General features: G+C 40.0%; 45 protein-coding genes, 2 tRNA genes, 1 other RNA gene and 1 other annotated feature (1 of these 49 running past the window's edge). Of the genes, 22 read left to right on the top strand and 26 right to left on the bottom strand.

Annotated features, from left to right (window positions below):
- The 3 genes from GN217_RS03730 to tadA form a co-directional block, all read right to left on the bottom strand.
- Window positions 1-36: the beginning of a GNAT family N-acetyltransferase gene (locus tag GN217_RS03730; RefSeq protein WP_156855316.1), read on the bottom strand. The gene continues 1140 nt to the left of window position 1, outside the view; 36 of the gene's 1176 nt are visible here — the first part of the coding sequence; it begins with the start codon at window positions 34-36; its stop codon lies beyond the left edge, outside the window.
- A 318-nt stretch (window positions 37-354) separates the two neighbouring features.
- Window positions 355-620: signal recognition particle sRNA large type (gene ffs, locus GN217_RS03735), an RNA gene on the bottom strand.
- Window positions 621-690: 70 nt separating this feature from the next.
- Window positions 691-1152: a tRNA adenosine(34) deaminase TadA gene (tadA, locus tag GN217_RS03740; protein ID WP_156855317.1), complete on the bottom strand. Its 462-nt coding sequence runs from the start codon at window positions 1150-1152 to the stop codon at window positions 691-693.
- 134 nt (window positions 1153-1286) lie between these two features.
- Here tadA and GN217_RS03745 point away from each other — a divergent pair, with 134 nt between their 5' ends.
- Complete coding sequence (locus GN217_RS03745; protein ID WP_156855318.1) at window positions 1287-1820, top strand: cysteine hydrolase family protein; 534 nt, start codon at window positions 1287-1289, stop codon at window positions 1818-1820.
- 47 nt (window positions 1821-1867) lie between these two features.
- Here GN217_RS03745 and GN217_RS03750 read toward each other — a convergent pair whose 3' ends face one another.
- From GN217_RS03750 to dnaA, 19 genes are all read right to left on the bottom strand, one after another.
- Entirely contained in the window at window positions 1868-2383 is a 516-nt protein-coding gene (locus tag GN217_RS03750) for a type 1 glutamine amidotransferase domain-containing protein (RefSeq protein WP_156855357.1), read from the bottom strand.
- Between the two features lie 73 nt (window positions 2384-2456).
- Complete coding sequence (locus GN217_RS03755; RefSeq protein WP_156855319.1) at window positions 2457-2984, bottom strand: hypothetical protein; 528 nt, start codon at window positions 2982-2984, stop codon at window positions 2457-2459.
- Between the two features lie 46 nt (window positions 2985-3030).
- Entirely contained in the window at window positions 3031-3645 is a 615-nt protein-coding gene (locus tag GN217_RS03760; RefSeq protein WP_232334322.1) for a kinase, read from the bottom strand.
- 496 nt (window positions 3646-4141) lie between these two features.
- Complete coding sequence (acsA, locus tag GN217_RS03765; protein WP_156855358.1) at window positions 4142-5857, bottom strand: acetate--CoA ligase; 1716 nt, start codon at window positions 5855-5857, stop codon at window positions 4142-4144.
- A 240-nt stretch (window positions 5858-6097) separates the two neighbouring features.
- Window positions 6098-6170: transfer RNA gene (locus GN217_RS03770), tRNA-Arg, on the bottom strand.
- 106 nt (window positions 6171-6276) lie between these two features.
- A complete protein-coding gene (proC, locus tag GN217_RS03775) occupies window positions 6277-7092 on the bottom strand; it encodes a pyrroline-5-carboxylate reductase (RefSeq protein ID WP_156855321.1) in 816 nt (271 codons plus the stop codon).
- 611 nt (window positions 7093-7703) lie between these two features.
- Window positions 7704-7796: transfer RNA gene (locus tag GN217_RS03780), tRNA-Ser, on the bottom strand.
- 161 nt (window positions 7797-7957) lie between these two features.
- Window positions 7958-9226 carry a serine--tRNA ligase gene (serS, locus tag GN217_RS03785; protein ID WP_156855322.1) on the bottom strand — a complete coding sequence of 423 codons (1269 nt, stop codon included), beginning with the start codon at window positions 9224-9226 and terminating at the stop codon, window positions 7958-7960.
- A 61-nt stretch (window positions 9227-9287) separates the two neighbouring features.
- Window positions 9288-9519: a binding site (T-box leader), on the bottom strand.
- Window positions 9520-9758: 239 nt separating this feature from the next.
- Window positions 9759-11096, bottom strand: coding sequence for a serine hydrolase (locus GN217_RS03790; RefSeq protein WP_370459714.1), 1338 nt, complete (start codon window positions 11094-11096; stop codon window positions 9759-9761).
- Between the two features lie 224 nt (window positions 11097-11320).
- On the bottom strand, window positions 11321-12796 hold the full coding sequence (guaB, locus tag GN217_RS03795) for an IMP dehydrogenase (RefSeq protein ID WP_156855323.1): 1476 nt from the start codon (window positions 12794-12796) through the stop codon (window positions 11321-11323).
- 190 nt (window positions 12797-12986) lie between these two features.
- On the bottom strand, window positions 12987-14201 hold the full coding sequence (locus GN217_RS03800) for a carboxylate--amine ligase (protein ID WP_156855324.1): 1215 nt from the start codon (window positions 14199-14201) through the stop codon (window positions 12987-12989).
- A 256-nt stretch (window positions 14202-14457) separates the two neighbouring features.
- The gene (locus GN217_RS03805) at window positions 14458-15567 is read right to left on the bottom strand and encodes an HD-GYP domain-containing protein (protein ID WP_156855325.1); all 1110 of its coding nucleotides are present in this window, start codon (window positions 15565-15567) and stop codon (window positions 14458-14460) included.
- An 86-nt stretch (window positions 15568-15653) separates the two neighbouring features.
- A complete protein-coding gene (gene gyrA, locus GN217_RS03810) occupies window positions 15654-18209 on the bottom strand; it encodes a DNA gyrase subunit A (protein WP_156855326.1) in 2556 nt (851 codons plus the stop codon).
- Window positions 18210-18513: 304 nt separating this feature from the next.
- Entirely contained in the window at window positions 18514-20433 is a 1920-nt protein-coding gene (gene gyrB, locus GN217_RS03815) for a DNA topoisomerase (ATP-hydrolyzing) subunit B (RefSeq protein WP_156855360.1), read from the bottom strand.
- 393 nt (window positions 20434-20826) lie between these two features.
- Entirely contained in the window at window positions 20827-21093 is a 267-nt protein-coding gene (gene remB, locus GN217_RS03820; RefSeq protein WP_156855327.1) for an extracellular matrix regulator RemB, read from the bottom strand.
- Between the two features lie 20 nt (window positions 21094-21113).
- The gene (gene recF / locus GN217_RS03825) at window positions 21114-22235 is read right to left on the bottom strand and encodes a DNA replication/repair protein RecF (protein WP_156855328.1); all 1122 of its coding nucleotides are present in this window, start codon (window positions 22233-22235) and stop codon (window positions 21114-21116) included.
- Between the two features lie 5 nt (window positions 22236-22240).
- The gene (yaaA, locus tag GN217_RS03830) at window positions 22241-22459 is read right to left on the bottom strand and encodes a S4 domain-containing protein YaaA (protein ID WP_156855361.1); all 219 of its coding nucleotides are present in this window, start codon (window positions 22457-22459) and stop codon (window positions 22241-22243) included.
- Between the two features lie 438 nt (window positions 22460-22897).
- Window positions 22898-24034 (bottom strand): DNA polymerase III subunit beta, encoded by a 1137-nt coding sequence (gene dnaN / locus GN217_RS03835; protein ID WP_156855329.1) that lies wholly within the window; start codon window positions 24032-24034, stop codon window positions 22898-22900.
- A gap of 185 nt (window positions 24035-24219) precedes the next feature.
- Window positions 24220-25566 (bottom strand): chromosomal replication initiator protein DnaA, encoded by a 1347-nt coding sequence (gene dnaA / locus GN217_RS03840; RefSeq protein ID WP_156855330.1) that lies wholly within the window; start codon window positions 25564-25566, stop codon window positions 24220-24222.
- A gap of 644 nt (window positions 25567-26210) precedes the next feature.
- Between dnaA and rpmH the strand changes: the two genes are divergently transcribed.
- From rpmH to GN217_RS03895, 11 genes are all read left to right on the top strand, one after another.
- A complete protein-coding gene (gene rpmH, locus GN217_RS03845; protein WP_156855331.1) occupies window positions 26211-26345 on the top strand; it encodes a 50S ribosomal protein L34 in 135 nt (44 codons plus the stop codon).
- Between the two features lie 118 nt (window positions 26346-26463).
- On the top strand, window positions 26464-26808 hold the full coding sequence (gene rnpA, locus GN217_RS03850) for a ribonuclease P protein component (protein ID WP_156855332.1): 345 nt from the start codon (window positions 26464-26466) through the stop codon (window positions 26806-26808).
- Between the two features lie 84 nt (window positions 26809-26892).
- Window positions 26893-27672: a membrane protein insertase YidC gene (gene yidC, locus GN217_RS03855; protein WP_156855362.1), complete on the top strand. Its 780-nt coding sequence runs from the start codon at window positions 26893-26895 to the stop codon at window positions 27670-27672.
- Window positions 27669-28283 (top strand): RNA-binding cell elongation regulator Jag/EloR, encoded by a 615-nt coding sequence (gene jag / locus GN217_RS03860; RefSeq protein ID WP_156855333.1) that lies wholly within the window; start codon window positions 27669-27671, stop codon window positions 28281-28283. Before yidC ends, jag begins: the two co-directional genes overlap by 4 nt.
- A gap of 256 nt (window positions 28284-28539) precedes the next feature.
- Window positions 28540-29916 (top strand): tRNA uridine-5-carboxymethylaminomethyl(34) synthesis GTPase MnmE, encoded by a 1377-nt coding sequence (gene mnmE, locus GN217_RS03865; protein WP_156855334.1) that lies wholly within the window; start codon window positions 28540-28542, stop codon window positions 29914-29916.
- 378 nt (window positions 29917-30294) lie between these two features.
- Window positions 30295-32178: a tRNA uridine-5-carboxymethylaminomethyl(34) synthesis enzyme MnmG gene (gene mnmG / locus GN217_RS03870; protein ID WP_156855335.1), complete on the top strand. Its 1884-nt coding sequence runs from the start codon at window positions 30295-30297 to the stop codon at window positions 32176-32178.
- 41 nt (window positions 32179-32219) lie between these two features.
- Window positions 32220-32936 carry a 16S rRNA (guanine(527)-N(7))-methyltransferase RsmG gene (gene rsmG, locus GN217_RS03875; RefSeq protein ID WP_156855336.1) on the top strand — a complete coding sequence of 239 codons (717 nt, stop codon included), beginning with the start codon at window positions 32220-32222 and terminating at the stop codon, window positions 32934-32936.
- 247 nt (window positions 32937-33183) lie between these two features.
- A complete protein-coding gene (gene noc / locus GN217_RS03880; RefSeq protein WP_156855337.1) occupies window positions 33184-34044 on the top strand; it encodes a nucleoid occlusion protein in 861 nt (286 codons plus the stop codon).
- Between the two features lie 203 nt (window positions 34045-34247).
- Window positions 34248-35021: a ParA family protein gene (locus GN217_RS03885; protein WP_156855338.1), complete on the top strand. Its 774-nt coding sequence runs from the start codon at window positions 34248-34250 to the stop codon at window positions 35019-35021.
- Window positions 35002-35838 carry a ParB/RepB/Spo0J family partition protein gene (locus tag GN217_RS03890; RefSeq protein ID WP_156855339.1) on the top strand — a complete coding sequence of 279 codons (837 nt, stop codon included), beginning with the start codon at window positions 35002-35004 and terminating at the stop codon, window positions 35836-35838. The genes GN217_RS03885 and GN217_RS03890 overlap by 20 nt, the downstream gene beginning before the upstream one ends.
- 203 nt (window positions 35839-36041) lie before the next feature.
- Complete coding sequence (locus GN217_RS03895) at window positions 36042-36746, top strand: DUF554 domain-containing protein (protein ID WP_156855363.1); 705 nt, start codon at window positions 36042-36044, stop codon at window positions 36744-36746.
- 55 nt (window positions 36747-36801) lie between these two features.
- Here the strand turns inward: GN217_RS03895 and GN217_RS03900 are convergent, their stop codons facing one another.
- Window positions 36802-37026: a hypothetical protein gene (locus tag GN217_RS03900; protein WP_156855340.1), complete on the bottom strand. Its 225-nt coding sequence runs from the start codon at window positions 37024-37026 to the stop codon at window positions 36802-36804.
- Between the two features lie 150 nt (window positions 37027-37176).
- Entirely contained in the window at window positions 37177-37794 is a 618-nt protein-coding gene (yyaC, locus tag GN217_RS03905; protein WP_156855341.1) for a spore protease YyaC, read from the bottom strand.
- Window positions 37795-37872: 78 nt separating this feature from the next.
- On the opposite strand from yyaC, the gene GN217_RS03910 reads away from it, so the two are divergent.
- The 6 genes from GN217_RS03910 to rpsR all read left to right on the top strand — a co-directional run bounded on the left by GN217_RS03910 (window position 37873) and on the right by rpsR (window position 41847).
- Entirely contained in the window at window positions 37873-38886 is a 1014-nt protein-coding gene (locus GN217_RS03910) for a YkvI family membrane protein (protein ID WP_156855342.1), read from the top strand.
- Between the two features lie 84 nt (window positions 38887-38970).
- Window positions 38971-39165, top strand: a complete 195-nt coding sequence (locus tag GN217_RS03915) for a DUF951 domain-containing protein (RefSeq protein WP_156855343.1) — start codon at window positions 38971-38973, stop codon at window positions 39163-39165.
- Between the two features lie 260 nt (window positions 39166-39425).
- Complete coding sequence (gene ychF / locus GN217_RS03920) at window positions 39426-40526, top strand: redox-regulated ATPase YchF (RefSeq protein ID WP_156855344.1); 1101 nt, start codon at window positions 39426-39428, stop codon at window positions 40524-40526.
- Between the two features lie 156 nt (window positions 40527-40682).
- Window positions 40683-40970, top strand: a complete 288-nt coding sequence (gene rpsF, locus GN217_RS03925; protein WP_156855345.1) for a 30S ribosomal protein S6 — start codon at window positions 40683-40685, stop codon at window positions 40968-40970.
- Between the two features lie 15 nt (window positions 40971-40985).
- A complete protein-coding gene (gene ssb, locus GN217_RS03930; protein ID WP_156855346.1) occupies window positions 40986-41522 on the top strand; it encodes a single-stranded DNA-binding protein in 537 nt (178 codons plus the stop codon).
- 91 nt (window positions 41523-41613) lie between these two features.
- A complete protein-coding gene (rpsR, locus tag GN217_RS03935) occupies window positions 41614-41847 on the top strand; it encodes a 30S ribosomal protein S18 (RefSeq protein ID WP_156855347.1) in 234 nt (77 codons plus the stop codon).
- 57 nt (window positions 41848-41904) lie between these two features.
- Here the strand turns inward: rpsR and GN217_RS03940 are convergent, their stop codons facing one another.
- Together GN217_RS03940 and GN217_RS03945 are read right to left on the bottom strand one after the other, a co-directional pair.
- Window positions 41905-42540, bottom strand: coding sequence for a DUF6198 family protein (locus tag GN217_RS03940; protein WP_156855348.1), 636 nt, complete (start codon window positions 42538-42540; stop codon window positions 41905-41907).
- Window positions 42541-42566: 26 nt separating this feature from the next.
- The gene (locus GN217_RS03945; RefSeq protein ID WP_156855349.1) at window positions 42567-43064 is read right to left on the bottom strand and encodes a DUF1189 family protein; all 498 of its coding nucleotides are present in this window, start codon (window positions 43062-43064) and stop codon (window positions 42567-42569) included.
- A gap of 640 nt (window positions 43065-43704) precedes the next feature.
- Here GN217_RS03945 and GN217_RS03950 point away from each other — a divergent pair.
- The 4 genes from GN217_RS03950 to dnaB all read left to right on the top strand — a co-directional run bounded on the left by GN217_RS03950 (window position 43705) and on the right by dnaB (window position 48593).
- Window positions 43705-44646, top strand: a complete 942-nt coding sequence (locus GN217_RS03950) for a YybS family protein (protein WP_188856947.1) — start codon at window positions 43705-43707, stop codon at window positions 44644-44646.
- A gap of 33 nt (window positions 44647-44679) precedes the next feature.
- A complete protein-coding gene (locus GN217_RS03955) occupies window positions 44680-46656 on the top strand; it encodes a DHH family phosphoesterase (protein WP_156855351.1) in 1977 nt (658 codons plus the stop codon).
- Window positions 46653-47102, top strand: coding sequence for a 50S ribosomal protein L9 (gene rplI, locus GN217_RS03960; protein ID WP_156855352.1), 450 nt, complete (start codon window positions 46653-46655; stop codon window positions 47100-47102). The genes GN217_RS03955 and rplI overlap by 4 nt, the downstream gene beginning before the upstream one ends.
- Window positions 47103-47219: 117 nt before the next feature.
- Window positions 47220-48593, top strand: coding sequence for a replicative DNA helicase (dnaB, locus tag GN217_RS03965; protein ID WP_156855353.1), 1374 nt, complete (start codon window positions 47220-47222; stop codon window positions 48591-48593).
- The last annotated feature ends 110 nt before the right edge of the window (window positions 48594-48703 follow it).

Genomic DNA, 48703 nt, shown 5'->3' on the forward strand with positions numbered 1-48703 from the left:
ATAGTGACTTTGATTTAATTCAATGATTTTACCCATTTCAGTACCTCCTTAAATTTTAAACGATACATAATGAAACCATTTTAACAACGATTGCCCGGATTTAACTTGAAGGAAAAAGCGACATATTCCGTATGTTAACCTGCAGTAGTGTCATAAGTAAATTTATCACTGCGATATAAAGTTTTCGTGTATTCTATTGCATTATTCGTCCTGTTGTTCAGACAACTTGTTTCTACAACAAAGAGGAGTATTAGCTCTACCGTTAGTTTATCATGATGCAATTGATAAATAAAAAACGACTCTAGACAACACCGTTTTGTGATGTCTAAAGTCGTTGCTCACGAAATATGTATACCGTGCACCTCACGTCGATACGACGTCCATATGCGCTTCTTAGCTTCATGGCTCGGCTTAGGCTTCCCCGCGGCACACACGAATGACCACTTACTGCTGCTTCCTTCCGGACCTGACAGGGTTCGTGGGTTCCTGTTGCGCAGGACCTGAACGTCAACACCAATTCACTAAGGCAGACCATACAGTCGCCATACCTCGGCAAGGGATTCAGCCTCGCTATAGCGGATTGCGAGTACAGGGCACCGCTACCTCCCCGCTTAGCACGGTAAGTCCCATTATAACGTTTTCCTATTCAATTTGCAATGGAAAACATTTCATGAAACAACAAAGCTAGGATCACTTACTTTTCCTCTTCCGAAGTGCTTTGAAAAAGTCAGTAAGCAAGCTCGCACATTCTTCCTGCAGGACACCGCTCGTTACTTCAACTTGATGATTGAAACGTGGTTCGTCCAGTAGATTGAATAATGTTCCCGCACAACCTGCTTTCGGATCTGGAGCACCATATACAACACGTTTCATCCTTGACTGCACGATGGCCCCTGCACACATGGGACACGGTTCCAAAGTGACGTATAGTGTACAATCTTCCAGACGCCAGCTGCCTATTTTTTCATTTGCTGCTTCAATTGCAGTAAGCTCAGCATGAGAAAGAGTCTGCTGTGATGTTTCCCGGAGGTTATATCCGCTTGCAATAATTTCCCCCTTCAGGACGATTACTGCACCAATTGGCACCTCATCCACTTCTCTCGCTTTTAATGCTTCATTTATCGCTGCTTGCATAAAATTTTCATCAGACATAAATTAACCCAACATTTCTTTATAAGTTTGAATTTATCAGATAAGGAAATAATTAATTAAACATTCATTTTAGATGGAATAATAAAGTGAAACTCATTAATACGTGATAAACATTATTTCACAAAGGGGCAAAGATGATGCAAATTTTGGAAGATACGGCGGTTGTTTTCGTTGATATTATTAATGATTTTAATTTTTCCGGTGGAGATAAATTATTAAGGAATACAAAGATGATTTTACCAAACCTAATCAAGCTAAAGACATTTGCAAAGGAAAACGATCTGCCTGTCATCTATGTTAATGACCATTATGGATTATGGCAAGCAGATTTTAATAAAATTATTAGACAGTGTACGAATCATAATAGTAAAGAAATAATTGAAGCGCTGAAACCGGATAATGACGATTATTTCTTGATTAAACCACAGCATTCCGCTTTTTTCCAGACACCGCTCCATTCGCTGCTAACCGATCTAAATCGATATTCGCTCATTCTTGCGGGAATAGCAGGGGATATTTGTATTTTATTCACGGCAAAGGATGCTTATATGTACAAAATGAACTTGCATATTCCAAAGAACTGTATGGCGTCTGAGGAGAATGATACAAATGATTATGCACTCTATTTAATGCGTTCCGTCATGAAGGCAAATATTGAACCGATATAAGATTTGAAAACACTCTCTCAAGAAAAAGACTTGAGAGAGTGTTTCACTTATTTCAATACATTCAATGATTCTCGAGTAAATGCTGGAATATCATCCGGCTGGCGGCTTGTTACGAGCTGGTTCTGGCAAACGACAACTTCCTCATCTCTTACTTTTGCACCTGCATATTCCATGTCGACTTGAATTGATTTATAGCCTGTTGCATCACGACCTTCAAGCGTTTTTGCCGTAATTAGTAACTGTGGTCCATGGCAGATCGCAAAGACCGGTTTTTTCTCATCCATGAAATGCTTGGCGAACTTAACAAATCGATCATCCGCCCGTAATTGGTCTGGTGAGAAACCACCGGGAATAAAGAGGGCATCAAAATCATTCGGATCCGCGTCATCAATTCCATATTCAATCGCAACCTTGGCGTTCTTCTGCTTACCAATGACCGTATCACCTTTCTTTGCACCAATTGTAACTACTTCATGTCCGGCATCTTCAAATTCCTTTGCCGGCTCTGTATATTCCGAGTCCTCAAATAGGTCTGTAATGACTGTAGCAATTTTTTTACCCATCATTAGCAACTCCTTTATTATGATTGTACATAATAAGGTTTTCCCATTTCATGATTTCTAAAACATTCCCATATTACTGGTACAGTGTATTTTCAAAGCTTGCAATTTTTTCGAGACGGCGATAAATTGCACCAGGCATCACGAATTTTTTATAAGACTTTCTTTTTCTTTTCTGCAGTAAATCCACTTGTCCTCCCGTGCCGAAGTAAAAGGCTTGCCAGATGAATTTGGAGCAATAATTAGCTTCCAACCGGGTTAAATCGCGCACATACGTATAGCGTTGCACCTTGTCATAATGCTGCATAGCCCATTTTGCCGAGTGAATCGCTTCCTGTTCATTAGAGTGGCGGAGAATGGTGATTAATTCGCCCTTCCGGTGACGGGAAAGATAGATTGGCATGCTGTCAGCGTGGCCAAATCCCTTCCAGCGATTCACATGATAAATACGGTAATTCGTACCGACAATTCCGGTATGCCCGACTAAAAATGAAGAAAGGGCATACTTATGGGAATAGAGCACGTCACCAGGTTGCATTTTTATATTTGTCACTGGATAGTAATGGGTGATGGCAGCTTCTTCATCATTAGTTTTACGATTCATGTGTATCTTCCTTTTTTTCATCAACCGTTTAATATTTTGGAAACTATTATAGACAATTATATACGATATCCGCCGATTTCACCGGATTTTCCGTTTCCAGATAATAGTCTTCCGCTAACCAATAGCGTTTTTTATATTTTTCCAATATTATTTGGTTATCGCCCAGATATGTATCCCTTTTTACAATTCTAGCAAATCTTTTTTCCTTTGAACAATTTACAAAAACAATGAAGTCAAAATAAGTTTTCCATTCTTTCCTTTGAAGAAAAATACCTTCTATCAGGATGATTGAGTCTTCTGAGATAGATATTGTATTTCTTTTATGTTGGTCGACTGATATATCATAAAAGGGAAGGGTAAGCTTAGATTCGTTGTTATAAACTTTTTTAAATAACTCTTCTTCCAACATTTCAATATCCCATTGCAAAAAATAATACTCATACCATTCTTCATATCCTGTGTCGTACCGTTTAGTTCTCTCTACAATATGATTGTCCATATGAAGCACAACAACTTTGGTTGTATGTTCCAGTTCCGCTTTCAGTTGTTGGACCAACGTTGTTTTTCCAGCTCCACCCAGTCCATCGACACCAACAAGATAGGGAGCATTAGCACGTCTCTTATCATATTTAGTAAGAATTTCATTTACTAATTCGTTCAAATGCATAACCTCTTTAAAAATTATTATATAAAAAATTTAATGCCTAGCGACAGGCACTCAAGTTACATATCCAACCTTTTGCCATTTCGAAAGGGATGCCTTTTTCCAAAATATAATTACCATGACAACGGAGATTAAACTGATTACAGTAAAAACATAATTTCCTATAAAGTGAAGAAGCACCTCTGAGTATGTCCGCATTGGTTTGGACAACATACGTACAATCAATAACACTATATTAGCATTTGGCAGTTGCTTATTTTGATTGTTATTCGTTATCATAGTAGGAGTTTTCTTCTATTTTGGTAGTGATTCTAGCCAAATCAACTATACCAAAAGTTAAGGTGTTTTTTCTTGTTTGAACGACCTTGTCAAGGTATATATTTCATCCGCTACGAGCGCTTCACAGATCTGAACGAATCAGATGTTTTTAGGTACGAAAGTTGAGTTAATAAAAAACCCTGCATCTTTATTTATGCAGGATTTTTATCTTTATTCAGCTTTCTAATGTAGATGTATCTCCAGTCGGCAGTCCAAGTTCCCATGATTTCAAGAGACGGCGCATAATTTTTCCGCTTCTTGTTTTTGGAATCGTATCTTTGATTTCAATTTCCCTTGGTTCAGCATGCGCACTCAAACCAGTTTTAACAAATTTGCGGATATCTTGAAGTAAATCCTCTGATTCCTCATACCCGTCATTTAGTGTAATAAATGCTTTAATAATTTCTCCGCGTTTTGGGTCAGGTTTCCCAATAACTCCAGCTTCCGCGACGGCTGGATGTTCTATGAGTTTTGATTCGACTTCAAATGGTCCAACCCGCTCTCCAGACGTATTAATCACGTCATCTAGACGCCCTTGGAACCAGAAATAACCATCTTCATCCCGGTAAGCACTGTCTCCGGAAATATACCAGCCATTGATAAAATAACTTTCATATTTACCCGGGTTATTCCAAATCTGGCGCATCATTGCTGGCCACCCGGCTTTAATCGCAAGGTTACCCATCTGATTCGGCGGCAGTTCATTTCCCTCATGATCAATGATTGACGCTTCAACGCCAGGAATTGGTTTGCCCATAGAGCCTGGGCGAATCTCATTACACGGGAGATTCACAATCATTTGTGCGCCCGTTTCTGTCATCCACCATGTATCATGAATCCGTAAACCAAAGGCACGTAGTCCCCAAGTAATCACTTCCGGGTTGAGCGGCTCACCAACACTTAAAATATGACGTAAAGCGGATAAATCATACTGTTTTACTTTATCTTCCCCATGGCTCACAAGCATACGAAGTGCTGTAGGAGCAGTATACCAAACCGTTACTTTGTATTTTTCCAATGTTTCATACCAAGATTCCGGTGTAAATCTGCCTCCGCGGATGACATTTGTCACCCCGTAGAGCCATGGCGCAAAGATACCATAGCTTGTCCCGGTTACCCAGCCTGGGTCTGCCGTACACCAATAAACATCATCCGGCTTCAAATCGAGGACCCACTCAGCTGTCGCATAATGCTGGATCATTGCGTTATGCACATGATAAACCCCTTTAGGCCTACCAGTGGAACCGGACGTATAATGCAGAAGCATCCCGTCCTCCAAATTGACCCATTCCATTTCAAATTCCTCTGGTGCAGCTTTCATCTCTTCTTCAAAGCTGATGAACGTTCCTTCTTTATTCGAATCCTCACCAACAATTATAATGTTTTCCAAGTGAGGGAGTTCCGTATAAGGGACACGCTCTAATAGTTCGGCTGTTGTAATGAGCATGCTTGCTTCACTATCTTCTAACCGATCGCGTACGGCCTGCTCCATAAATGCTTCAAAGAGTGGTCCGGCAACTGCACCTGTTTTTAAAATCCCAAAAAAGGCGGCATAAAACTCTGGACTGCGTGGCATGAAAAGAAATACACGGTCTCCCTTACGTACGTTATATTTTCGAAGTACATTCGCAAACTTGTTACTGTGCTTACTTAATTCAAGAAATGTGAATGTTTCCTCCCGGTCCGGGCTCGAATAAATCAATGCGAGCTTGTCCCTTTTCTCCGGGTCTTCTGCATGACGATCCAACGCTTCATACGCCATATTTACCTTTCCCGTTTGCTGCATACTAAGATGCTGCTTCACATCTTCCCAAGAAAAGTTCTCTCTGTATGCTTCATAATCCTGTAAGTTGTAGTTCCCTTCTCTTGCGGGAATTGGTTTCATATCCATCATTCACCTCTCCTTTACTTGTAACCGTTAACATTTCTTATTACATAAAATAATGTAAATCTTTTACGAACTTACATCCATTTTAGAACATTTTGTGACACTTTAAAAGTAATTTAGCTGAATAGTTTCGGAATCGGTCCTCTAAAAGAAGAAAACCACAGGAAAAATTCCTCCTGTGATATAGTTTCCTATTCAATAAAAAAATCATTTATCCACATGTGGATAAATGAAAAGTTAAAGCGGCCCCGGCAGGATTCGAACCTGCGACGCACAGTTTAGGAAACTGACGCTCTATCCCCTGAGCTACGGAGCCATGGTGAAGAAAAATAGTTAACATTATTATTATACAAAAGTTAGGAAGAAAAACCAAGAGCAGAAAGTAAAGACAGGGTAATTTTTTCCCTGTCTTTTTTCTATACTTAAAACGTTCTCCCAAGATCAATGGAGCGATTTCGGGCGCTTTCGATACAGGCGATAATAATTTTCTCGAATTCATTTGCTTTAAGCGTTTCTAACCCGGCTGCAGTTGTTCCACCTACACTCGTAATATTTTCTCTTAAAACTGACGCTGGTTCCCCGGACTGTTCCAACATCTTTCCAGCACCTATAATGGTCTGGGTAATAAGTGCATCAGCCGTCTGTTCGTCCATACCGGCTTCTAACGCTGCTGTCGTCATCGCTTCGACAAAGTAATAGATAAATGCTGGACCGCTCCCAGAAATGGCTGTCACCGTATGCATATCGTCTTCAGCAACCACCTTCGTTACTCCAATCGACTGAAATAACCTCTCCGCAATATTGATTTTCTCCTGATCGACATATTTTCCAGCTGCAATCGCAGTAGCCGAATAGCCAATCTGCGCAGATGTATTTGGCATTGCTCGGACGACAGCATTTCTTTTGCCAATTATCTCCTCTATTGTTTCTGTCATAATGCCTGCAAGAACTGAAATGATGAGCTGCTCTTCTCTTATAAATGGACGTATTTCATGGAGGGAATCCGCTAAATCTTTCGGCTTCATTGCTAAAATAACAACGTCTGCGAGATCAAGAAGTTTTTCTTTATCATAAGAAGTTTGCACTCCATACGTAGCCTCGATATTACCCAATCGCCCCTCATCCTGTTTATTCGTTACATAAATATCATTTTTATCTACTGTCTTCGTCTGCAGCATACCAGCCATTATCGCTTCAGCCATTGAACCACAGCCTACAAAAACAATACGTTTACACAATTTGAACACCTCTTCTTTTCTATTTCTTGATAAAGTGAAACTTCATTCAGTGGGGAATGCCTTCCCTCCCCACTGAATGTTAGTTGAACAGAATCAGGGATTTACGGACTGTTTATCCCCAGCCTTCACATATTGGGTTTCCCTCATGTTTAGAGGAGGGGGATTACAGACCGTTAATACGTGATAAAAATTCACAACTAAAAAAGCTGATCCCATCCCTGAAACAAGGACGGAATCAGCTCCGCGGTACCACCTATTTTTGGCAATAAATTGCCCTCTCTTCATTGATAACACAGTTTCCTGCGGTTAGTTTATCGCTAACGACTCCCAGGTAGGTTCATACAAGCTTGTGCGTAGGGATCTCTCAGCCGGTGAATCCCATTTTCTGTCGGACAGTTCTCATACTACTAGTCTGATCATCGTCTAAAGTGTATGTTATTTCTGTTAATAGTAATGTGAATCGCGCGCTTTGTCAAGAGGGGATTTCAGAAGTAGATATCGTTAAAAATTTTTAACCTAAGTATAATATCGTGAACTCGAGCGGGAAATAGCAAAAAAACGCTTCATTCAGTAAGAACAAGCGTTTCAAAGGATTGAAGATTTATAAAAAATGGAGGAGGTAGAGGGATTCGAACCCCCGCGCGGTTTGACCCGCCTTTCGGTTTTCAAGACCGACCCCTTCAGCCAGACTTGGGTATACCTCCGTAATCACAAGATATAATATACCATAAATATTTTATGCTTGTCAATCCATTTCGTAAAATTTATGATAAAGTGAAACTCATTCAGTAGGGGTATTACAGACCGTTAATACATGATAAAAAGCACTAGCTGGCATTTTAGAACCAGCCAGTGCCAACAAACTTTATTTAATAACTTCTTTTCCACCCATATAAGGAATGAGTGCTTTCGGTACGATAACAGAGCCATCTTCCTGCTGGTTATTTTCTAAAATAGCAGTAACCGTACGGCCAACAGCCAGCCCAGATCCGTTCAATGTGTGCACGTATTCCGGTTTCGCGTTCGTATCACGGCGGAAACGGATGCCGGCGCGCCTTGCTTGGAAATCTTCAAAGTTAGAGCAAGAAGATATCTCACGGTACGTAGCTTGACTTGGAATCCATACTTCAATATCGTATTTCTTCGCAGCAGTGAAACCTAAATCGCCAGTACACATGCTCATCACACGGTAAGGTAATTCTAATTCCTGCAGAATTTTCTCCGCGTGACCTGTTAGTTTCTCTAATGTGTCATAAGAATCTTCCGGTTTAACAAAGTGAACAAGCTCGACTTTATTAAATTGATGCTGACGTATCAAACCTCTTGTATCACGCCCGGCTGAGCCCGCTTCTGACCGGAAATTCGCACTGTAAGCAACATATTGTTTTGGTAAATCGAGCATGATCTCATCACGGTGATAGTTCGTAACAGGTACCTCTGAAGTCGGGATTAAATAATAGTCCCATTCCTCAAGTTTAAATGCATCCTCTGCAAATTTCGGTAGCTGTCCTGTACCAATCATACTCATGCGATTAACAATATATGGCGGAAGAATCTCTTTATAGCCATGGTTATCCGCATGATAGTCCATCATGAAGTTCAATAATGCACGCTCAAGTCTTGCACCAAGTCCCGTGTAGAAAACAAAGCGGCTACCGGTCACTTTAGCGGCCCGTTCAAAATCTAAAATCTTCAAGTTCGCCGCAATGTCCCAATGTGGCTGCACCTCGAAATCGAATTCCGGCTGCTCACCCCACGTACGCTGGACCACATTATCCTCTTCATCATCGCCAATTGGTACACTTTCATGAGGGATGTTTGGAATGGAATACATGACTTGTTCCAACTTTTCTTCTATTTCCTTCAAGTCTTTATCAAGTTTGGAAATCTCTTCACCTACTTGACGCATTTCCTGAATCGCAGCATCCGCATCTTTTTTCTCTTTCTTTAGCTTAGCTATCTCTTGTGTCGCAGCATTTCTCTTTGCTTTCAACTGTTCTGTTTCAGCAATCAATTTTCGGCGTTTTTCATCGAGTTCACCAAACGTATCCAGCTCTGATAAGTCTTCACCTCGGTGCTGAAGTTTCGCTTTCACTTCTTCATAATTGTTCCGTAAAAATTTCATGTCCAACATTTGCTTTTCCTCCTTTTATTTATTATTAAATATTTAAAATCAAAAAAACTCTCATCCCAATAATAGGGACGAGAGTTTATATTCCCGCGTTGCCACCCTTGTTGAAGAGATCTATCTCTTCCGGCTTGATCTGCATTAACGGTGCAGAGATCCCGGGTTTATTTACTCTGGAACAAGTCCTGTTCGATAAACCAGTTCAAGGATGGATTCACAGCATTTCAACGTCGATTCACACCAACCATCGACTCTCTACAGAAGAAATAACCGCTACTATTTCCTGTCAGTACCTTTAATTCATCTGATTTGCTACCATCATAGCTGATTTACTTTAAAAAAGCAAGGATGTATAACATATCCTATCCTAAATCCGCAGCTCCAATACATCATCGCTTTCCGTGGGCGGCTGGTGAGCCTCCTCACGGGCAAGCCCGTTGCGGAGGCTCACCTAGGTCCTCTCACAAGAGTCTCAGTAGTATTGGGGTTGCTCCCAGCAAATACTCTAATTTGGACGTAAAAATCATTATTACTTCGATTAAAACAATCCTTTAATCCAATCTACTGCTGTTGTAAAGACATTACCGAAGAAGTCACCAATTGCTCCTAGAGTAAGCATGAACCAGTTTGCTTTTTCAACTGCTTCATCACTAACCACGTCAACAACGACGGATTCCTGATCAAATATATAACCATGGTCGGTTGCTTCTCCTTGATAAACAAGTGTTGCGGTACCGAGTTTTTCACCCTTCTCAATTGGCGCTACAATTTTACCGTCATCATTTAATTTCTCTTCATCGATATTGTATTCCAAACTATATAACTCTGCTTCTTCAGACTGGATTGGAATAGCAATTCCTTCACTAATTGAGACACTTACTTCTTTTTCTTTTCCTTTAGCTACAGGAAGAGTTCCTTTATCTTCCAGCTGGTGACCAGCCGGGAATAATTCTTCAGATGCGAAATTATTGAAACCATAGTCGAGTAATTTTGCTGTTTCTCTGAAGCGCTCTTCTTTTGAACCAGTCTTCATTACAACTGTAATTAGGCGGGTTCCATCTCTTTCAGCTGTACCAGTGAACGTATAACCAGCGAGATCCGTATTACCTGTCTTCAATCCGTCCACTCCTTCATAATGGAAGGATTGTAAAAATGTTGCTTCATGAGGAAGCATCCAGTTTAAGTTTTCAATCTTGTAATCTTCAAATTCCACTTCTGTCTGACTTGAAATCTCTAAAGCTTCCGGAAAATCATTGACTAAATGATAGGCAAGCTGAGCTGCAGAGCGCGCAGATAGAAGGTTACTTGCATTCGGGTCCGTTCCCTTAGGCATGTCATCTCCCAAGGAATCATTATCCAGACCTGAGCTGTTTACAAATTTATATTCGGAAAGGCCTAATTCCTCAGCCTTATCATTCATCATCTTAACAAATTCTGTTTCTGAACCTGCGATTAATTCAGCAAGTGCAATCGTTGTCGCATTATCAGAGAAGACGGCCATCGCGTTATATAAGTCGCGTACGGCATAATCTTTATCTTGTGTTAAACCAACTCCTGAAAAGAGCTCATTAGCTGAAATCTTATATGCATAATCGCTGATTTGAGTTGTTGTATCCCAGTCGATCTTTCCTTCATTGATCGCTTCAAGCACAAGATATTCCGTCATCATTTTCGTCATACTTGCTGGAGGAAGGGCAATATCTGCGTTTTTCGCATAAAGAACTTTTCCAGTACCCGCATCAACTAAGATGGCAGACTCTGCGTTTAAATCGAGGGTACTTTCTGCATGGGTTGTGAGCGGCTGTATCATGAACGATGTGATCAGTAGTACAAAGGTGAGTATTCCTGACACAGTTTTTTTAGTTACTTGAATCAACTTATTTTACCTCCAACATGATTAAAAAATTTATATTGTAGCACCTAGATATTCTATCATATTTTCATCAAAAAAAATAGACGGACCTCTGTCCTGATTTTAACATTTTTTATATCCGACCTACTTCATCCATTCTGCCTAATTTAGGATAGAAAAAAGCACCTATTTTTCTATTAGGTTTGCGTGTGACCTTCAAGAAAAATAAGTGCTTGCTTTATCAAAAGTTATTGTACCGAATAGTTCGGAGCTTCTTTTGTGATTTGCACATCGTGTGGATGGCTTTCACGGAGGCCGGCATTCGTGATCTTGACGAATTGCGCATTCTTGCGTAAGTCTTCAATCGTTGCTGTTCCACAGTAACCCATTCCAGAACGTAAACCACCGATTAATTGATGGGAAATATCCGCAAGTGCGCCTTTATAAGGGACACGTCCTTCAATTCCTTCTGGTACAAGTTTCTTCGCATCTTCCGTATCACCCTGGAAGTAGCGATCTTTGGAACCTGCTTTCATAGCGCCAAGAGACCCCATGCCACGATAAACTTTATATTTTCTGCCTTGGTAAATTTCTGTTTCACCAGGGCTTTCCGTTGTACCTGCGAACATACTGCCGAGCATTACCGCATGTGCGCCTGCCGCAATTGCTTTTACAATATCGCCGGAATATTTGATTCCACCATCGGCAATAACAGGTACATTGTATTCTTGAGCTGCTTTTGCACATTCATAAACAGCTGAAATTTGTGGTACTCCAACACCTGCTACAACTCGTGTTGTACAGATCGAACCAGGTCCAATTCCAACTTTAACAATTGATGCACCAGCTTTAATTAAAGCTACGGTTCCTTCTGCTGTTGCAACGTTCCCTGCAATAATGTCAAGATCCGGATAAGCTGCTCGCACCTTTTTCAATTGTTCCAGTACACCTTCTGAGTGACCATGAGCTGTATCAATTACAATGGCGTCAGCTCCTGCCTCCACGAGCTTCTCAATTCGGTTCATCGCATCTCCCGTCACTCCAACTGCAGCTGCTACAAGCAATCTTCCTTGAGAATCCTTCGCAGAGTTCGGAAATTCGATAACTTTCTCAATATCTTTAATCGTGATAAGACCTTTCAGTATACCATTTTCATCTACGAGTGGAAGCTTCTCAATCTTATGCTGCTGCAGTAACTTTTCTGCTTCGTTCAATGTTGTACCTACTGGAGCAGTGACAAGATTTTCACTAGTCATCACTTTAGAAATCTGGATAGAATAATCCTGGATAAAGCGCAAGTCACGGTTCGTTAAAATACCGACAAGCTTTTGCTCCTCGATATCATTCACAATCGGTACACCGGAAATACGGAATTTACCCATGAGATGTTCAGCGTCATAGACTTGATGCTCTGGTGTTAAAAAAAATGGATTCGTAATTACTCCACTCTCGGAACGTTTTACCCGGTCAACCATTTCCGCTTGTTCTTCAATGGACATATTTTTATGGATGACTCCGAAACCGCCTTGACGTGCCATTGCAATTGCCATTTCTGCTTCTGTAACAGTATCCATTCCAGCACTAATGAAAGGGGACTTCAACTTCAATGTCTCGGATAATTGTGTTCCTAGTTCCACTTCATTTGGCAGTACTTGTGAATGGGCAGGAATAAGCAGCACATCATCAAACGTTAAGCCTTCTTTCCCAAATTTATCTTCACGCATATTCGTCCTGGCCTCCTAATATATTCTTCAATCTTTCTCGTTTAGCTTAGCTATTTTTATTTACTTTACGCCAATTCTTGACGTTTTTCAACCAGTTCGAATTTAATAGGAATAGTAAGTAGATTCGAAATTCTCCCAGCTGGAATTTAGTACTATCGCTAGAAAAAATCCCCAGGGTATTCTGGGGATTTTACCATTTATTATTTTTATATTTCCGGTAATAGTTAATTTGTCTGAGCAGCATATAGAATTTACGCTTGAAGCTCTTATCCTTTTTGTAAAAGAGGGGGTTACCCCATTTTTTCTCCTTAACAAGCCGCTTAACATCTTGCTTCACTGCTTCATTTTCGACAAAGTTATTTAGCACAATCCGTGGTACAACGGAAAATAGATATTCCTCATTTAAATAAGTCGTCGGTTTTTCCTTATCATGAAGAACATCATCGACAATATATGTTGCCATATTATGTCCGAGTGCTGTTACATAATAACTGGATCGACCTTGACGGATATTGACTTCAAAGATTTTAAATTTCCCGTCGCGCTCATCATACTTTATATCGAAATTGGCAAAACCGACATAGCCAACCGTCTCTAGAAATTGCTGTAATTTCTTCATCATTTCCTCGTTGTAACGGGTAAGAACAGACGTGTAATTACCGATTGCTGTTGCCGTATGCTCTTGCAAAACAACTTGTCCAAATGTAACAAGTTCAGTCTTACTTTTCGAGTTTAAATAAAGAACTGAATCCCACATGTACGTATCGTCTCCCGGAATATAATCCTGAATAATCAGTTCATCCCGGTAACCGCTATTCTTAATCATTTGGATGACCTTATCTGTTTCTTCTGGCGTATTTACCCGATAGACCTTCTCTTGACCTGTGAACGGATGTTTATAATATTCAATTCCATTACTCGGTTTAATAATGACAGGGTATGTCATTTCTTCTGTGAACGGGCTATCGTCTTTACAGTCATAGAAGTATGTCGTCGGTGTATCAATTCCATACTCCTCGCAAAGTTTATAGAAGTTTGCTTTCTTCTGCAGCCGATTCATCAGGTCTTCGGATATATAGTTGAAACGATAATATTTCTTCAGTTCTTCTTCATTTTCAATAATCAAGCGGACGTACGCATCATTCGTACCAACGAGCACTAACGGATGATTGCGATTTTGTAAGTTTTCCGCGAGTTCTTTTAGAATCGGGACGAATCTCCCTTTATCCGTTATATCGGGGTGTATGTCAATCCGCTCTGGGATTGTACTAAAGCTTGTAAATCCCATTTCCTGTTTGCCAACAAGAATGGGATGAATATCATAGGCTTCATGGAAGGATATCGCCATATTATAGGCGTTAATATCCGTTCCAATGATGACTGGAGTAAAAGATTGATTATTCATAGTGCCTCCTGTTTCATTCGTAAAGATTATCTGTATTGGATATTAGTATTTTATAGTTTCTTATACAATAAATAAGGGCTCTAACCTACCGAAATGATTATAAATCAGTGTTTTTAGAGGATTAGGGACTCTGTTATCTACCGGGAATGCTGGCTGGATGCTACGATTTTCAGGTGATTAAACCTTCTCCATTACCACCAAGCTGCTCCACAAAGATACAATACTACCTCCGGGGATTAATCCCCGCCAAACCCACCTAATCTAAAATAATCTCCTCAATTTGTAATTCAGGATTCATCTGTAAGCTAATGATTTCACCGGTTTCATGTAATTTCACTAAAGGAGATGCAGGGTGATCGTCATCAAAGTACACAATTTCCCCTGTCTTATGATTCGTCAGGTGGACGGTTTTTCCGACGACCCGCTTCGCCAAACTTTCAATAAAAGGGTGGACAATCTTCAGATCTAACTTTGTATAACGCTCCTGAAATAGCTCATCCAGTGCTTTAAAAATGGATTGTTTCGCTTTATACATGCGGGCACTTGTCATCGCATGATATGTATCACAAACAGCTAGTATCCGGGCAAAAGTATTGATCTGTTCATTCCGTATCCCTAGTGGATAACCGCTCCCATCCATCCGTTCATGATGCTGAAGAATAGCGATTTTCCCTGTTTTCGATAAGCCAGTCAAATTTTCCACCATCCGGTAAGAGTACGTCGAGTGATTTCTCATATCTTGTACTTGCTGCTCGGTCAGTGGTCCGCCTTTTGTTAAGATATCAGAATCAATTCGGGTCATTCCGGCATCCGCAAGATAGCCGGCAACTCCAAGCTGAATCCATTCTCCTTTACGATAGCCTAACTCTTTTCCTAAGAATGCGGCGAGAAGACTGACAGCAACACTATGGTGATAAAGATAATCTTCCGCTGCCCCATATTGATGCAGGGTGAATATTTCCATATCTAATTCCCCAATTCGTTCAAGCAGCGGCAGAATAGATTGTCGTACCTTTACCATATCGATGGGAACACCGTTATTCCAATCTGCGAAGAATTGTTTATAATCCCGCACTACCTCCAAGTAATGGGCAGGGAAGGAGCGAGACTCTTCTGCTTCAAGGTAAATATTCCTTTCCACGGGTTTTGACTGTTCCTTAGACTTTACATGTTCTTTCGCGATAAATGCTTCACCGTTTTCTAACTTATTCGAGACTTCTACGGATTCAATTAGAAATTTATGTAAGACGGTAATATGTTCATTCGTTAAAATCGTTCCCTCTTTCATAATCGGGTGACCAGATTTACCCTTCACATCCCGTAAAAGCACGGTACCTGCAACTAATTGGGTTGGATGTACACGCATACTCCTGCCTCCAATTTTAAATGGGAAAAGTGACCCGCCTAAAACGTATATTTGTATCCGTTTATCCCGAGTCACTTTCAACACCGTTATTCTTCTATATCTTCATCATTTAGATCTTCATCCATTGCCGATGTTTCCGCGATGTCGCTGTCATGGTCGATTACCGTTTCCGTTTCACCTTCTGACGAGGAGTCATCTTCTTTAATTTCCAAATCCTCTTCATCATCAATCTTAGCAACGGTTGCAACCTGCTCCTTATCTTGCAAGCGAATGAGACGAACTCCCATTGCATTTCTTCCCGTTTCGGAAATTTCTTCAACCGGGATCCGGATTAAAACACCGGCAATCGTTATAAGCATCAGGTCTTCTTCACCTGTCACTGTTTTTACCTTCACGACTTTACCAGTTTTATCCGTAATTCTGCATGTCAGGACACCTTTACCGCCACGGTTAATTCTACGGTACTCTTCTTCAGGCGTCTGTTTTCCGTAACCATTCTCAGTCACATGAAGAATGTTTGCACCAGGCTCAATGATTTCCATCGAGACGACTTCATCATCATCCCGTAAGGAAATACCTTTCACTCCGGCTGCTGTTCTTCCCATCGGGCGAATCTGCTCTTCTTCAAAGCGGATCAGATAACCATTTTTGGTTGCAATCATAATATCTTTCTTCCCATTAGATAAACGAACGGAAATCAGTTCATCTTCATCACGTAGATGAACAGCAATCAAACCGCCACGACGGATGTTCGCAAACATGGAAAGTGATGTACGTTTCGCAATTCCAAATTTCGTCGTAAAAATAAGATACGCTTCTTTATCATACTCTTCCACCGCAATGACTGCATTGATCCATTCGTCATTTTCCACTTGTAGTAAGTTGATGATTGGAATTCCTTTTGCAGTTCGGCTGAATTCAGGAATTTCATATCCTTTCAAGCGATAAACCTTTCCACGATTCGTGAAAAAGAGGATCGTATCGTGGGTCGAACAAGAGACGAGTTGTTCAACAAAGTCGTCTTCATTCGTTCCCATTCCTTGAATACCTCGGCCGCCCCGGCGTTGTGTACGATACGTCGAGGCTGGCAAACGTTTAATGTAGCCGTGATGGGTGAGGGTGATGACGATATTTTCTTCCGGAATCAAGTCCTCATCCTCGAAAAAGCCAATCCCACCAGCAACAATTTCTGTACGACGTTCATTACTGTAACGCTCTTTAATTTCCGTTAATTCTTCACGGATGATTTCAAGTACTTTCTCTTCATCAGCAAGGATTGCTTTCAACTCAGCAATTAGTGCGAGCAATTCACTATATTCATTTTCAATTTTTTCCCGCTCCAAGCCAGTTAAGCGTTGGAGTCGCATATCAAGAATGGCCTGGGCTTGTTTCTCTGATAAATTGAATTGTGTCATTAACCCTTCACGGGCAATTTCAGTTGTTTTCGAATTACGGATCAAGTTAATGACAGCATCAAGATTATCAAGCGCAATCCGCAACCCTTCTAAAATATGAGCACGGGCTTCTGCTTTCTTCAATTCAAAAGCAGTACGCCTTTCAATGACCTCAACCTGGTGGGTGAGATAATGCTCGAGACACTGTTTAATATTTAATATTTGCGGCTGCCCGTCGACAAGTGCTAATGTGTTCACACCAAATGTCGTTTGCAAGGCAGTAAATTTATATAAATTGTTTAAAATAACATTCGCATTGGCATCCCGGCGGATTTCCATGACAATACGCATACCTTCACGGCTTGATTCGTCACGTAAATCGGTAATGCCGTCAATTCGTTTATCACGGACAAGCTCGGCAATCTTTTCTACGAGTCTCGCTTTATTCACTTGATATGGCAATTCGGTCACGATGATTGTTGACTTGCCATTTGCATGTTCTTCAATATCAACTTTTGCTCGCATTGTAATCGAGCCTCTGCCTGTTTCATAGGCTTTACGAATACCACTTCTGCCAATGATGATTCCCGCTGTCGGGAAATCTGGTCCCGGTAGATATTCCATCAATTCCTCGATTGTAATCTCTTCATCCTTCGATAAAGCGAGGACTGCGTCAATTGTCTCACCTAAGTTATGAGGAGGGATATTCGTTGCCATTCCGACCGCAATCCCTGACGTTCCATTCACTAGCAAATTAGGAAAACGGGCAGGGAAAACAGCTGGTTCCCGCTCTGAACCATCGTAGTTATCTCTGAAATCAACCGTATCTTTATTCAAATCACGGACTAATTCCATTGATATTCTTGATAGTCTTGCCTCAGTATAACGCATTGCCGCAGCTTGGTCACCATCAACCGAACCAAAGTTCCCATGACCATCGACAAGCATATGACGATAGCTGAAATCCTGTGCCATCCGCACCATCGTGTCATAAACGGCAGAGTCGCCATGCGGGTGATACTTACCGATTACTTCACCGACGATACGAGCGGATTTTTTATATGCTTTATCCGGAGTCATGCCTAAATCATTCATCGCATAGATGATCCTGCGGTGAACCGGCTTCATGCCGTCGCGTACATCGGGTAAAGCCCTTGATACAATAACACTCATTGAATAATCAAGGAAAGATGTCCGCATTTCCTGACTAATATTTATTTCCTGTACATTCCTGTGTTCTTCAGCCATTTCTGTTACCTCCTAGTCGGGAAAACTCATTTTCCCCGTAGAACAAAGGCGCAAGCGCCCGTTTAGCAACGTACAAACTGGAGCACTCCGGAATGAGATAAAGGAAACACAACGAACGATAGTGAGTTGATGTTGACTTATCGATTGGAGGAGTGTGAAGTTTGCTAGTTGCTGGGCGCTGGAGCCGGACGTGGCTAATGCCAGTGTTCATAGTTATCCACAGCACTTTGTTCTTATAGTTTTCTATCTACAGAAGAAACGAAAGAGGGGAGCAAATTGCCCCAGTCCTCTTCATTTCCAAATTCTATATATCCAAGTTTTGAACGTATTTTGCATTTTGTTCAATATAGTTTCGGCGCGGTTCTACATTATCGCCCATGAGCATATCAAAGACCTGATCCGCTTCAATCGCATCTGTCAGCTGCACTTGAAGCAAGGTGCGGTTCTCTGGATTCATTGTTGTTTCCCAAAGTTGATCTGCATCCATTTCACCCAGTCCTTTATAACGCTGGATAATTGGCTTTGGTGCTTCCGGCAGTTCAGTCAATGACTCTTGCAATTCCTCGTCACTATAAACGTATTGCACATTTTTCCCTTGTTTAATTTGGAAAAGGGGTGGCTGTGCAATATAGATATATCCGTGTTCAATTAATGGACGCATATACCGGAAGAAGAAGGTAAGCAGCAAGGTGCGGATATGAGCACCATCCACATCAGCGTCCGTCATAATTACGATTTTATGATAACGTGCTTTTTCAATATCGAATTCTTCACCAATGCCTGTACCAATCGCAGTAATCATTGAACGGATTTCTGCATTAGATAAGATTCGGTCGAGTCTTGCTTTTTCCACGTTTAGAATCTTACCTCTTAGCGGCAGGATTGCTTGGAAATGTCTGTCCCTACCAGCCTTAGCAGACCCACCGGCAGAGTTCCCCTCCACGATATACAGCTCACTAATAGATGCATCTTTCGAGGAACAGTCGGCAAGTTTACCTGGTAAATTCGAAACTTCAAGCGCACTCTTTCTTCTCGTAAGCTCCCTTGCCTTTTTCGCAGCAAGTCTTGCCCTTGAAGCCATCAGGCCCTTATCGACTATAATACGGCCAACCGTTGGATTCTCAAGGAGGAACGTTTGGAACGTTTCACTGAAAACTTGATCGGTAACTGTACGTACTTCACTATTTCCTAGTTTGGTTTTCGTTTGACCTTCAAATTGCGGGTCCGGGTGCTTGATCGAGACAATTGCGGTCATTCCTTCACGAACATCGTCCCCGGTCAAGTTTGTTTCATTTTCTTTTAATAATCCGTTTCTACGAGCATATTCATTAATTACACGGGTTAAAGCAGTACGGAAACCAACTTCATGTGTTCCACCTTCATACGTATGAATATTGTTAGCGAAAGAATATAGATTCGAGGCAAATCCGTCATTGTACTGGATCGATATTTCAACTTCAATACCTTGGGTAGAGCCGTTAGCATAAAACGGTTCATGAAGTACATCTTTATTCTGGTTAATATATTCAACGTAAGAGTTGATTCCGCCTTCGTAGTAATAGCTGACAGGCTCTCTGTCTTCTCGTTTATCTTCTATTGTGATTGTAAGGCCTTTATTTAAAAAGGCGAGTTCACGGAGACGCTGCTCTAATATTTCAAATTCAAATTCCGTTGTATCTGTGAAAATCTCCGGGTCTGGTGTGAAATGGATTTCTGTTCCTTGAATCTCAGTTTCACCAACGACACCGAGTTCTTTCACGACTTTACCTTGTTCAAAAGCAATAGAGTAGATTTTCCCATCACGGTGTACGTATACTTCAAGACCGCTGGAAAGAGCATTTACAACGGATGCACCAACGCCGTGGAGTCCACCGGAAACTTTATAACCGCCACCACCGAATTTACCGCCGGCATGAAGAACCGTCATAATGACTTCAACTGCTGGTCGGCCAGTTTTCTTTTGGATGTCAACGGGAATTCCACGACCATTATCTTTTACGGTGATGCTGTTGTCTTTTTCAATGATCACTTGGATGTGGTCACAGTATCCGGCAAGGGCTTCATCGATACTGTTGTCGACAATTTCCCAGACAAGGTGGTGGAGTCCTCTTGCACTTGTGGATCCGATGTACATTCCGGGACGTTTGCGAACCGCTTCGAGGCCTTCTAAGACCTGAATTTGTTCGGCGTCATAGGATTGATTATTAGATACATTTTCTTCCATAAATCTCTCACTCATTTCTATTTTAAAAGCTTACTTAAATTTATTTTGCAGTATGGTGACTTTCTTTCTAGGGTCCGCATTCCTGGCCCCTCTTTCTTTCCGTGGACGGCTGGTTAACCCAGGCGCACTGGGCATGACCGTTCTTAGCAGGCCTCCCATTGAAGTCTCAAGGTATCGGGAATGCTCCCGGAAAACTCTTATATCCTACATTAGTCTAAAGAGAAATTAATAAAGTGAAACTTCATTCAGTGGGGTTTGGGGTATCCTTCCGTTAGTTGAACAGAATCAGGGATTTACGGACTGTTTATCCCCGGTCTTCACATATTGGTTTTCCCTCATGTTTAGAGGAGGGGTATTACAGACCGTTAATACGTGAAAAAAATTAGAAAGATGCTAGTAATAGTCTTCCATGTGTTTGATGGTTGCTTTAATGCTTGTGCGTTTTTTTAGGGTTGCTACCGATAGAGTGCTGACGTAGGTTCCTTCTGTTGTGACCATCATTGATTTCGCATGGATAGTAGGTCCCTTTAGTGTTTTTTCCTGATTGGCTTTATCTATCATTTCTTGTAAGAGCACAGATGAGGAGATGAGCTCGTAATCAATTATTGCAATAATTGTTGAGGATTGTATGACATTCCCATTTCCTATATCAATAAACATAAGGTAAGTTAGGACCTCCTTTAGTGCTTTTCTACAGTTACAGTTCCATTTGTTACTCGGAACAATTCTGCTTCTTTTAATGTTTCATGATGAATACCATCAACGCTTGTTGTCGAAACAAAGGTCTGTACTTTTCCTTGAATGGTATTTAATAAATGGGATTGTCTAAAGTCATCCAGCTCACTTAATACATCATCTAACAGTAAAATCGGATATTCGCCGACTTCATGGTGAATCAATTCGATTTCTGCGAGTTTTAAAGAAAGGGCGGTTGTACGTTGTTGCCCTTGGGAGCCATAGGTCTGAACATCCATTCCATTCACGTAAAAGATTAAATCATCGCGGTGGGGACCAATCAGACTTGTTCCACGTTCGATTTCCTTTTCTTGTATCTCTTCGAATTTATTCTGAAAAGCCGTTTCGATTTCTTCTTCGCTATCCTGTTCAGATACATCGATACTTGCATCGTATTTAATTTCCAGCTCTTCAAGTTCTTGACTGATTTGATGATGAAGCGGTGCTGCCCATTTTCTTAACAGTTTTAAAAAGCTGAACCGTTTCGCTAAAATGATCGCAGCATGCTGGATCAACTGGTCGGTAAGGATCTCAAGCATGGTAACTTGGGTACTGCCTTGACGTTGTAATTGTTTTAGAAGAGAATTACGCTGTTTTAAAATCTTTTGATACTGTGCTAAATGATAAATATATGTCGCCTGGATTTGCCCGAGTTCCATATCAATAAAACGTCTGCGGGCTTGGGGAGGACCTTTTACAAGTGTCAAATCCTCGGGGGCAAACATGACGACATTCAATGCACCAATGAAATCACTTAATCTGCGTTGTTCCAGATGATTTAGTTTCGCTTTCTTTCCCTTCGTCGAGATAACCATCTCCAGGGGAAGGACCTGACTTTTCTTTTTTACTCTACCTTCTATTTTAGCATATTCTTTGTCCCATTGAATAAGTTCTTTTTCTTTCGTTGTCCGGTGAGACTTTGTAAAGGCTAGACAATAGATTGCTTCCATGAGATTTGTCTTGCCTTGGGCGTTCTCCCCGATAATGACATTGACCTTATCATCAAAAGTAAGGGTGAGCTCATCATAATTTCTAAAGTTTTTAAGGACTAGCTGTTCGATATGCATGCAATCTAGTCCTCGGCACTTACGATATAAGCATTTCCTTCGATTTCGACCGTGTCACCTGGATACAATTTCCGGCCGCGGCGATGTTCCAATTCTCCGTTTACATTAGCTCCGACATCTTTTAGATAGGCTTTAACCATACCGCCGGATTCAAGGATATTAAGAACTTTAATCAACTGACCAAGCGTTATATATTCCGTTGTTATGTTTACTTTTTCCTGCATATCATTCATCACCATGTTTTCTTTTCGTCTTATGGAAAAAAATGGAATAGCATTTCCTGTAAAAGACTTGTTAGTTTTAGTATTTACCGTTAAAAACTCTATAAACCTATTTTACTAAAGTTTTCACCATTTTGAAAGGTAATCCACTGGGGAGGGGCAAAAACTTCTCAAAATGGCTTATTTTTTGTTTTAAATTGAACAAAGGTGCGGGTGTCTATCCAGGTGCAAACTTATTTTTCTTCAGCTGATGTTGACTTTCTTCACGAAGATTATAATTGCTCCTAAGCTCCGCATAAACGTTCGGCAAATTTTCAATTGAAGGATTGTTAAGTTCAGTACTGCGCAAAGCTTGTCCCATCACTTACGCCTTTGTTCAATTAAGCAAAAAACCTTTATCCACATGTGGATAAAGGTTTTTTTCACTTAGTCTTTATAAAATTAATAGGTCCGGACTGGTAAAATTAATTGTAAAATCGAGTCATCTTCTTTTGGAATGATTACAAATGGGCGCATAGCCCCGGTAAAGTCGATAATCACTTCATCATATTCCATTGATTTTAGTGCATCCATCATATATTTTGAGCTGAAAGAGATCTTCAATTCTTCTCCTTCAATCGTTTCTACAACAATTTCCTCATGAACATTTCCTACTTCCGGTGAGTTACTTGTAATCTCTACAATGGAGCTTCCTTGTGTTGTAAGTTTAACGACATTATTTCTTTCTTCTCTTGCAAGTAGAGAAGCTCTATCGATTGTATTTAATAATTCTTTTGTATTCACGACGATTCTTGTTTTTCTTTCTTCTGGGATAAGTCGAGAAGTTTCCGGATAATTTCCATCAAGTAAACGGGAGAGGAAGCTTAAATGCTTCGTCCTGAAAAGAATTTGGTTATTCGTTACATTGATTTCAACGGTTTCTTCGGTATCATCCAAGATTTTATTTAATTCATTTAAACTTTTTCCAGGTACAACCACATTATGAAACGCAACTTCAGCCGCTTCAATAGCTGTTTTTCGCATTGCTAAGCGGTGACTGTCTGTTGCCGTGAAAGTAAGTTCATTATTCTCTAATTTAATATTTACACCAGTTAATATTGGACGTGTTTCCATCGTTGATACGGCAAATACAGTCTGTTTGATCATATTTTTAAATAAAGGAATCGGCATTTCAAAACTTGTCTCTGCTTCAAGTCTTGGAAGATGCGGATATTCTTCTGCGCTTTGACCAACAAGCGTAAATTCTGATTTACCTGAACTGATTTTTACTTGATAGTTTTCCTCTACAATGAAATCCACGGTATCTTGTGGTAATTTCCTTACAATATCAGGGAAATATCTCGCTTGAAGCACAATTATTCCAGGTTCAATATTTTCAACATTTACATTTCCATTTTCTTCACTAGGAATAAAAGATTCGATCGAAATATCGGAATCACTTCCTGTCAATGTAATACCGTGAATGCTTGCTTCAATTTTCATTCCAGAAAGAATTGGAATGACAGGTCGTGCAGAGATTGCTTTCATTACATCTTGAACAGCAGTTATTAATAAATCTCGTTTGATTGTAAATTTCATGAATTTATCCTCCTAGCGGAAGTTCTCTCTATATATATTATTTATTATAAAAAACAGTAATAATAGTAATAAGGCCTGTTGATATGTGGATAAGTATCTTGATATCTTGTTTCGTATAGTTTTACACATGTTGACAATCTGTTTATAATTGTGAAAGCTTATAAACAGTATACACAGGTATCCCGTTAAATTGATTTGATCGTTTCTATTATTTCATCGATTTCTTGACTGAAAGAAGTATCATCTGCAATCATTTTTGAAATCTTTTCATGGGCATGTATAACAGTTGTATGATCACGCCCCCCAAACTCGTCTCCAATTTTCGGTAAAGAAAGATCAGTCATTTCTCTTGAGAGATACATGGCAATTTGCCTTGGAAAAGCGATTGATTTTGTCCGTTTCTTCGCAGCAAAGTCTTCCATACGAATATTATATTTTCTTGAAACGATTTCTTGAATTCCTTCGACGGTAATTTCTTTTGGCTTATTGCTAGGAATAATATCTTTCAATGCTTCCGCGGCAAGGGCTGCATCAATATCTTGATTGACAAGAGAAGAATAGGCAACGACACGTATCAATGCACCTTCTAATTCACGAATGTTCGTATTGATTTGATTTGCAATATAAAGCATGACTTCGTTCGGTATTTCAAGCCCTTCTGCTTTTGCCTTTTTATTTAAAATTGCGATTCTCGTCTCGAGATCCGGTGGGGTTATATCTGTTATGAGGCCCCATTCAAAGCGGGAACGCAATCTGTCTTCCAATGTCGGAATTTCTTTCGGTGGACGGTCACTAGAGATGATAATTTGCTTACTTTCTTCATGTAATGCATTAAACGTATGAAAAAATTCTTCTTGAGTTGATTCTTTTCCAGCAATAAATTGAATATCATCTATTAATAGGACATCAATATTCCGATATTTATTGCGGAAGGCATTCGATTTATTATCCATGATTGCATTGATGAATTCGTTCGTGAATTTCTCAGAAGTGACATAGGCAACCTTCGCATTAGGATTATGCTCTCTTACATAGTGGCCAATTGCATGCATTAAATGGGTTTTCCCAAGACCAACTCCACCGTATATAAATAACGGGTTATAAGCTTTCGCGGGAGCTTCAGCTACAGCTAGGGAAGCAGCATGCGCGAACCGGTTCCCAGCTCCGATTACAAATGTATCAAATGTATACTTTTCATTCAGCATGGAGTTAGGGAAGTCATTGTGGTTCGAAGGTGAAGTTGATTCTTGTCCTGTTTGTTTAGCTTCTTCAGCAGGTGGTGAAGGATCAGGAATAATGAACTTTGTTTCAAGTCTTGATCCAGTTACTTCTTCCAACACTTCATTAATGACATTCGTATATTGGTTTTCTAGCCAATCTCTCGCAAATTCATTCGGTGCAGATACAATCAAAGTTGTCTGGTTTAGCTCTACGGCTTCTGTATTTTTTAACCATGTATCATAACTTGGTTTACTGACCTTTTCTTCAATTTTTTCTAATGCAGCTTGCCACAGCTCTTCAATATTTTCCAATTGGGAATTCACTCCTTTCTGTGTTGATAGGTTATATAGTGGTAGATTTTGTAGACAGGTTAAAATAGCCTCCTTTAATTGCCAAACTGGCAGAAAAAAAGGAGGTGAATGCCAATCTTTTTAATAAAAAGCCTGTGGATGAATGAATATGTAGTCCTTAAAGTTTAGCATGATTTATAAACTATATCCACAATTCTGTGGAAAAAATAATAAAGAAACTGTGAATGACTATCCACAAAGATATCCACAGCCTGTGAATAAAATTTAAGCGCTATTAGTTTTCCACAGATGAAAACATAATAATAATACCAGATAAAAACTAATGGTGCAATGGTTTTTCGACAGTTATCCACATAACTCCCCGCATGTTTATAAAAAAGTATCAACATGCGTTTATCATGTGAGTAAATTGTCGATAGTAGTCGAATAATCTGGTTAGTTGAAAATCAAGGGTGTGTATAAGTTGTTAGTAGGTTATAATGCGGTTTTTGTGTTGTATAACAAGTGGAAATGAAGTGAGGAAGAGCGTGGTAAAATTTAATGTTGACATGAGGTATGTGTATTACGTATAATTATTAAGACCGTCTACTGGATTAGTTAAAAATTAAACTTTAGATATTAGAATCCCTAGGGAGGTGCAGTAAATGAAAAGAACATACCAACCAAGTAACCGTAAGCGTAAAAAAGTACATGGCTTCCGTGCACGTATGGCTACAAAAAATGGACGTAAAGTTTTAGCACGTCGCCGTCGCAAAGGAAGAAAAGTATTATCCGCATAAGCCACTGACAAATCAGTGGTTTTTTTATTAGAAAAGTGGAAGCGCTCATTTGAGGACTTCCTTAAATGAGTGCTTCATAAATATAAGACAAGCTAGAGAGCAATAAAGGTGAAGTGTAATGAAAAAAGCATATCGGATTAAAAAAAATAACGAATTTCAATACATATTCAAGCACGGAAAATCATTCGCAAACCGTCAGCTTGTCATTTATTATGCCGAAAAACCGGGACAAGAACACTTTCGGATTGGCCTATCTGTCGGGAAAAAAATCGGTAATGCCGTGAAAAGAAATCAGATTAAACGCTATTTGCGCCAAGCCTTTCATGAACTGGAAGCAGACATTAAACCGACAGTAGATATGGTCATTATTGCGAGGCAACCTACGAAAAATATGGGCTTCTATGAAATGAAGAAAAGTTTAAGTCATTTATTATATAAGCAGCGACTTTTGAAAAATAAATAAAAAACAAGTTAAACATAGAATCTTATTCGCAATTAGGATAAAATAGCAAATAGAGTTTCACGTACAAGCTAAGGAGGAAAAATGTTGCGCAAAAAATATATACTGCTATTTGCGATGATCGGACTCGCGCTGATGCTTGCAGGCTGTAATGAAATCGATCAACCAATCACTGCAGAAAGTGAAGGAATTTGGAACACGATTTTTGTATATCCGCTTTCATGGGTCATCATAAAAATAGCTGAAATCTTCAATAATAGTTATGGTCTTTCAATTATTATCGTTACTATATTAATTCGTCTATTAATTTTACCATTAAGTATAAAACAAATAAAAAGTTCAAAAGCAATGCAGGAAATCCAACCGAAATTGCAAGAGCTGCAGAAAAAATACAGTTCCAAAGATGCTAACACCCAACAAAAACTACAGCAGGAAACGATGGAGCTGTTCCAGCGAAATGGTGTGAATCCGCTGGCAGGGTGTTTACCAATTTTTGTTCAGATGCCGGTCTTAATTGCGATGTTCCATGCAATCAGACGGACAACAGAAATCAGTCAATACAATTTCTTATGGTTCGAACTCGGTTCACCAGACTATGTTTTACCATTTCTCGTTGCTGGATTCACATTCCTCCAGCAAAAGATTATGATGTCAACAAATACAGCAGCATCGCAGAATCCACAAATGGCGATGCAAATGAATTTAATGCTTTATATGATGCCAATCATGATTGGTGTTATGTCGTTCTTCTTCCCAGCAGCACTTGCGCTATACTGGGTAACAGGTAATATCTTTATGGTTTTACAAACATTACTAATCAATAAACCAATGATGACGAATACCGATACTGGAGGAGACAAAAAGTGAGAGAAATAACTGCTAGCGGTTCAACAGTTGAAGAAGCTGTACAATCAGCTCTACAGCAGTTAGACACGACTGAGGACCGTGTTGAAATTGAGATTATCGATGAAGGTAGAAAAGGAATTCTTGGTTTAATTGGAGCAAAGCCGGCAATCGTTAAAGTTAAGGTAAAACTAGATCCAATTAAGGAAACGGAGAATTTCTTGAAAGAAGTTACAAGAAATATGAATGTTAACGTTGAAATTACATCAACGGTAGAAGAGAATCATGTAACTTTCCAAATGGATGGCGAAAATATCGCAATTCTCATTGGGAAACGCGGACAAACACTCAATGCCTTACAGTATTTAGCTCATCTTGCAATCAATAAACAGAAAGAAACATATTATACCGTAACCTTGGATGCGGAAGGGTACCGAGAGCGCAGACGCGAAACGCTTGAATCGCTCGCCCATAAAATGGCGGATAAAGCGAAACGCTTAAATAAAAAAGTCGCACTCGAACCGATGCCAGCTTTTGAAAGAAAAATCATTCATAGCGCACTCCAAGAATCAGATGGCATCACAACCTATTCCGATGGACAGGAACCACACCGGCATATTGTGATCAAACCATAAATAAATAAACTTGCAATCACCCTTGAAAACAGGGTGATTTTTTTATGCCTTAAAAATTGGGACATGGGGTCAGAGCATTTGTCCCAATTTGATTATCCACATGTGGATAGTATGCAATAACTTCAAATCGTTATCATCCAAGAAAAGTTGATGTGGATAACTTTATTTTCTTGGTGATTTGTGTTATTCTTTTTTGTTAGTGACGTTTACTAGATAATGCACTAATTTAATGATAAAACTAGTTGGAGGTGTAGCAATGACGACAGATACAATTACTGCGATTTCAACACCAATTGGAGAAGGTGCAATTGCGATCGTGCGTTTGAGCGGGCCGGAAGCAATCACCATCACAAATGAACTTTTTACAGGTAAGGATCTTCGTGAGGTAGCAACCCATACAATTAATTATGGGAGAATTATCGACCCTAACACGCGCGACATTGTAGATGAAGTAATGGTTTCTGTTATGCGGGCACCGAAAACTTTTACGCGTGAAGATATAGTAGAAATCAATTGCCATGGTGGAATGGTAGCAGTTAATAAAGTATTAGATATTATATTGTCAAAAGGAGCACGTCTGGCAGAGCCCGGGGAATTTACAAAACGTGCTTTTCTTAATGGAAGAATAGATTTATCGCAAGCGGAAGCTGTCATGGACTTGATCCGCGCGAAAACAGATAAAGCAATGTCTGTTGCAGTGAAGCAAATGGACGGGAGATTATCGAAACTGATTACTGAATTACGTCAGGAACTTCTCGAAACCGTTGCTCATGTGGAAGTAAATATCGATTATCCGGAATATGATGATGTTGAAGAGATGAGTCATGAAATGATGCGGACGAATTCAAGAGAAGTCCACAAGCGGATCAATGAGCTGCTTGAAGTGGCCAATCAAGGGAAAATACTCCGTGAAGGGATTGCTACTGCGATCATAGGCCGTCCAAACGTTGGAAAATCCTCTTTGATGAATACCCTCGTTCAGGAAAATAAAGCAATTGTCACCGATGTTCCAGGAACAACTCGTGATATAATTGAAGAATATGTGAATGTCCGCGGTGTACCGCTTCGTCTCGTTGATACTGCAGGTATTAGAGAGACAGAAGATATTGTTGAAAAAATCGGTGTCGAGCGCTCCCGTCAAGTATTGCAAGAATCGGATTTAATCCTTTTCGTATTAAACTTCAATGAAGAGTTAACAGAAGAGGATATGAAATTATTCGAAACGGTACAAGGACTTGATTATATTGTAATCGTCAATAAGACTGATTTGGAACAAAAAGTTGACCTTGAAAAGGTGAAGGAATTAGCGGGAGACCGTCCAGTAATTACGACTTCTTTAGTAGTGGAAGAAGGAGTAGATAAGTTAGAAAAAGCAATTGCGTCAACCTTTTTCGAAGGTGAAATCGATACAGGCGATATGACTTATGTCTCCAATATTCGCCATATCCAGCTCCTTAAGCAAGCAAAGCAGGCGCTTGAGGATGCCATGGAAGGAATTGAACTAGGAATGCCACTTGATATTGTTCAGATTGATGTAACGAGAACGTGGGAGATTTTAGGTGAAATTGTTGGAGATACAGCAAGCGACAGTCTCATCGACCAGTTGTTTTCTCAATTCTGTTTAGGAAAATAAAACCTTGTTTAGAGGATAGTATAAAAATCATATAAATGTTCAATTGTGGATGAAAATATTTTAGGCCACGTCCAGTTCCAGCGCCCAGCGACTAGCGAGACTTCCTTCACCTCATGACGCGATAATTCAACATCAGCTCGAAACTAAAGGAAGGTCGCTTAATTACGGGCTAAAGCTCAACAGACCCCTAAAGGGGCATGTTTCCTTTATCGCGTACGGGTAAAATAGGAAGTCCGTACGTCGCTACGACGCACAGGATGTGCTAGTGCAAACGCTCTTCGGTGGGACGAGTAATCGCAGTCCCAGGCGTTGCGAAACGAATCGCGTTTTTAGCCTGCAAGGGCGCTTCCACTTTTGAGCATAGAAAGGGTGAATGAAATGAGTTTTAACGCAGGAAATTACGATATAATCGTTGTTGGGGCAGGCCATGCCGGGGTTGAAGCGGCAGTTGCTGCAGCAAAAAGAGGCGCAAAAACGCTGATGCTAACTCTTAATATTGATATGCTTGCATTTATGCCATGTAATCCTTCCATCGGCGGACCGGCAAAAGGGATTGTTGTTCGCGAAATAGATGCCCTCGGTGGTGTCATGGGGAAGGTAATTGATAAAGCATCCATTCAAATGCGAATGTTAAATACAAGAAAAGGACCTGCTGTACAAGCTTTACGGGCACAAGCTGACAAAACCGTCTACATGAAGGAAATGAGAAAACTGGTAGAGAATCAGGAAAACTTAACCCTTCGTCAAGGAATGGTTGATTCACTAATCATTGAGGACGGTATTTGTAAAGGTGTTGTGACGGAAACGGAAGCGGAATACCGTGCTGAAGCAGTTATCATTACAACAGGAACTTTTATGCGCGGAAAAGTATTAATGGGTCATTTGGAATATGAAAGTGGTCCAAATAATCAGCGTGTTTCCGTGAATCTTTCCGAAAATCTGGAGGAACTTGGTTTTAAACTGAAGCGATTCAAAACAGGTACCCCTCCACGGGTAAATAGTCATACGATTGATTACTCGAAAACGGAAATTCAACCAGGAGATGAGAATCCGCGTAATTTCTCTTATGAAACAACGACGAAAATTATCGACCAGCTACCATGCTGGTTAACACACACGAATGAAAACACACATGGAATCATTAACAATAATTTAGGACTTTCCTCCATGTATTCTGGTGTGAAGCGAGGGACAGGTGCACGTTATTGTCCATCGATCGAGGATAAAATTGTCCGTTTTGACGATAAACCCCGTCATCAAATTTTCCTTGAACCTGAAGGAAGAGATACGGAAGAAGTTTATGTTCAAGGGTTATCGACTTCTCTACCGGAAAACATTCAGTATGAAATGATTAAAACAATCCCAGGACTGGAGAAAGCAGAAATTATGCGTCCAGGCTATGCAATTGAGTATGATGTCGTCACACCAACACAATTATGGCCGACACTTGAAACGAAGAGCATCCCAGGTCTCTTTACCGCTGGGCAAATTAACGGTACATCCGGATATGAAGAGGCGGCTGGTCAAGGAATAATGGCAGGAATTAACGCTGCTTCAAAGGTCCTTGGAAAAGAACCCGTTATTCTTGACCGTTCGCAGGGCTATATCGGTGTACTTATTGACGACCTCGTAACAAAAGGGACGAATGAACCATACCGTTTATTAACATCCCGTGCCGAATATCGCTTGCTTCTCCGTCATGACAATGCGGATATGAGATTAACAGAAATCGGTTATGAAATCGGCTTGATCTCTGAAGAACGCTATAACAAATTAATGGAAAAGAAACGACTCGTAAAAGAAGAGCTGAAACGATTGAAAAAAATTATTATTAAACCAGAACAAGCGAATCATCTACTTGAGACAATCCATTCAACACCATTAAAAGATGCAACAAATGCATATGACTTGTTGAAACGTCCGGAAGTAAACTATAACTTTATCGATCAAATAATTGAATCGAACGAGGCATTAGATGAAGAAGCACGTGAACAGGTCTATATTCGGATCAAATATGAAGGATATATTAAAAAGTCGAACGAACAAGTCGAGCGAATGATGAAGATGGAAGATAAGAAAATCCCTGAGGATATCGATTATGACGAAATCAATGGCCTTGCTTCAGAAGCGAAAGAGAAGCTGAAGAGAATTCGGCCATTATCAGTTGGGCAAGCATCCCGGATATCCGGCGTAAACCCAGCCGACATTTCAATTTTGCTTGTTTATATTGAACAAGGGAATATAGCAAGAGTTGCTAACTAAACAAGCACGTTAACACGAGTGTAAAGGAGCGTAATCTTTAGATGAATCCAGAACAGTTTCGACAAGCACTCTCGGAGCAGGGGATTGAATTAACCGCTGAACAGATGAATCAATTCGCTATTTATTACGAAACCTTGGTGGAATGGAATGAAAAAGTGAACCTTACAGCAATTACCGCTGAAGAGGAGGTTTATTTGAAGCATTTTTATGATTCAATTACTCCTGCATTCTATCAAGATTTTTCCGGTGAACAAACAATTTGCGATATAGGTGCTGGAGCGGGATTTCCCAGCATTCCATTAAAAATTTGCTTCCCGCAATTGAAAGTAACAATCGTGGATTCCTTACAAAAACGAATTGTCTTCCTGAATCATCTTGCTACTGCGCTAGATCTTGAAGGCGTATCTTTTTACCATGATCGCGCAGAGAGTTTCGGGAAGAATGCAAAGTTCCGGGAGAATTATGATATTGTAACGGCCCGCGCTGTTGCAAGAATGTCCGTATTAAGTGAACTTTGCTTACCACTAGTGAAGAAAAACGGTATATTCGTTGCTTTAAAAGGAGCTCAGGCTGAAGAGGAACTCGAAATTGCAAAAAATGCAATTGAATTATTCGGTGGCAAAACAATTGATCAAAAAACGTTCACATTGCCACAAGAAGATAGCGAAAGAACAATCTATTGGATTGAAAAACGTAGAAAAACACCGAAGAAATATCCACGCAAACCTGGCACACCGAATAAAAATCCAATCGAATAAAACTTTTGCCCGCTGATGAACATTAGTGGGCAATTCTTTTTTTCCAGATAGGGATACGGTTAGATTGTACTTTATTAATGGAACACGTATAAATATTACGAAATAGGTCCTTTTATTACGTAATTATGGTAGAATATTAGAAGATAGAGAGATCAGAGACTCATAGAGTAAGATAAAATGTTTCACGTGGAACATTTTAACATCATGCACTAATTTAGCGTAAAAGTATGTAAGGTGGTGTCAACTAGTGGTGAGTCCTTTTAATCGGTTTTTTGGAATAGGGGATAAATCGAATTCGAAGGCTGAAGAAACAGAATTCCACCCTAATGAAGTCATCGAATTAGAAGTTGAAAAAATTGAACCAAACCGATTTCAACCAAGAACGATTTTCGATGATGAAAAGATACAAGAATTAGCGCAAACCATTCACACGCATGGAATGATTCAGCCAATTGTTGTAAGAAAGCTGGATGGGGAACGATACGAACTCATTGCTGGTGAGCGTAGATGGCGAGCGGTAACTTTCCTGGAATGGGAGCAAATACCAGCAATCATTCGTGAAATGTCCGATACGGAAACGGCTTCTGTAGCTTTAATTGAGAACCTTCAGCGGGAGGAGCTTACAGTTATTGAGGAGGCAAGGGCATATGCCCAATTATTGGAGCTTCATTCCTTGACACAAGAAGCACTTGCACAACGTTTAGGTAAAAATCAATCAACGATCGCAAATAAATTAAGGTTGTTAAAGTTACCTGAACCTGTTCAAGAAGCGCTTTTACAAAAAGTGATAACTGAAAGACATGCACGGGCGCTTATTAAAGTGAAAGACGAAACAAAGCAATTGGAAATTCTGCAGTTGATTATCGAACAAGACCTGAATGTGAAACAGACGGAAGAAAGAATAGCTGCATTGAATGAGAAAAATGAAGCCCCGAAACGGAAACGGGCCCAATTAAAAGGAATTAATAAAGATATCCGCATTGCAATGAACACGATCCGTCAATCCCTTTCGATGGTTTCCGATACCGGAGTCAAAGTCGAATCGAATGAGCAGGAGATGGATGACTACTATCAAATTACGATTAAAATTCCGAAAAATAATCAGTAATGATACTTGTAAATTGCTTGTATCCATTTAGAATACCCATCTTTTCGCTTGAGATGGGTATTTCTGCAAGAATTTAAGCAGCTTAATCCACTCGATTATTCACTAGTAAGTTCGAATCAATTTCTATAAGATTAATAAATTAATAGTCTAACTCTAGTATTTAATGATAAAATAAATAGTATATTTTTTAGGTAGGTGTCAACATGGGAAAAATAATGTCCATCGCAAATCAAAAAGGTGGCGTCGGAAAAACTACATCTTCAGTCAACTTGAGCGCGGGACTGGCTTCTTTAGGAAATAAAGTTCTTCTGATCGATACAGACCCACAAGGTAATGCAACAAGTGGGGTAGGGGTTAATAAAGCCGATGTGTCGCACTGTATTTATAACGTACTTGTTGAAGAAGTTCCTGCAGAAGATGTAATTGTTTCCACTGATATGGTCAACTTAGATATAATACCTGCAACGATTCAACTTGCTGGAGCAGAAATAGAGTTAGTACAGATTATGTCGAGAGAAATGCGGTTGAGTAAAGCATTAGAACAACTTCAAGAGGAATATGATTATATCATTATCGATTGTCCACCATCATTAGGTCTTCTTACGCTTAACGCATTAACCGCCTCCAACTCCGTCATCATTCCAGTACAATGTGAGTATTACGCTTTAGAAGGGTTAAGTCAGCTCTTAAACACCATTAGACTTGTACAGAAGCATTTAAACAAGCATTTGATGATTGAAGGTGTTTTACTAACAATGCTTGATGCACGAACAAACCTTGGAATTGAAGTCGTAGCCGAAGTGAAAAAATATTTCCAGGAAAAGGTGTATAAATCTATCATTCCACGAAATATAAGATTGAGTGAAGCACCGAGTCACGGCCAGCCAATTATAAACTATGATCCGAAGTCAAAGGGAGCAGAAGTGTATCTTGAATTAGCAAAGGAAGTGATGCAGAGTGGCGAAAGGGTTGGGTAGAGGTCTAGAAGTGTACTTTCCCGATATGGGTGAGCAAGAAGAACATAGGGTCGAAGAAATAGCAATCAGTGAATGTCGCCCAAATCCGTATCAACCAAGGAAAACATTTCATGCGGATGCGATTGAAGAATTAAAGACAAGTATTTTAGAATACGGAATTATCCAGCCTTTAATTGTACGAAAAAGCATCAAAGGTTATGAAATCGTAGTAGGGGAGAGACGATTTCGTGCAGCGAAAGAAGCTGGCATGGAAACTATTCCAGTCGTCGTAAAAGAACTTTCCGATGAGCGAATGATGGAACTTGCTTTGCTAGAGAACTTGCAGCGGGAAGATTTGACTCCGATAGAAGAAGCCCATGCTTATCGCAATCTAATGGATGAGCTCAAAATCACTCAAGAAGAATTGTCAAAACGTCTTGGGAAGAGCAGGTCCCACATTGCTAATACTGTTCGATTATTATCTTTGCCGGAACAAGTTGTTGCTTATATTAATAATGGTGAGTTGTCCATGGGCCATGGCAAAGCATTAATTGGTTTAAAAGATAAAGGTAAATTAATGCAGCTTGTTGATAAAATCCGTAAAGAGAAGCTGAATGTAAGGCAAGTGGAAAAACTTGTCATAGAATTAAATGAGAAGAAGCAGGTGCGCAAGGAAAAACCGAAGAAAAACGTATTTATTCAAGAACGAGAAGCAATTCTGCGTGATCGGTTAGGAACATCTGTCACGATAAAACAAGGAAAGAAAAAAGGTAAAATTGAAATTGAATTTTACAATGATGATGATTTGCAACGCATCATCGAATTTCTTGAAAAATAAGAGGAAGGACCAACGACTCCATTGTTGGTCCTTCTTTATCCATTTAAATGAAAATCACGTAAGGATCAAAGGCGGTCAGCCCAAAGGCAATCTTTAAAAGTGAACTGATCATTAAAGATGTTCCACGTGAAACATTCGGATAGGTGTAAGCATTTCTTTTTATGTTCCACGTGGAACAAGTAAATAACATGAAGGTGTAAATGATGGTACTGTTTGGAACAATTGTGAATGGATTATTAATTGTAATCGGAAGTATTTTTGGGATGTTTTTTACTCGCATTCCAGAGAAATATAAAGAAACGGTTATGCACGGGATTGGGCTTGCTGTTATCTTGATTGGTTTACAAATGGCCTTTTCCACTGAGAATATTGTAATTGTCCTCATTTCTTTATTGTTTGGTGCAATAATAGGGGAGTTCTTTCGGATAGAGGATGCTTTAAACAGATTGGGTATGTGGTTAGGAAGTAAATTCACGACAAAAGATGATACAATCAGTGTTTCTCAAGGATTTATTACAGGAACGATGATTTTCTGTATCGGTGCGATGGCGATAATTGGAGCACTTGATAGTGGAATAAGGGGAGACCATGAAGTTCTTATTACAAAAGGTATTATTGATGGTTTTACAGCACTCGTTTTAACGACGACATTAGGATTTGGCGTTCTCTTTTCCGTTATCCCGCTTATACTATACCAAGGTGCGATTACTTTATTTGCTACCCAGATTGAAAAGTGGGTGCCAGAAGCTATGCTGGAAGGATTAATACTTGAAATAACATCGGTCGGGGGTTTGCTGATTGTTGCAATCGGTTTAAATTTATTGAAAATCAAAGAAATCCGAGTTGCCAACTTAATGCCTGCACTATTACTTGTTGTACTGATTTATTATGCTTTTCAATTGTTTTAGATTACATAAGATAGACAAAAATAGAGTCACTATACAATGTGGCTCTATTTTTTGTCTATTTTAACTGATCTACGAATTTTTTAGCGTCAATTAACGAGAGACCTTTTTCCTCACGTACATACTTTACAGTTTTCACATCGCCAACCGTGGCAATCTTTTCTTTTACCGATTGAATGAATTCCTCATCATTCTCTATGTGAAGCGATTGTTTGTTCTGCTCCTCCAATCGATTTATTTGTTTACTTTGTCCATAAATAAGCAGAAGAAGAACACCGTTCATGATTAATGAAACGATAACTACCCATTCTATATTGATGATAAAACCTCCAGTCAGAGTTTTTTAGATAATAAAGTGTACTATTATCTATGACTCTAACAAGAGAATACAAATAAATAAAGTTGAAATCAAGGAAGAGTAGGGTAAATGATATTAAATCATTTGATTTCTTTCCGGATGATTGCGTAGAACAGCAGGGCGGATAAAACTAGGACTTAGTTGTTGATCGATGATATTAAGTAATTCAGCGATCGTTTCCGCCATGTCCATCACCATCGATAATCTTGTGCTTTGTAAAACTGCGTGATCCATAAAACCACCAGAGTTCACAACCCCTGTAAGATGAATATCCCCAATCTCCGGTAGTGCTTTCTTTAAAGCTGCACCAGGCTTTAAAGGTCCAATACCTGTTATTAAATGCCCAATCGACGTATTTCTCCCTAAACAGGCATCGACTGCAATAATGAATGGATGTCGATGCTTATTCTTAATTTCAGCGATATATTCCATTAAATTTGTCGCATGAACCGGTTGATGGAGGGTGCCATAAATATTAAAGTGTTGTGGTTTTTTTGCGGTCAGTAATGTGCCGGTTAAAGGTCCAAGCGCATCCCCAGTCGAACGGTCGGTTCCAATACAGACGACAATGTATTCGCGCGGTAATCTAGGGAACCAGGAAATAATCTTTTCGCTAACTTTATCGATAACTTGTTCTTCATTATAGTGAATTCGATAGTTGAAATTCTTTTGCTCGGACGGTTTCTGATTCATAGCTTATCCTCCAAAAACATATTGGTATAGTATATGGCATTTTTCTGAAAACTATACATCGTGAGCGGAGGAATAAGGATGGTTCGTGCAGGGATGAAAAATATGTTTCTAATAACAGGTGCAGTAATGGGGGCTGGTTATGCGTCTGGGAGGGAAATCTGGCAATTTTTTGGTGCGGGAAGTGGACTTGCTATTCTTTTGTTCACGGGTTTCTTTATATTATGTACGATAACGATTTTAAATATCAGTTATAAATTACAGAGTACGAATTATGTGCCAGTTCTTCATCAATTAACAGGAAAGAAGTTGGCAGTTGTTTATGATTATTTAATTTTCATTTATCTTTTTTGTGTAACTGTCGTGATGATTGCTGGGAGTGGGGCGACGTTTGAGTCATTTGGAATCCCGTTCTGGTGGGGAACTGTCTTTATTTTTGCAGGTCTTATGATTATTTTTAGTAAAGGAATTGGTGAATTATTAAATATTAATCAATTATTAATGCCATTATTGATAATTGCGCTTTTTGTTATTTTACTTGTTTTCATAAAAGGAGAAGAGATATCATTTCAAAGTAATTGGGATAGTCAGGATAACTGGACGGCCGCTTTTCCATTTACTGCATTAAATATTTTACCGTTAATTGCCGTTCTGGGGGCAATCGGCAATCGAATTAAATCCAAAGGGGAAATATATATTGCTTCGATTTCAAGTGGTCTCATTCTTGGGTTTATCACGTTTATTTATAATACAAGCTTAACGGAGCTTGCCAAACAAGTGGAATTACCTGCTATCCCGCTTTATTTAATCATTAATAATTATGGACAAGTTGTAATCGTCGTGATGATGCTCATGCTTTGGCTTGCAATATACACAACGGCTGCAGCGACCTTACTCGGAATGATTACTAGAGTAAATAAAAAATACGGTTTTTCTTTATTAAAAATGGCTACGATTATGTTAGTGATTATGCTCCCATTCAGTCTCATCAGCTTTACCCAACTTGTTGCTTTTATTTACCCACTATACGGAATATTGAATTTATATATATTAGTAAAATTACTCCTTTATCCAATAGGGAAGAATAATAGGTGAATATTAATTGTAACAAACACTAAAACATAGGTATAATAGAGATAGACTATTTCACGTTGTACGAATGAAAAAGGAGGCATCAGATTGGCGGATAAAGAGTTTGCATTAAATGATATTGTCGAAATGAAAAAACCGCATCCTTGTGGAGAAAACCGCTGGAAGATCATCCGTATGGGTATGGATATCCGAATCAAATGCCAAGGTTGCGATCACAGCGTCATGATCCCTCGCCGGGAATTTACCAAAAAACTGAAAAAAGTCCTCGAGAAAGCCGAATAAATTCGGGACAAGAGGGTTGGAGCATTTGTCCCTCTAATTTTTCCGCAAAAGAGTTAAATTTGATAAATATCTGAATTAGATAGTATGATAATAGAAGAGTAGTCTAGGAAAACGTAAATATTGCACGCAAATGATAAAAGTAGGTACAATTTGTTACCTATTTTTCTTTTTTTCGTTTTTTCCTTTTCCTATTACTTATACTATACTTAGAGTAACGAACGCGTTCGTCACGAAAGAAATCCTTAAGGAGTGGAATTTTAATGAGCCTTACAGCAGGAATCGTCGGGCTTCCGAACGTTGGAAAATCTACATTATTCAACGCTATTACACAGGCAGGGGTTGAAGCAGCAAACTATCCGTTCGCAACAATCGATCCAAACGTCGGTGTAGTGGAAGTACCTGATGAGCGTCTAGATAAATTAACTGAACTTGTAAAACCGAAGAAAACGGTACCGACCGCATTTGAATTTACGGATATCGCTGGAATTGTAAAAGGGGCAAGTAAGGGAGAGGGACTTGGTAACCAATTCCTATCCCATATTCGTCAAGTGGATGCCATTTGTCAGGTCGTCCGTTGTTTTGAAGATGAGAATATTACCCATGTATCTGGAAAAGTCGATCCGATTGATGATATCGAGATCATTAACTTAGAATTAATCTTAGCAGACTTGGAAACTGTAGAGAAACGTTATCAGCGGGTGGAAAAGCTGGCTAGACAGAAGGATAAAGATTCAATACAGGAATTTGAAGTATTGTCCAAGCTAAAAGAAGCACTCGAAAATGACCAGCCAGCACGTACAATCGAATTCAATGAAGATCAGGACAAAATTGTAAAAGGACTGCATCTCCTTACAAACAAACCAATCCTATATGTTGCAAACGTGAAAGAAGATGAAGTTGCTGACCCTGATGCGAATGAAAATGTGCAAAAGGTGAAAGAATATGCCGCGAAAGAAAATGCAGAAGTCATAGTTGTTTGTGCAAAAATTGAAGAAGAGATTGCTGAACTGGAGCCTGACGAAAAGGACATGTTCCTAGAAGAACTGGGCATTGCAGAGTCAGGCCTTGATAAGCTTATCAAAGCCTCCTACAACTTATTAGGCTTTGGCACATACTTTACTGCAGGTGAGCAGGAAGTGCGCGCTTGGACGTTTAGAAAAGGAATTAAAGCACCGCAAGCAGCAGGAATTATCCATACAGACTTTGAGAGAGGATTTATCCGTGCTGAGACGGTATCTTATGATGATTTGTTAGAAGCAGGTTCAATGGCAATTGCAAGAGAAAACGGGAGAATCCGTTTAGAAGGAAAAGATTATATTGTTCAGGACGGCGATGTGATCCATTTCCGTTTTAATGTGTAATGCTCTAGGATAAACGTAAAAAAAAGGATCTCGAAACCTTGTTTAATGAAAAATAGTTTGGTATAATATCTTATTGCGAGTAATTATATTTTATAAATTGCTCCTTGCTCCCAGAGTTATTCTGGAAGCCGCTAAGACCAAAAGGAGGTGTAACGGATGAACAAATATGAAACCATGTATATCATCCGCCCAGACATTGAAGAAGAGGCGCAAACAAACTTAATTGAGCGTTTCAACAAAATTCTTACAGATAATGGCGCGGAGATCACAAAAGTTGATGAGATGGGCAAACGTCGTCTTGCTTATGAAATCAATGAGTACCGCGATGGATATTATGTTGTCATTAACTTCACTGGCGGTGAAGAAGCAGTTAACGAATTCGACCGTCTAGCTAAGTTCTCTGATGATATTGTCCGTCATATGACAATTCGAGATGAACAATAATAAGGAGTGGTTCTGATGTTAAATCGTGTCGTATTAGTAGGCAGGTTAACAAGGGATCCTGATTTACGTTATACACCAAACGGAATAGCAGTGGCTAACTTCAATATCGCAGTGAACCGTCCTTTTTCTAATCAGCAGGGAGAACGTGAGGCAGATTTTATTAATGGTGTCGTGTGGCGCCGCCAAGCGGAAAACCTTGCAAACTTTATGAGAAAAGGCAGTTTGATCGGTGTTGATGGCCGTTTGCAATCACGTACGTATGAAGATCAGGATGGTAAAACCGTTTATGTAACTGAAGTTGTTGCAGACAGCATTCAATTCCTGGAGTCAAAAAATGCTTCTCAAGATAGAGGCGGTGGTGCACCAGGATACCAGCCGAACCAGAACCAATTTCAAAATCAAAATCAAAGTCAGTTTGGTGGACAAGGCCAGTTCCAACCAAGCCCGAACCAAAATCAAGGCCAGGGTCCGAGTCAAGGTCAAGCAACGGAAGATCCATTCCGCAATAATGGAGAACCAATTGACATTTCGGATGATGACTTGCCATTTTAATAGTAATTAGAATCACTTGTAAAATCAACTTAACTGTTCGTGATGAACATCAATAATACAATAAACAATAAAGCAAAGGAGGTAATCGCTCATGGCAGCTCGTCGTGGACGTGGTGGTAGACGCCGTAAAGTTTGTTATTTCACAGCTAACGGTATTACCCATATCGACTATAAAGATGTTGATTTATTAAAACGTTTCGTTTCCGAACGTGGAAAAATTCTTCCTCGTCGTGTAACTGGAACTTCTGCAAAATATCAGCGTAAACTAACAGTAGCTATCAAACGTGCTCGCCAAATGGCACTTCTGCCGTTTGTTGCGGAGTAAGATAAAAATAAACACCTCAAAACGATTTCGCTTCGTTTTGAGGTGTTTTTATCTTTCTTAATCACTACTTCTTACTTCCATGTTCCGGATACGGATTAGCCGGTTATACATATCCATTAAAAATCCGAGCCCAAACATGAAGAATAAAGTACCAATACCGATCCCAGTTATTTCTGAACGATATAAAATAATGACGATACTAATTACTAACGGTACGGCTGTAAAAAAGATATTTCCTACTGTATAATTTTTCATTAACTTGCCGAATGCTTTCAATAAATAATCCGTCGGTAAGTAAATAGATCCAGCTTGAAAATAAATACTAACTCCGATTGCAATGAAGTTAAGGCCGACAAACAAGTACAAACCACGCATGAACATATCACCCGGAATGTAGACCAACTGATGAAGGTATAAGAATAAATCAATAAAGCCTCCAAATATAAAAGCGAGGATGAGACTTTGAGCAATCATTTTCAAACTGAGTCTAACTTTCATCAAGTAACTAAGCAGGAAGGAAAACATATGTAATATAATGACACAGACCCCAACGGAAAATGGTAAGATATATGCTAAGTTTTCTCCGGCGGAAGTCCAGGGAGCACTTCCAAAGTTTGCTACAATCATGAAACTATTTCCTAACGCATTAAGTGAGACTGAAATAATATAGATAAATAATTGCCTTGGTTGAATTTACGGACACCCCCAACTAGAAATTTCTATTTAGCTTTCTTCCTTATTCTTCGTTTTGGATATTTCAGGATCATGAAGATGAGCATAATGAAAGAATAAACAATTGCTAGTAGCAGGTACTTGTCACGGATTGGAAAAAGTGATGCAAGTAACATATATGCAAAGAAAGGAATCGTTGTTGTGAAAGCGAGCAGCTTCCAAATAATCTGATACCTTAATTTCCTTTTCATCAGTTTGGCAATTGCAACCCCAACATATGCCATGATGGAAATAAATAGGAATACGGCGATTGTCAGTGGTAAATAATAGAACATAAAGAAATAGATTAATTTTAATATAACTGGCAATCCACCTGCAAGCCCATCTGTCATTTGCAGTTGCAGAACAAGATGTGGGATTGAGACGATAAGAATCAAAATAAATAAGTAGAATACGACGATATCCATTCCGACTCGATTTAATTTGAACATCGCATTTTTATTAGGTAATTTTAAACTATTAATAAATGCATCTATGAGAATCATTGGCTCCATCCTTATTTAAACATACTTATACATCTTAATTATAGATGAAATCAGCAGGAAATGCTCTGATTGTGATTAATTATTTCCAAGGAAACCTATCCAACTAGAATGAATGTTCTGTTAAATCATGCGGTAAATTATTACCCGGGAAATAATTTCGGGAAATTTCGACAAGAAATAAATAGAGGCATTTGGATAAAGTGAAACTTCATTCAGTGGTGGTTCCTTCCCTCCCCACTGAATGTTAGTTGAACCGAATCAGGTATTTACGGACTGTATCTCCCCCCCTTCACATGTAGGCTATTCTCATGTTTAGAAGTGGGGGGTATTACAGACCGTTAATACGTGACAAAATGATTTCCCAATAAAAATAATAAAAATCTGTTCGTTCGTGTTTGAGATTTCCGACCGTTAACCACGAAAGAAAAATAGCTTTCATGTTATGATAAGAGGACAGCATAAAATAAAACTTCATTCAGCGAGCGTTTTATTGCCCAGCTGAATGCTAATGGAGTTAATCAGGGTGTTACTATCCGTGTTCTACTGCCTGAGTAGATTTGATTCCACTTACTTGGATGCGGGCAGTTAAAGAATAGTTGTACCGTGATAATTAGATATAAAATTGAGGTGTATGCCAGAAATGAACAATACAAAAAAACTGACAGAAGGAGCACTCCTAGCAGGAATATATCTTATTCTCCTGTTCGGTACCTTAGTACCTTTTCTATCAACCTTTATGATGGTGCTACTCCCAATTCCCTTTGTCATCTATACGTCCAAACATGGAGTGAAGCCTGGAATGCTTGTAGTTGTCTTCGCTTCTCTTATTAGTATGATTCTGACGGTAATCTACTTACCGCTCACACTGATGATGGGAGCGGCAGGTTTATTAATAGGACATGCAATAAATAAAGAGCGGACTGCTTATGAAACATGGGCTTACGGGACGTTAGGATTTATCGGGGGCCTGTTATTTACGCTTGCTTTCACGCAAGTTCTACTGGGTGTGAATTTCGTCCAGGAAATCGAAACGATTGCAACAGATCAAGTGGATTGGTATATTTCCCTTATGGAAGGGGTAGGTCTTGAATCAGGGGAAGCCGTGGATATGGAGGCATTATTTATCGAGCAGATTCAGTACTTTATTAAGCTCATGCCAGCCTTCATTGCAATCAGCGCGGTGTTCTTAGCGTTTCTAACACAGTGGATTAGTTATAAATTGTTGAACCGAATGTACAATAAAAAATTATACTTTCCACCATTTAGAAGTTTAAAATTGCCGACGTCGATTATTTGGCTCTATTTAATCGTCATTATCGCATCCTTGATCAGTTCCGATCCGAACAGTATTATGTATGTCGGTGTACAAAATGCACTGATTATTTTAGAAATGCTGCTTGTAATCCAAGGATTTTCTTTCATCTTCTTCTTTACGCATTATAAGAAGTGGTCGAAGGTAATTCCTATCTTAAGTATTGTGCTGACCATCCTGTTTCCATTATTTCTCCTTTATTTCGTTAGAATCTTAGGTATAATTGATATAGGGTTAAATTTGAGGGCTCGTCTTCAAAAAAATAAATAACCTTTAATGGAAGCAAAATTGGAGTGAACAGTTATGCCGGAGTTGAAAAGGAAGCGATTATTAGACAATCATATATGGATTATCTATATCCTATCCGCCATTTTGCTTGCCGTCCTTTTTTATTACGAGTGGATAATTGGAATAGTAGGGGCTGTTCTGCTGCTCGCTTCATTAGCTTATAGTATACAAAGAGAAAATAAGCGAATGGAAGAGCTGCAAGATGAAATTAAGCTAATTTCAACACGCGTAAAAATGGTAGGCAAAGAGGCTTTAAGTGAGCTTCCTTTTGGGATTGTGCTTTACGATGAGAACTATAAAATCGAATGGGCGAATCCTTATATGCGACAATTTAATACGGATGAAGCCGAAGTAATCGGTTCTTCACTTAATTTCTTGTCCGAGGAATTAGTTACCGACATTAAAGAAGACAGAAAAGATACGATTGTTCAGTTAGATGAATACTATTTTCATACAAAGATTAATAAAAATGAGCGCTTAGTTTATTTCATTGATGAAACGGAGCGGGAGCAACTGCGTACCGTTTATGAAAATGATAAGACTGTCTTGTTTATCATTTTTCTCGATAATTATGAAGATATTACCTTGCCGATGGATGACACGGCAAAAAGTCTGTTGAATTCAGAAGTCACCTCTCTCATTAATGATTGGGCGAAGCGGAATGGCCTTTATATGAAGCGCACTTCCCAGGAACGTTTCCTCGCAATTGGAACGAGAGAGATTTTAAGACAGATAGAAGAAGTGAAATTCGATATTCTGGATGAAATCCGGGAGATTACCGGGGAACAGAGTACGAATGTCACGCTAAGTATCGGGGTCGGTCAAGGAGACGTTCCATTGCCACAGCTTGGTGAACTTGCCCAATCTAGTCTTGACTTAGCACTCGGCCGAGGTGGGGATCAAGTAGCAATTCGGGATGAAGCAGGTAAGGTTCGTTTCTATGGTGGTAAGACGAATCCAATGGAAAAGCGGACCCGTGTCCGCGCGCGAGTTATTTCCCACGCAATGACAGATCTTGTGAAGGTGAGCGACAAAGTCATTATTATGGGGCATAAATCACCGGATATGGACTCTGTCGGTGCAGCGATCGGGATTTTAAATATCGCAAAAGCAAATGGTGTCGAAGGTTATATTGTCTTTGATCCGGATGATGTGGATACAGGTGTACAACGGTTAGTCGAAGCGATCCAGGCAGATGAAGAACTGTGGGAACGATTCATTGACCCCGATAAAGCGGAAGATATCATTACAAGTCAGAGTCTAATTGTAATTGTCGATACGCATAAGCCGTCTATGGTCGCCGAGCCAGCTTTACTCGCTAAGACGGAATATAAAGTGGTTATTGACCACCATCGCCGTGGAGAAGAGTTTATTGATAATCCGACACTTGTTTATATGGAACCATATGCATCTTCTACCGCCGAGCTTGTGACGGAGTTATTGGAATATCAGCCCAAAACAATTAAATTAAAAATGCTTGAAGCAACCGCCTTGTTATCTGGTATTATAGTAGATACGAAAAGCTTTACGTTAAGGACAGGTTCTCGTACGTTTGATGCAGCCTCTTACTTACGAGCAAAGGGGGCAGATACGGTACTCGTCCAACAATTACTTAAAGAAGATCTCCGTGTTTATTTACAGCGGAGCAAGTTAATCGAACGGACCGAAATCTACCGAGACAAAATTGCAATTGTTGCTGCAGAGCCTGGAGAAACGTACGGCCCTGTACTGATTGCACAAGCTGCCGATACGCTCTTGACAATGACAGGGGTGACAGCCTCCTTCGTTATTTCCGAGCGGGAGGACGGCCGGGTTGGTGTTAGCGCCCGTTCGCTAGGACAAATCAATGTCCAGATCATTATGGAACGAATGAATGGCGGTGGACATTTAACGAATGCCGCAACCCAAATAGAAGATACAAGCGTTGAAGACGTTGAATTATTGTTAAAAGATATCATTGATGAATATTTCGAAGGGAGAGAAACGAAATGAAAGTGATTTTTGTAAAAGATGTAAAAGGTAAAGGAAAGCAAGGGGAAGTAAAAGACGTAGCGGAAGGCTATGCAAGAAACTATCTCTTAAAAAATAAATTGGCGATTGAAGCAACACCAGGAAATTTAAAGGCGCTTGATGCGAAGAAACGTAAGAACGCCCAGCAAGAACAGAAAGAAAAAGAAGAAGCGATTCAATTAAAAGATAAACTTGCTGATTTAACAGTGGAATTGCAAGCAAAATCTGGTGAAGGCGGACGCCTATTCGGATCAATTACAAACAAACAAATCGCAGAAAAGTTAGCAAAAGACTATGGACATAAAATCGACAGACGAAAAATTGAACTAGACGAACCAATCCGAGCTCTGGGCTACACAACCGTACCAATCAAGCTCCACCCAGAAGTATCCGGTTCAATCAAAGTCCACGTCACCGAACAAAAATAGTGGGACTAGGGTCAGAGCTACTGTCCCAGAAAACTCTGATCAGTCGGCCCTGCGACTCACGAATCTCACGTGAGTCCTTTTTTACTTCATGAATCAACAAAGAGAGGAGGAACTACCATGGATCAAGGACCAATCGACCGTACACCGCCGCATAATATTGAAGCGGAACAGTCGGTTATCGGAGCAATTTTTCTGCAGCCTGAAAGCTTCTCCAGTGCCTCGGAAATCTTGATGCCGGAAGACTTTTACCGGGCAAGCCATCAACGGATCTTCGCTGCGATGTTGCAACTGGCAGACCGCGGTGAGCCAATAGACGTTATTACCGTTACCACTTATTTAAATGACCGGAAGCAGCTGGAAGAAGCAGGTGGAGTTACGTATCTCACCCAAGTAGCTGAAAGTGTACCGACCGCTGCGAATATTGAGTATTATAGCCGTATTGTAGAAGAGAAGGCATTGCTGCGCCGACTCATTCGTGCCGCGACAGATATCGTAACTTCAGGATTCGAGCGGGAGGACGAGGTCGATGACGTTCTAAATGAAGCGGAGAAGACCATCCTCGAAGTTTCCGGAAGAAAAAACAGTGAAGGCTTTAAAAATATTAAAGACGTCCTCATCGACGTTTACGATAAAATTGAGCAGCTCCATGAAAATCAGGGAGACATAACCGGTGTTCCAACTGGTTATCAGGAACTGGACCGAATTACGAGTGGCTTCCAGCGCAACGACTTGATTATTATTGCCGCCCGCCCTTCTGTTGGTAAGACAGCTTTTGCTCTGAACGTCGCGCAGAACGTTGCGGTAAAAACAGCAAATAATGTCGCGATCTTCAGTCTTGAGATGGGAGCGGACCAGCTCGTACAGCGGATGCTCTGTGCTGAGGGAAATATTGATTCCCAACGACTTAGGAGCGGCCAGCTCCAAGCAGACGACTGGGGCAAGCTGACAATGGCGATGGGTTCTCTATCAAATGCCGGGATTTTTATTGATGATACACCGGGTGTTCGTGTCAGTGAAATCCGTTCGAAATGTCGCCGGTTAAAACAAGAACATGGTCTTGGAATGATTATGATTGACTATTTACAGCTTATCCAAGGAAGCAGCGGCTCCCAGGAGAACAGACAGCAGGAAGTTTCCGAAATATCTCGTTCTCTAAAAGGACTGGCAAGAGAGTTGGAAGTGCCTTTAATCGCACTATCGCAGCTTTCCCGTGGTGTCGAATCCCGTCAGGATAAACGCCCGATGATGTCCGACCTCCGGGAATCTGGAAGTATTGAGCAAGATGCCGATATTGTTGGTTTCCTATATCGTGACGACTACTATGACTCGGAATCGGAAAAGCAAAACATCATCGAAATCATCATTTCCAAGCAACGTAACGGTCCAACCGGTACCGTTGAACTTGCCTTTGTAAAAGAATACAACAAATTCGTTGACTTGGAATATCGCTACAGTGAACAAGACATTCCCCAAGCACCCGTCCAAGCATAAAGCACGAGCACAAGCCTCGTGCTTTTTTGACTTGGAGTGGGGGGGGGGGGGGGGGGGGGGGGGGTGGGGGGGGGGGGGGGGGGGTGTCATGTAACCACCCCCACCCCCCC

The sequence above is a fragment of the Oceanobacillus sp. AG genome (assembly GCF_009746545.1).
In the GTDB taxonomy this organism is placed as follows: Bacteria; Bacillota; Bacilli; order Bacillales; family Amphibacillaceae; genus Oceanobacillus; species Oceanobacillus indicireducens.

Bases quoted from the DNA above. Each gene is read 5' to 3' on its own strand.
- mnmG (WP_156855335.1), top strand. From the start codon at position 30,295: ATGAGTTTTAACGCAGGAAATTACGATATAATCGTTGTTGGGGCAGGC.
- tadA (WP_156855317.1), bottom strand. From the start codon at position 1,152: ATGTCTGATGAAAATTTTATGCAAGCAGCGATAAATGAAGCATTAAAA.
- GN217_RS03945 (WP_156855349.1), bottom strand. From the start codon at position 43,064: ATGATTCTCATAGATGCATTTATTAATAGTTTAAAATTACCTAATAAA.
- recF (WP_156855328.1), bottom strand. From the start codon at position 22,235: ATGCATATCGAACAGCTAGTCCTTAAAAACTTTAGAAATTATGATGAG.
- mnmE (WP_156855334.1), top strand. From the start codon at position 28,540: ATGACGACAGATACAATTACTGCGATTTCAACACCAATTGGAGAAGGT.
- serS (WP_156855322.1), bottom strand. From the start codon at position 9,226: ATGTTGGACATGAAATTTTTACGGAACAATTATGAAGAAGTGAAAGCG.
- GN217_RS03910 (WP_156855342.1), top strand. From the start codon at position 37,873: ATGGTTCGTGCAGGGATGAAAAATATGTTTCTAATAACAGGTGCAGTA.
- yaaA (WP_156855361.1), bottom strand. From the start codon at position 22,459: ATGCAGGAAAAAGTAAACATAACAACGGAATATATAACGCTTGGTCAG.
- GN217_RS03800 (WP_156855324.1), bottom strand. From the start codon at position 14,201: ATGAATAATCAATCTTTTACTCCAGTCATCATTGGAACGGATATTAAC.
- rplI (WP_156855352.1), top strand. From the start codon at position 46,653: ATGAAAGTGATTTTTGTAAAAGATGTAAAAGGTAAAGGAAAGCAAGGG.
- GN217_RS03900 (WP_156855340.1), bottom strand. From the start codon at position 37,026: ATGAACGGTGTTCTTCTTCTGCTTATTTATGGACAAAGTAAACAAATA.
- GN217_RS03745 (WP_156855318.1), top strand. From the start codon at position 1,287: ATGATGCAAATTTTGGAAGATACGGCGGTTGTTTTCGTTGATATTATT.
- rnpA (WP_156855332.1), top strand. From the start codon at position 26,464: ATGAAAAAAGCATATCGGATTAAAAAAAATAACGAATTTCAATACATA.
- yyaC (WP_156855341.1), bottom strand. From the start codon at position 37,794: ATGAATCAGAAACCGTCCGAGCAAAAGAATTTCAACTATCGAATTCAC.
- rsmG (WP_156855336.1), top strand. From the start codon at position 32,220: ATGAATCCAGAACAGTTTCGACAAGCACTCTCGGAGCAGGGGATTGAA.
- GN217_RS03955 (WP_156855351.1), top strand. From the start codon at position 44,680: ATGCCGGAGTTGAAAAGGAAGCGATTATTAGACAATCATATATGGATT.
- GN217_RS03885 (WP_156855338.1), top strand. From the start codon at position 34,248: ATGGGAAAAATAATGTCCATCGCAAATCAAAAAGGTGGCGTCGGAAAA.
- GN217_RS03750 (WP_156855357.1), bottom strand. From the start codon at position 2,383: ATGGGTAAAAAAATTGCTACAGTCATTACAGACCTATTTGAGGACTCG.
- GN217_RS03895 (WP_156855363.1), top strand. From the start codon at position 36,042: ATGGTACTGTTTGGAACAATTGTGAATGGATTATTAATTGTAATCGGA.
- GN217_RS03950 (WP_188856947.1), top strand. From the start codon at position 43,705: ATGAACAATACAAAAAAACTGACAGAAGGAGCACTCCTAGCAGGAATA.
- GN217_RS03805 (WP_156855325.1), bottom strand. From the start codon at position 15,567: ATGCGTGTACATCCAACCCAATTAGTTGCAGGTACCGTGCTTTTACGG.
- rpsR (WP_156855347.1), top strand. From the start codon at position 41,614: ATGGCAGCTCGTCGTGGACGTGGTGGTAGACGCCGTAAAGTTTGTTAT.
- GN217_RS03755 (WP_156855319.1), bottom strand. From the start codon at position 2,984: ATGAATCGTAAAACTAATGATGAAGAAGCTGCCATCACCCATTACTAT.
- ssb (WP_156855346.1), top strand. From the start codon at position 40,986: ATGTTAAATCGTGTCGTATTAGTAGGCAGGTTAACAAGGGATCCTGAT.
- ychF (WP_156855344.1), top strand. From the start codon at position 39,426: ATGAGCCTTACAGCAGGAATCGTCGGGCTTCCGAACGTTGGAAAATCT.
- gyrB (WP_156855360.1), bottom strand. From the start codon at position 20,433: ATGGAAGAAAATGTATCTAATAATCAATCCTATGACGCCGAACAAATT.
- guaB (WP_156855323.1), bottom strand. From the start codon at position 12,796: ATGCGTGAAGATAAATTTGGGAAAGAAGGCTTAACGTTTGATGATGTG.
- acsA (WP_156855358.1), bottom strand. From the start codon at position 5,857: ATGGATATGAAACCAATTCCCGCAAGAGAAGGGAACTACAACTTACAG.
- rpsF (WP_156855345.1), top strand. From the start codon at position 40,683: ATGAACAAATATGAAACCATGTATATCATCCGCCCAGACATTGAAGAA.
- dnaN (WP_156855329.1), bottom strand. From the start codon at position 24,034: ATGAAATTTACAATCAAACGAGATTTATTAATAACTGCTGTTCAAGAT.
- remB (WP_156855327.1), bottom strand. From the start codon at position 21,093: ATGTTTATTGATATAGGAAATGGGAATGTCATACAATCCTCAACAATT.
- dnaB (WP_156855353.1), top strand. From the start codon at position 47,220: ATGGATCAAGGACCAATCGACCGTACACCGCCGCATAATATTGAAGCG.
- rpmH (WP_156855331.1), top strand. From the start codon at position 26,211: ATGAAAAGAACATACCAACCAAGTAACCGTAAGCGTAAAAAAGTACAT.
- gyrA (WP_156855326.1), bottom strand. From the start codon at position 18,209: ATGGCTGAAGAACACAGGAATGTACAGGAAATAAATATTAGTCAGGAA.